Source organism: Aminobacterium sp. EBM-42, assembly GCF_001896635.1.
In the GTDB taxonomy this organism is placed as follows: Bacteria; Synergistota; Synergistia; order Synergistales; family Aminobacteriaceae; genus Aminobacterium; species Aminobacterium colombiense.
In genome coordinates this window covers 1-57,671 of the sequence record NZ_MPPC01000004.1, presented here as the reverse complement: position 1 = coordinate 57,671, position 57,671 = coordinate 1, and the positions used below count along the sequence as shown (strand labels likewise).

Here is a 57,671-nt window from a genome sequence, read left to right as displayed (position 1 = left end):
TGGACAAGGATGCAAATCTCAAGGGGTTTTTTGAGTTCTCCACTGAAATGCAACGAAGAGAAAGGTATTTTATTGACAACAGTCTCAAGGGGTTTATAGAAGGGGCTATTTCTGAGAAACGAAAAAAGGCAATTCCATGAAAAACAAGTTGAAATTGCTCTGTTTCGTTTTTCTCTTTGTTATTTTGATTGCCTGGTTGAATGTTTACCTGGCTCGTTTTTTTCCTCAGTGAGGAGGGAGATAGTGCATATTCTAACTGCGGATATTGGCGGAACTACAAGTCGTTTTGCACTTTTTTCCGTAAGGGATAAGAAGGTCTTTCTCGAAAAGATTATTCGAAAGGCAACGGCCAGATATGCGTCTTTCTTTGAAATTTTAGAAGAGATTCGTATGGAAGACGGCAGATTTTCCTTTGATGAAGTGCTGTTTAGTGTGCTTGCTCTTCCTGGCCCTGTAAGAAAACAAGATGACATCGCTTTGACCAATGTGACCTGGCCCATACCAATAGCCTCTCTTCGACGAGCTTATAGTCAAGCCCCTCTTTTGGTAGTAAATGATTTTATTGCCCAAGCCTATGGTTGCTTAACCCTCCATAAGGGGGACTATTTCACAGTCAATGAAGGACAGATGGATCCGGAAGGACATGTTGCAGTGATAGGGGCAGGAACAGGTCTAGGATGCGGCGTGCTTGTTCCATATGCTTTTCAGAAATATGCCCCCCTGCCATCTGAGGGGGGCCACACAACCTTTGCTTTTCTCAAAGAAGAGCAGTCTTTCGAGGTTTTTCTCAGGAAAAGGACTTCGGCCTCTTACATCACAAAAGAAATGGTGGTTTCCGGAAAAGGCCTGTCCCTTCTTTATGAGTTCTTAACGGGACACTCTTTAACCCCTCTGGAAGTAGCGGAAAAGATAAGTCCGTCATCTCTTACTGCCATGCTATTTGCTACATTTTATGCCAGAGCCTGCAGGGATTTTGCTTTAACCGTAACCCCTTCCAGAGGACTTTTTATCTCTGGCGGCGTGGCTATCTCCAATCCATGGATCGTTGATAACGATATTTTCAAGAAAGAATTCACTTTTTCCTCTTCCCATAGCGCCTTTCTCAACACTATCCCGGTGTTGTTGCTTAAAAATGTCGATAATGGGCTCTGGGGCGCAGTACATTATGGCATTCACTGTTTACCGGAGTTTGAGCAAACTATGGGAGTTGAAGATTCTTTTTCATATTTGTAAACAACCCCCTCAAAAGGTTCAGGTTCTTTAGCGCTTGACAAAGTTATAGATGTGTCACTATAAGAGATTGACGTTAGTTTCAACGGAAACACGAACTTGCTGAGGTCCAAAAGGGGCTGTATTTGAGAGACAGCCTTTTCTGTTATGAACTCAGGTACATCCACTCTGTTAACCCGAACCTTATAGTTATCAAGCCATATTTGCTGAAAATCCACTATTTTGAGCCGGCTTTCTATTTCGATAAGGATGTCAAGCTTGAATAACAAGCGGACAAGATAGTATCCTTTGGCGTAAATGCCTTCAGGATGGATGTCCAACTGTATGTTGTGCCAGTGATCATCGTTTCCAAACTCTTTTTGGATCAGGTTCCTGTTGATGTCATCCTCATCAATAATGCCTTTAGCGAGAATGTTCATAATGTAGTCTGCTTCCGGCCCTTTTTCTCCCCAGTCTCTCATGGGGGTGAGCTGTACACCCATGGCTCGAAGAGAGAGATTGTCAATTCGAACACCACCAATGATGGCCCCTTCCAAATTCATATATATATCGCGGATATATCCACTTTCATCTGGTTCTTCGTCAAAAATTATTGTCATTTTTTCGGGGTCCAGTTCTTTTATGAAATGGTGCTGGAGCCTTTGGCTAGGGGTCATGATTTCCGCTTGTCCCCCCCAAAGAGGATTTGAGAAGAATATAAGTATGATTGAAACAAGACATATAAGGGAACGTTTCATCATAAAGTACCCTCCTAGAGAGTTAATTTAAATAGACCGACAGTCATTTTATCATTAAAGGGTCAGTTTTTTGTAGACGTGGATAAACCAGTACAAGCCATAGGTTTCTTTGTCAAGAACGTAGTTCCTTTTTAAGATCTTTTCTTTAAGATGCTGGGGGGTAGTATAAAACACAGGAGAAATGAATAGTTTTTCAAGGCAACCTATCAATGCGGTAAGAATTGAGTTCTTGTCAAAATCGTGAATGAGCAAAAAACCGCCGGGAGCAAGTATTCTGTCTATTTCCTGAAGCAACATGTTTTGCTCTTCTATGTGATGATAGGTGTCTGAAAGAATAACCCCATGAAAAAAATCTTCTTTGTAGGGAGTTGCTCGTCCATCTCCAAGTGTAGTTATAACTGGAGTATTTTGTAAAAAGCGGGTCATATGAGGGCTTGTGTCAAGTACGTGTATTTCCCTTTTTTCTCCGAGGAGTTTGCGGGCTAAATAGCCGGTTCCTCCTCCCAGATCCAGTATTCTTTGTTCCGGCTCAAGGGGAACCATTTTAAGTATGGTATTTGTTTTGTAAAGACCAGCTTTAATCATAAAAAGATCGTAATAAGGTGCTAATTTTTTAAAAGGGTCTTGATCCTTTTTCATGATGAGCTCTTTTGTTTCACTTTTTCTTCCACAGTTTCAATTTGTTCCATGAGCATTTCCCATTCTTTCATGTACGTAACGAGCAGCCCCATAATTTCGTTATGCCGCATCATAATTTTCTGAACCTCAAGAGTGTTTTCTAAAAATGAGGGGTCGCAAAGAGAGGTTTCAATCTGCAGCTTTTCTTCTTCCAGCTCTTCAATTATTGTCTCCAGAGGTGTGAGATCTTTCATGATTTTCTGCTTTTCTCTGTATAGAAGGTTTCTTACTTCGGCCTCTTGCCGCCTTCTTTCTTTTTCATCATTTTTAGAGGGAGTAGCATTCTCTCTGCTGGATTCTTCGGTGAGGGATAGTTTTTCAGTTTCGAGCCTTTCTGCTCTTTTCTGGATGAAATAAGAATAGTTTCCTGGATACTCAAGAATTTTCCCTTCCCGTATCTCAATAACTCGTGATACAAGTTTGTCGAGGAAATACCGATCATGAGATACGATAATAATAGTACCATGATATTCTGTTAATGCTTGCTGAAATATATCTCGAGTTCGCATATCAAGGTGGTTCGTCGGCTCGTCAAGAATGAGCAGGTTTGTTTCTTCCAGAAGAAGCTTAAGGAGAGCTACCCGGGATTTTTCTCCACCGGACAGAACAGATATTAATTTATAAATATCATCACCGGAAAAAAGAAAAGCTCCAAGAAGACCTCTCTTTTCTGTATCTGTTCCGAGATAGCCAGTATTGGAAATTTCCTCCCAGATAGTTCGATTGTAGTTGAGGTTTTGAGCGCTTTCCTGGGAGAAAAAACCCATCTTTACATTATAGCCGTAAGAAATATTTCCCTCTGTAGGAACTTCTGACTGACTGATGAGTCTTGAAAGAGTAGATTTCCCGGCACCGTTCACGCCGACGAGAGCGATTTTTTCTCCTCTGTGGACAGAAAAAGAAATGTCCTTGAAAATGAGGTTGTCACCATATGTTTTTTTGACATCCTTGACAGAAATAACTTCTTGGCCGCTTCTAGGGCATTGGGGAAAATGGATAGCGACCGCCTTTTCTGAGCTATCAGTGTCTACAAGGCTCATCCTTTCGAGTTTTTTAATACGGCTCTGAACTTGTGTCGCTTTTGTTGCCTTATATCGGAAACGTTCGATGAAAGCGAGGTTTTTATCCATTTCGGTACGTTGTTTACGGGCTATACGTTCTCTTTCTTCGTTTCGCCGGGCCTTTTCTTCCAGAAACCACGAAAAATTCCCTTTATACAGAGAGATGGCGCCTTGTGAAAGCTCCGCAGTTGATGTGCAGATTTTGTCGAGAAAATGTCTGTCGTGAGAAATGGCGATGAGAGTGCCATTAAAATTTAAAAGCCAATCCTCAAGCCACTCCATGCTTTCAGTGTCGAGGTGGTTGGTGGGCTCATCGAGCAGAAGGATATCAGGTGAAGAAAGTAGCATGGCTGCTAGAGAAATACGCATTTTCCAGCCCCCTGAAAACGTACTTGTGTACCTCTGGCCATCGCCATCAGAGAAGCCAAGCCCCTTCATTACCTTTTGTGCCATGGCGGCAAATTCGTAACCCCCTAGCTGTTCATAACGATGTGAGAGGTGATCATGCCTTTTGAGCAAAGAATGATACTCTTCCTCGTTTTTAGCAGCTCTGGCTATATCCTCTTCTGTAGCTCTCAGCTCTTTTTCCACAAGGGCTATCCCGGCCTGTTTTTTAAGATAGTGAAGGAGGACTGTGTCTTCTATCTCTACGAGATCCTGGGGGAGATACCCAATACGGATGCCTTTGGGAAAGTAAACATTTCCTTCACGGGGTTCTACCAGTCCCATAATGATTTTAAAGAGAGTTGTTTTTCCAGTGCCGTTACTCCCAATGAGGCCTGTTTTACTTCCGTGTGTAATAGACCAATTCAGAGAGTTATAGAGCCCTTGTTCCCCGTAAAAATGAGTAATATTTACAAGTTGAATCATTTTCTTCACCTTTTTATCTATTCTGCGGCAGAAATTATATCATGTATGAGAAGCTAGAAGTATTCTTGTCTTTATGCTATGGTACTGTTTTTTAGAGATTAAAGAAGGGATGCTTGTTGTTAGGGAGGTGCTTTATGTGGGAAAAGATGAGGAGATGGAAAGAGGCTTACGCTACAGATGGATTGTATGGGGAGTAATGGTCTTATCCTATGTGGTTGTATTCTTTCATCGGCTTGCCGCTGGGGTAGTGCGTAACGATTTAGTCGAAGCTTTCGGTTTAAGCGGAGCGGCTTTTGGAACCCTGGCATCCCTTTACTTTTATGCCTACATGATGATGCAAATCCCCGTTGGCCTCCTGGTAGACTCTCTTGGTGCAAGAATAACTATTTCCGTCGGTACCCTCATCGCTGGAGTAGGAGCGCTATTTTTTGGGTATGCCCCTACTGCGTCCGTGCTTTTCTTGGGGCGTTTCCTAGTGGGTATTGGTGTTGCCACAGTATTTGTTTCTATTTTGAAAGTTCAATCACAATGGTTTCGTGAGCGAGAATTTGCAACGCTCTCTGGAATGACATCCCTTATTGGTAATGGAGGGGGGCTTTTGGCCCAGACACCTCTTGCTTTAGCTGTAGCTTTTCTTACGTGGCGGACGACGTTTGCTGCCATAGGAGTTTTTTCAGTTTTCCTTGCTGGTGTTTGCTATCTTTTTGTTCGCAATAGCCCTCAGGATATGGGGTTCCCCTCTATTAACGAATCAGAGAGGAAGCGCAACGAATCTTCAGACAAGAGCATTGGGGGGAAAATTAGCCTAAAAGAAGGATTTAAACAAGTGGTGCGTGTGCGCCATCTGTGGCCAGTGATTTTTTTCTTTTCCTTCAATCAAGGAGCCAGTCTGTCTTTTACAAGTGCCTGGGGAGTTGCTTATATGGAATCGGTATATGGTCTTCCTACTACTAGCGCTTCTTCTTATATTGCAGTCATATTAATAGGGCTGATGGTAGGCAGCCTTTTTTCAGGATGGTTTTCAGATAGGATGGGGAGGCGTAAATGGCCCATGCTTTTTCTTGCCTCCCTGAATGTCGCAACATGGGCAATCCTTGTCTTTTACAATGGAGGTCAACCGCCACTTGCAATACTCAAACCTCTTTTTTTTATAATGGGCTTTACTGCGACAGGTTACGTTGTATCATGGGCTCTTGCTAGAGAAGTAACTCCTTCTAACTTCACAGGTATTGCTATTTCCCTTATGAATACGGCGTGTTTTCTTTCCATCGGTCTTTTTACAACATTGTTAGGAAAAATCCTTGATCGTTATGGAAACCTTCTTCAGGGTCCTCTCTTATTTCAGCGGGTGTTATTCCCATGTTTTGCGGCAGTCCTTCTGAGTTTTGTATGTGCGTTATTTGTTCCTGAAACAAAAGGGGAAAATATCTATAGATGAGTTTTGCCAGGAAGAATAGGAGTAGAGCCCAGCTGAGTAGCGCAAAATCTTAAATATTGCTTGACAGTATTTACTCGATCAGGTATCGTCTAGGAGCCGTGTTTGTATAGACGGCTCCATATTCTTCATTAGGAGGATTCTTTTTTATGGCTCAGGGCACAGTGAAATGGTTCAACGATAGCAAGGGGTATGGTTTTATTACGACAGATGAGGGAAAAGACGTCTTTGTCCATTATAGTGCAATCATGGGTGACGGCTTTAAAACATTGGCTGAGAATCAGAGAGTTTCCTTCGATGTTACTCAAGGAGAAAAGGGGCCACAGGCTGCCAACGTTCAGAAGCTGTAGTTTTAGGGTATTAGAGAATAAGAAGATAATAAAGAAAAGCGGAGCTTTCAAGGCTCCGCTTTTTTATTATCTTTTCTTCCGCTGACGGAAAGGCTTTTTCCCACGTTTTTCTACCGCTTTATATGATTTTCTTCCTTCGGTTATTAGTCCTCGTTCAATAAGACGATGGCCAAAACGCTCAAAATCTTTTTCTATAGACGGGAGCAATTCCACCTGGGCATGGTCATTTTGTAAACGAATAGCACCCACTCCCGACTTGTCAATGTTCAACGTGGAGCAAATGACCCTCAAGATTTTGCCAACATCCCAACCCTGGTCTCTGCCACGTTCGATCCTAATGGTGGTCTGAAGAGATGATCCCGCGCTTCCGCTTTCTTTGCTTCTGCTTCTTCGGGGTGTGCGTCCCCGTTTCAAATCTTGTTCGAGATCGGCAGTTAATTCGTATCCGGCATTCTTTCTGGAGAAAAGCAATCCCAGAAGCCGAGCGATCATAGCTCTGCTCTCGTTGCACTCCAGCAGAGAATCTGCCCACTCTAGATTCTCTGGGGTTTCATAATGCTCAGCGGCAAAGACTCTTTCTTCATAGCTAATGCGCTGTTTCTTGCGGATATCTTTAGGATCAGGAACATTCTTCCATGTAATTGGAATGGTGGATGTTTTCACCATGCTCTTGAAGCCCGTTGCTTCTTTTGGAGAAAGGACAAGCAGGTTGCGCCCTTCATGCCCGGCTCGTCCAGTTCTGCCGCTCCTATGGACAAACGTTTCACGATTATCAGGCAATCCCATTTGTATAACATGAGAAACCCCTTCCACATCAAGACCTCTGGCTGCAACATTCGTTGCTACAAGGAGGGGAGTCCGTCCACTTCTAAATTGTGAGAGGGCCATATTCCTCTCCCTTTGGCTCATCTCTCCATGAAGGCACATGGCCTGGAAGTTCTCATCATGAAGCCGTCGAGTCAGCTCTACCGTTTCAGCCCTGGTGTGACAAAAAACAATAGCTCGTGAGGGCTTTTCCCACAAGAGTACATTAATAAGGCCTTCTTCCTTGTGCCGTGTGGGTACCAAATATACTTCATGAGTAATATCCTCATGAGCCTCCCCTTCTTCTGTAAGAGAAATAAAGACAGGGGTTTTAAGATATCGTTTTGCCAGATTCTTAATTTCCGCCGGCATAGTTGCTGAAAAAAGCCATACTCTCTGACAGTTTGGAAGGCTATCTAGAATTGCTTCCAGCTCCTCCTTGAATCCCAGATCAAGCATATGATCCCCTTCGTCGAGAACGACTATTTTTATGCCAGACGTATCAAGAGTACCCCTTCTGATATGGTCAAGGACACGACCAGGCGTTCCCGTTACAACGGCGGAACCATCTCGAAGAGAGCGTATCTGCTGAGACATATCCATTCCACCAACGAGGGAGGCGGCAGATACATTAATATAGTTTCCAAACCATTTGGCTTCTTTCCATATTTGCTGGGAGAGTTCTCTTGTAGGAGAAAGAATGAGAACCTTAGATTCCCTTTCTCCCGCCGTGATTTTTTGCAGTAGAGGGAGAAGAAATGCGAGAGTTTTCCCAGATCCCGTCTTAGCTCTGACAATAATATCCTTTTCAAAAATCTTTTCAGACAGAACCCGATCTTGCACAGGGGTTGGTGTTGAAAATCCCTTTTCCGCGAGGGCTTTTAGGAGTTCTGCCCGTAACTCGTATTGCTCAAAATTGTTTTGTTCCATGAATATAAAAGTGCCTCCTGTTTCTCATAGGGCATAAAAAAATGGCCTCCTTCAAAAGGGGGCCACATCTTCACTACCCTTTCTTGTATCTTACTATTATGCAGAAGTTTTTCGTTTTGTCAATCAAATTCGAAACCTTCAGTTTTAGATATCGGGGTATCATGTATTGCGTCTTGACAGATTTTAAATTATTAGAATATTATACTTTCTAGCATCCTTTATGTCCAGAGTTTTTGGCTTCTGTTCGGAAAACGCATCAGGCATTGGCGAATCTAAAGAAAGCGGCAGGATTATATTGTCCTCTCACGGCAGGATTGTCGAAACAGGACAATGAAAATGAGGGGCAGCCATGAAAACACGCAAAGAAGTGATGTTTCTTCTGCTTGTTATCATTTTATTAGGAATAGGGTGTATTTTTTTCTTCAGTCAGAAGAGAGAAGAGCAAAAAAGCCAGACCTCTATGAAAGAAGAGATAGCGGCAGCTGGAATTCCTGTTACTTCCTATGTAGTGGAACGAGCCTACTGGGGTTATTGGAAAACCTATTATGGCAAGATCAAGGCTGCTTCGGAGCAGTCTATAACAGCCTATGTTCGGGAGTTTGTGTCATCTGTCCATGTAGATGTGGGAGATATGGTCATTCCAGGGGATATTCTCTGCGAGCTTGAGAAGGTCACTCAGACATCGGTATTGACCTCTCAACAGACTGAGTTCGAGAATGCCCGGCGAGATCTCGAAAGGAAGAAGCATCTTTACCAGGCTGGCGGCATATCAAAACAAGAAGTAGAGCAGGCTGTTGCCCTTCTTAATGAGAGAAAAGCCCGTCTGCAAGAGGCGAGAACAGTATTCCAGCGAACAGCGATCCGCTCGTCGACAAAGGGAGTGGTTCTCTCAAAGAACATTCATGTAGGGGAAATTGCGGAGCCTGGAATGGAACTTTTCCGTCTAGCCAGTCTGGAGGACCTGGAACTGGAAGTCATGATCGCTTCTTCCGATGCCCTCCACATTGATGTTGGCGTTCCTTGCAGAGTTCTTTATAGTGAAACAGTAACCCGAGGAGTAATAAAGCGCATTGACCCAGAGGCCCAGGCTGAAACAGGAATGTATAAAGGAGTGATATCTCTCGAACGCACGCTGAATCTTTATCCCGGTACCTTTGTAGAGGTTCAGATTCGTATGGATTCGAGAAGAAATGCTATTGTAATTCCCGATGATTTGTTACGGAGGGAAAGAAACGAAGCGTACGTTTTTGTCATTATCGAAGATAAGGCTTTTCGAAGAAAAATTAATCCAGGGAAGAGTCAGGATGGCCTATTGGAGGTTCGTGGAGAGCTTGATGAAGGAGAAGTGTTAGTTAGAGAGGGAGTAGACCGAGTATATGACGGAGCGACGGTAGTGGTCATTCAGAAAGGGCAAAAGCCCTAGGTACATGGGGTGTTTGGCATGAAATTTTTGCGAGTATTTATTTGTCGGCCAGTATTTACAAGTGTTACCGTCCTTATGGCTATTGTCTTGGGAGTGTATAGTTATTTAAATCTCGGGATAGCCCTTGTTCCCGACGTAGACATACCGGTCATCTCTGTTACGACAACCTACTTAGGGGCAGGGCCCTCTGAAATTGAACTTTTAGTGAGCAAGCCAATAGAGGATGCTGTTTCTCAGGTTGAAGGAGTCAAACGTATCCGCAGCTATTCTTTAGAAGGGATTTCCTTTGTCGTAGTGGAATTTGAGTATGATATCAATATTTCAGAAGCCACTATGGATGTTTCCAATCGCGTAAAAGCAATAAGCGGAACTTTGCCAGAAGATTCTAAGGATCCCATTACGGAAAAATTTGATATTAACGCCTTCCCCTTCATGACTATCGCTATTTCATCAAATCTCCCCCCGGAATATGCTTTTGATATTGTGGAAGACAGAATTCAGCGTAGACTGACCCAATTACAAGGGTTGGCAAGGGCTGAGATTATTGGCGGGTTAAAAAGGGAGATCCATGTTTATCTTGATCCGGTGGAATTACATCAATATCAGATCTCTCCAGACAAGATTATTCAGGTTTTGCAAAGAAATAATTTCAATGATCCTTCGGGCCACATAGTTCAGGGACGTAAAGAGCTCTCCGTCCGCGTTCTAGGAGAAGTGGAAGACCCCTTAGAGCTGGAGAATATACGAATTCCGCTGCATGGATCCACTTCCATACGTCTTGGTGACATCGGCAAAGTGGCAGATACCACGGAAGAGAGAAGAGGGTACGCTAGATATGAGGGAAAAGAGGCTATCCTTCTCGATTGCATTGCCACTCCAGGAAGCAATATTGTTGAAGTGAGCGATAGAATCAAAGAAGAACTGGAAGATATTAAACTTCTTTTGCCAGAGGGGTTTGAAGTTACAATTACAGATGACATCTCAACTTTTGTCAGAGAATCAATACGAAATGTTTTTCGCGACATGGTCGTGGGTATTCTTCTTACGGGCCTCGTTCTTTTCCTGTTTTTGCAACGCATTTCTCTCACCTTTGTTGTTGCTGTGGCAATGCCCACTGCGATTATCTCAACATTTATTCCCATGTTTGTCTCAGGCATAACGATGAATATGATGAGCACTCTCGGCATTGCCATTTCTGTCGGAATTCTCGTTAACAACTCTATTCTAGTTCTTGAGAATATCTATCGGTACAGGGAAATGGGAGAAGGACCTTTTGAAGCATCTGAAAAGGGGACGGCAGATATTGCCCTTTCTGTTTTTTCTACCACGGCTACAAATTTAGGAGTGTTTATCCCTGTAGTTTTCATGAAAGGCATAGCGGGACAGTTTTTGCGTGATTTCGCTTTGACTATTGTCTTTGCTACAATTTTTTCACTTTGGGTGGCCATGACGTTAACTCCTATGGTTGCGGCGCGAATCAGATATGGTTCAAAACCTTCAGTTTTCAGTCAGAAAGCAACAGCCTGGTGGTCGTGGATGTACGATAAGTTTGATAAAGCCCATGATATTCTTGTAAGGAAAGCTATTGATAGCCGTTATCTGACCCTTGCTCTCTTCCTTTTTGCTTTTATAGCATCTCTCTTTCTTCTTCCTATGTTGGGAACAGAATTTATTCCTCGGGTTGATCGCGGACTCATGGAAATATCCATGGAACTATCTTCTGCTTCGTCTCTCTCTTACACAGAAGAAGTGACGGAAGCTGTGGAGAAACATGTTCGCTCTTTACCTGGAGTGGCGGCAATAGAAGTAGCGGTGGGAGGCAGTCGAGCAGATGTAGGAGTGAATCAAAGCCGCCTCAGAATCATCCTTTCTGACGATCCAAGGCGCCCCACTTCCTTTGCTTTAGCTGAGCAGCTGCGGGAATATTTCAAAATGATTCCAGATGTAAACGCGAGTATCACAGCCTCTGTAAGTGGCGGAGGGTCTCCTGGCAAACCGATCCAGATTCTTGTTTCAGGGGAAAACATCGAAGAACTCAATAAAATTGCCAGTCAAGTTGTTGCTACAATGCGAAGTGTCCGGGGAGTAGTTGATGTAGATACAAACTGGCGGTTGGGACGTCCTGAATTTCAAGTTATCCCGGAACCTTGGCGCCTGGGGATTTTAGGGGTTTCAGTAAAAGATGTTGCCGATACGGTGCGCAACTATATTACAGGGAAAAAAGCAGGTGTTTTTAGATTAGAAGGAAGGGAATATGATATTTTGACCCTCCTTGATCCCGGCCACATATCCCAAATGAGCGATGTGGAGGAATTTCCTGTTGCTACGTCCGCAGGTTTCGTTCCTCTTTCATCAATGTCAGAGTTTACTCACGGAGTGGGCCCAACAAGTATTCTCCGTTCTGATCGGACACGTGCTATTACCATAGAAGGGGATGTGAACGGTCGAAGTGTAGGTTCCGCTTTTGAAGAAATACAGGTAAAACTCAAAGAAGTAACCTTACCCAGAGGCTATCGTTTTTCCTATGCAGGCGAGGTAGAAGATATTAAAGAAAATTTTTATTACCTTTTTGTGGCTTTTGCCATGGCTATTGTACTCACTTTCCTGATGATTGCCGCTATCCTTGAATCCTACATCTATGCCTTTATTATTATGGTCACCTTGCCTCTTTCCGCAATTGGTGTTCTCCCGTTTCTGTACATCACAAACACTGCTATTTCTCTCTATGGTTTGCTTGGTGTAGTTATGCTTGTAGGCCTTGTGGTGAACAATGCCATTGTAATCATAGATTACGCTGAAAAAAAGAGAAAAGAAGGGGTTTCTCCCAGAGAAGCAATTCGTGAAGCCTGCTCTGTGCGATTGCGCCCTATCGTTATGGCTGATTTGACATCTATTATTGCCATGATTCCGTTGGCTTTAGGAGAGGGGGCAGGAGGCCCTTACCGCGCCCCTATGGCCATTGTAGTAATAGGGGGTCTACTCGCTGGAGGAACCCTCGCGCTCTTTGTGGTACCGCCCGTGTACGGGATCCTTCACAGAAGGACTTGGCATGATGACGGTTGATAAGATTTTGAATATCAATTAAAATACCTCCAATCATTAAATCTAATTACGGCCTATAAAAACAAGGTTCAACTTGAACCTTTAAGACCTTTGAATAAAGGCTTAAAGAGGAAAGGGGAGTTGATAATGGCTTGGCGTTTCCTGAGGGTAACTTTCTTTCTCGCTCTTACACTTTTCTGTATGGAAGTAAGAGGGGCATCTCCTTCCTGGGCTGAGGGGCAATATCTGACCCTTCCTTCTGAAATACACGCCCACCATGAAAATTTCCAAAGAGAAAAGGAGAGAACCGTTGTCGTTCAGAAAAGACGGCAGAAAGAGGCGGAACATCAAGTTCGCAAAGAAGCCATTGCTGAGTTTTTTCAGGAAAAGAACAAACATCTTGAGTCAGAACGGGCTGAAAGCTACGCGCACTATGTTTTAGAAGCAGCCCATACTTTCGGTGTTGACCCATTTCTCATAGCGGCAATAATTATCAAAGAATCAAGAGTGCGAGACAGCGCAAAATCCCGGGTAGCCTATGGCCTCATGCAGATCAATTGGAAAGTGCACAGGCATAACATCGGAAAGGCATTCTCCCATATTAGGACCCTCACAGAAATGATGAAACCTAAAAATAACATTTTAGTGGGAACATATATATTTTCATGTTATCTCAGTTCTTCCAATGGAGATTTGGGACGGGCGCTGCTGAAATACTATGGGGGGAAAAATGTGAAATATGTGAATAAAATATACTCCTATCGCCATGAGCTGGATAAGCGCTTTGCAAAAAAACTAAACTCCTTCTATTAGGAGGGACAGGAGTTCTATAAGTGACATCTTCTACCCATCCGCGACTTAAGGTGCTTCTTGCGGTTCTATTTTGGGGAGGGTCTTATACAGCTACTAAAATAGCTGTATCTCGGGTTTCTCCAGTAGCTGTTTTGTGGCTTCGTTTTGGAATTGGGGCAGCTGTACTTGGGCTAGTCCTTTTTCTGAAAAAGAGGCTCCAGCTCCTTCCCCTCCATCAAATGACAGAGCTGTGCTTTCTGGGTTTCTTTGGGGTTTTTCTGCATAATTACATCCAAGCATGGGGCCTTCGCACAGCAGCTGCTGGAATATCCGCGCTTATCATAGCCTGCACCCCCGTTATCATCGCATTGCTCAGTGCTTTTTTACTTAAAGAAAAACTCGTCCAAAGACAATCTTTGGGAATTATCATGGCTGCCTTTGGTGTGCTTTTTATTCTTTCAAAAGGGAATTTAGCCTTTCTGAAAGAGGGCAATTACAGTTTCGGGGAATTGCTCGTGGTTTGTTCTGCTTTCACCTGGGCTCTTTTCTCTGTTTTTTCCAGAAAGGCGCTTAAAACCATTCCCCCAGCCTTGGCCATGTTCTATGTCATTTTATCCGGCTGGTTTTTTTCGTCGATCCCCTTTCTGTTTCAGGGTGTCAGAGAAATTTCAAAGCTGGATATGGCGGGCTGGGGAAGCACACTTTTTCTTGGAGTCTTTTGTTCCGCTCTTGCCTATGTTTTTTGGTACGATGCTTTAAAATTACTTCCCGCCTCAGAAGTTGGGGTATTTCTCTATATCAGTCCTATTGTAGCTGTAGCTGTGGCTTGGATATTCCTTGGAGAACCCCTTCTTCTGTCTAGTATCATTGGCGGGGGACTGGTTTTGACAGGAGTAAGTATCGTTAATTATCGCAAAAAGAGCTGACTGTCACCCCTATCAGAAAGTTCGTGGATAATGATTGCTGTATAAAGAGAAAATATCTCTTTGAAATTCTGAGAATCAAGCCCGCAGATAGACTCAATTTTATTGATCCTGTAGTTGAGCGTGTTTTTATGGATGTTGAGAGCTTGAGCAGCAGCGCTTGGGCTAAAACGGTGCTCGCACCAGACCCGAAAGGTATGAATGAGCTCCTGACTGTCGGAAGCTTTCCTCAAAGGAGCTAAATGGGAATTTCTGTAACGTTCGGCAACATCGCGGCTCGCTGTAGTCAGGAGATCTTCAAGCATCATGTCTCCGATAGAATAGATCCCCGGTTTTTGATAAATATTTTTCCCTATAGTAACGGCTTTCCAGGCGTCGCGATGGGAAGCTGGGAGCCTTGACAGGTTTTGAGCAAGAGATCCAATGCCAATGACAATATGTAGCCCTTTCTCCTGGAGAAGGCCTTGTAGCACTTCACATTCTTTTCGAGTTCTTTCCACGACTTCCTTTTCATTGAGCAAAGAGTTAGCGGCCCTTAATATCTCATAGCGGTCAGAATCCATCATGGTTGAAATGTCTTGAGGTCGGTTAAAGGCTGTTCTTATGGCCATGAGCACGTCCATCTGGGTATAGGGGGCAGTTCCCACGTCTGTAACCTTGTCTGCCGGTCGGGAATAGAGTAATTCCGCTGCTACGGCAATTCTTGGAATTTGAAGCTCAAACCCAAGTCCGCGTGCTGAAACATACAATGATGATTCATCATCGCGCTCGGGGTTAAAAGAGGCGATTTGCTCCATAAGGGTTTGGATAGCCCGGCTTCGAATAAAGAAAACTTCAGAGAACAACTTTTCGCTTAATATCAGCTCTGTATGCTTTTTTACAAGCAGGCCAAATTGGGTAACTCTTGCTGGGGAACCTGTGAGGGCTATGGTTCCAATTCTTTTCCCAGTAAATTCGATAGGTAAAGTTACCCCAGGTTTCACGCCCGTTAAATGTGTAACTTCGTTCTCTCTCTGGATGGAAATCTTTCCTGTTTGGATTGCTTCAAGGGAAGGTTCATGAAGAGACCCCTTCCTGCTAGGATCGCTAGCCCCGATAATGATTCCTTTTTCATCAGTAATAATCAAGTCTATATTTATAAGCTCGGCGGTAGAAGAAGCGATTTTTTGTGCAATTTTTTCAAGCATCACTTAGTTCCTCCCTAATTTTAGTTCTACTCGTTATGTCTTTGTGTAAAAATACAATAAAGTATCTAATAAATTTGTTATTACTGTTTTATTGAACCATGTTATGTGTTTTATTTTGTGTATAATATACTTAAAGAACAAAAAAGACAAGCCAGATCCTGTCAAAGTGAATCAGGAGCGAACTATTGCAAAAACTCCAAGTGATGGGTTTGGTTGAGGTCATAAGAGAAATTGAGGAGTCATATGAGGAATGGCCTGGCCGTGCCATTAAAAATAAATTTCCCCTTTCCCACGGGAGGACAAAAATGTCCTCCCGTTTATTTTTTATTTAATTTGTTTACTTTGGTAAAGAAATGATCACTTTAGATAAGAATTCTCTTGTCTTTTCTATGCTTTATTCATAGAATAGGCATGGTGAAGTCTTCAAATAAAAGTATAGACTTATATCTAAAGTGGGGGGTAACGTCATGAACAAACAGAAACTTATCGTTTTAGTTATTGTTCTTTTAGTTGCTGTAGGTGGTTGGATGATGATGGGGAACAAACCTCAGGAACAGGCACCTGCTCCACAGCCCCAGGCTGAACAGCCTGCGGAGCCGGCACCAGCGGAGAAGCCAGCTGAGGCACCAGCAGAAGCTCCAGCGGAACAGCCGGCTGAAGAGAAACCTGCAGAAGCACCTGCACCTGCTGAAAAGCCAGCAGAAGCTCCAGCAGAAAAAGCTGCATTCCATATTGGCATTTGCACTGGTACAGTTTCACAGTCCGAAGATGACCTTCGGGGGGCAGAGCGGCTTATCGAAGAATACGGCAGTGTCAGCGATGGCGGTATGATCCAGCACATTACCTATCCGGACAATTTCATGGTTGAAATGGAAACCACTATTGCCCAGATTTCAGGGTTGGCAGACGATCCTCTGATGAAAGCTATCATCGTGAACCAGGCGATTCCAGGAACAACAGAGGCCTTCAGAAGAGTTCGTGAAAAACGCTCTGATATCCTTCTTTTCGCTGGCGAGGCTCACGAAGATCCAGGGGTTATCGAATCAGCGGCAGACCTTGTCATCAACTGTGACAATATAGCTCGTGGATATCTTATTGTAGATGCGGCGAAGAAAATGGGAGCAAAAGAATTTGTTCATATTTCCTTCCCTCGTCACATGAGCTATGAGCTTCTTTCTCGCCGTCGTAACATTATGGAAGAGGCATGCAACGATCTTGGCATAGGCTTCCATTTTGAAACGGCTCCAGACCCGACAAGCGACGTGGGAGTTGCAGGTGCACAGCAGTTTATTCTTGAGAAAGTTCCCGCCTGGCTTGAGAAGTATGGGAAAGATACGGCATTCTTCTGTACAAATGACGCTCATACAGAACCCTTGCTGAAGAGGATCGCAGAAGAGGGCGGATATTTTGTAGAAGCGGATCTTCCTTCACCTTTGATGGGATATCCTGGCGCTCTTGGCATTGAACTATCTGATGTGAAGGGTGACTGGCCCGCAATTCTCAAGAGAGTGGAAGAGGCAGTTGACGCTAAAGGCGGAGCAAAGAGAATGGGGACATGGGCATACTCTTATGGCTATACTACCACTGCTGCCCTTGGCGAATTTGCCAGGAGAGTACTGGAAGGTGCTGTAGAGGTTGAAAATATGGAAGCACTTTTCGAATGTTACGGAAAATATACTCCAGGGGCTAAGTGGAACGGAAGCCTTTACACCGATATTGCTACTGGCGTAGTGAAAAACAACCATATCCTTGTCTATCAGGATACTTACGTGTTTGGCCTTGGTTACCTTGGAATGACTGAAGTAGAGGTACCGGAGAAATATTTCTCCATTAAATAATGGGCCCCGTAGAAACAGCATAGCAACAAAGATACAAGCCTTTTCAGGGGAGGAAACTTTCCTCCCCTTTATATCTGCTCCTATTTCCGGGGAGATTTTCTAATAGAAGGCTTAGACGTGAAGAGGTGACAGCAATGGCTCTATCTGAACCCTTATTGAAGATGGAAAATATCGGTAAAGCGTATTTTGGCAACAGAGTGTTAAAAGATGTAAGTTTCACCCTCGAGAAGGGACAAATCCTTGGACTTGTTGGAGAAAATGGTGCGGGGAAATCCACTTTAATGAACATCCTTTTCGGGATGCCTGTAATACAGGAAACAGGTGGTTACGAAGGCAAGTTTTTTATTAACGGCCAGGAAGCTCAATTTAAAAGTCCCTTTGATGCTCTTGATGCGGGAATAGGAATGGTCCATCAGGAGTTTTCCCTTATTCCAGGATTTACTGCAGCAGAAAACATCGTTCTAAACAGAGAATCTACTCAGTACAACTTTCTTGTGGAATCCTTCGGAGACAGACTTCGCACTCTTAATACTGAAGAAATGAGACAACGGGGAGAAAATGCCATTGAAAAGCTCAATGTTGTGATAAGTCCTGATACCCTTGTTTCAGAAATGCCTGTAGGGCATAAGCAATTTACGGAGATTGCCAGGGAAATCGATAAGAAAAAAACACAGCTTCTTGTCCTTGATGAGCCAACGGCTGTATTGACGGAATCAGAGGCCGAGATACTACTTGCATCCATGCGCAAGTTGGCAGCCCTTGGCATTGCTATTGTTTTTATCTCCCACAGACTTCATGAAGTGATTGATGTCTGCGATAAGATAGTGGTTTTGCGGGATGGGCAGGTTGTTCATGAAACAACGCCGGCCAAAACGAATGTTATGGAAATAGCAACCCATATGGTTGGTAGAAGCATTGAGGCAGCCTTTGCCAGGGATGAGACAGAGAGGTCCCTTGCGGGTAATATCCTCAAGGTAGAGCATCTTTGGGTGGATATGCCCGGAGAAACGGTGCGTGACGTATCTTTCACGGTAAAAGAAGGGGAAATATTTGGAATCGGAGGATTGGCCGGCCAGGGAAAATTAGGAATAGCCAATGGTATTATGGGGATGTATCCATCAGGGGGAACTGTCACCTTTGATGAAACTCCAATAATATTGAATGATCCCCGATCCCCGTTATCTGTAGGCATAGCTTCTGTATCGGAAGACCGTCGAGGAGTGGGACTCCTTCTTGAAGAACCCATCTCATGGAATGTTATTTTTACGGCACTCCAGATGCAGCAAAAATATTTAAAGCCAGTTTTAGGTGGTTTATTTAAGATTCGAGATGAGGAAGCAATCAGGGAAGTCACTAAAAAATATATTGATACTCTAGAAATTAAATGTACTGGGGATTATCAGCGGGTTCAGGAGCTTTCTGGAGGAAATCAGCAGAAGGTGTGTTTAGCAAAGGCCTTTGCTCTCCATCCGAAATTGCTATTTGTTTCAGAGCCCACTCGAGGCATAGATGTAGGGGCTAAGAGAGTAGTTCTTGATACCTTGAGGGAATATAACCAAAAACGGGGAACAACAATTGTTATGATTTCTTCGGAGCTTGAAGAGCTGCGTTCCATATGTGACAGAATTGCTATTGTCAATGAAGGGAAAATTGCAGGAACCCGTCCTGCAACATGCCCCTCTACAGAGTTTGGTCTGCTGATGCTTGGTGAAATCAAAAACGGGGCAGAAAAGGTGAGTGTATGATGAATAGCTTACGAAATTTTGTAGAAAAAGCCGGTTGGCCCAGAGTTATTATAGGCCTTTTCCTCATCGGCCTTTTTGTCATGGCACCCTTTGTCAGGGTTCGCGTAGATACGTCCATCAGTGATACCCTTGTCCGTTTTGGCATGAATGGGGTCATGGTTTTGGCCATGGTTCCCATGATCCAGGCAGGATGCGGGCTTAATTTCGGTTTGCCTCTAGGGATCATTGCCGGTCTTTTAGGAGCAGTAACAAGTATCGAAATAGGCATAACAGGTCTTATGGGAGTGCTCACAGCCATGGCCATCGCTGCTCCCATAGCGGTTGTACTTGGCTGGCTCTATGGACAGCTGCTCAATAGAGTCAAGGGTGGCGAAATGATGATCGCTACCTACGTTGGTTTTTCCTCTGTTGCTTTTATGTGTATCATGTGGCTTGTCCTTCCATATAAAAGCCCGAACATGGTGTGGGGGTATGCGGGAACTGGGTTGAGAACCACTATTTCCGTGGATGGCTACTGGAACAGAGCCATTAGTGACATACTTTCTTTTAAGTTAGGTAACTTTTTCTATTGCCCCACAGGTATGATTCTCTTTTTCGCACTTCTGTGTTTTGTAATGTGGCTATTCATGAAGACGAGAGTTGGAACGGCTATGACCACTGTAGGGTCGAATCCTGAATATGCAAAAGCGGCTGGGGTGGATGTGAATAAAATGAGGACCCTTTCAGTCATCCTCTCTACTGTTCTTGGCGCAATTGGGATCATCATATATGAACAGAGTTTTGGCTTCATACAGCTGTATATGGGGCCTTTTTACATGGCTTTCCCCGCGGTAGCCGCTATTCTCATAGGGGGAGCATCGGTAAACAAAGCGTCTATCTTCAATGTTGTTGTTGGTACAATCTTGTTTCAAGGCATTCTGACCATGACTCCATCGGTCATTAATAGCCTCATTGAGACTGACATGTCAGAAGTCATACGGATCATAGTATCCAACGGTATGATTCTGTATGCTCTCACGAGGGCGGTGAAAGTGAAATCATGATGACAAAAAAAACGTCTTTTCAGGATAATTTGATCCATTTTCTTATTAGCAACGCCGTTCCAATCATATTCATAGCTCTAAGCGCAGTTGCTATTCCAATATCGCGGTTCTCACCCCAATATTTGGTACAGGAGATGCTTGTGCGCCTAGCCCGAGACTCTTTTCTTGTCCTTTCCCTTCTTATTCCAATTATGGCAGGCATGGGGCTGAATTTTGGTATGGTGTTAGGGGCGATGGCTGGAGAAATAGGGCTCATTCTTATTACAGACTGGAACGTGGTGGGCATTCCCGGAATGCTTTTGGCCATGATCATATCAACTCCGCTGGCTATCTTCCTTGGATGGATGTGCGGTGTGATTCTGAACAAGGCTAAGGGGCGCGAAATGGTAACATCTTTTATACTGGGATTTTTCATGAATGGCGTCTACCAGCTTATTGTCCTATATGGTTTTGGAAGTGTCTTTCCTATTAAGAGCCCTGATCTTGTTCTATCAAGAGGATTCGGCATTCGCAATGTAACCAATCTTGAAAACATACGAAAATGCCTCGATAATTTTATTCCACTCACCATAGGAGGCGTCTCTATTCCTGTTGCGACATTTTTAGTCATCGCTGTCTTTTGTATCTTTGTGGTATGGTTCCGCAAAACAAAGTTGGGGCAGGATATGCGGGCAGTGGGGCAGGATATGGAAGTTGCCGATTCTGCAGGTATCCCTGTGGAGCGGACCCGCATCATTTCTATAGTTATATCCACTGTTCTCGCTTGTTACGGACAGATACTCTTCTTACAGAACATAGGTACCATGAATACCTATAACAGTCATGAGCAGGCTGGGATGTTTGCTATCGCTGCCCTTCTTGTTGGAGGAGCGAGTGTTACGAAAGCTACCATTCCCAATGTTTTTCTAGGGGTTGTGCTTTTCCATCTCATGTTTGTAGTTTCGCCTATGGCTGGCAAGTATCTCATTGGCGAGGCGCAGTTAGGTGAGTACTTTAGAGTCTTTGTTTCCTATGGAATTATTGCAATAGCTCTTGTGCTTCATGCATGGCGCCGGCAGCGGGATAAAGAGCGGGCACGGCGGGCTTTGCGTGGAAATGCCTAACAGTGCGTAGACAGGAGGCATTATGATGAGGCGAATGACAGTAAACGTGGGATTGATCATATTTTTTGTAATTTTTTCTATATTTCTTTATAACGCTGGAAAAGGGTACAATTTGCTTATAGATAACAAAGCCATAACCATGGACGGGAAAGACCTGGCTCCGTATCCATGGGTAAGAGTTAATATAAGCACGGCAAGAAAGCCAGTCTTTCTGAAAGCCGGCGGACGGGATGTTCTTTTTGTTGTTGGGAAATCCCACACCATCCATGTAGAGATCATGGATGAAAAGAAAAATGTTGTTAAGGAAATAGAGAAAAAGTTTAAATTGACTCGCCAGTCAGGAGATTTTTTAAGTATCCCAGCCCTGGGAGAAGATATGCCCCAATGGATTCAAAAACGTTCTTAACGTACAAACACAAGGAACCTGGTTGTCAAACCAGGTTCCTTGTGTTTGTAATGGCTAATCTGTAAATTTTTTCCCCCACGCCCGGGTAAAAACAAATTCACGAACCCTTTTCCGTTCCCGGGGTTCCAGCTCTTCTTGTTTTAGTAGCTCAGGCAGCTCGTCAGGGGTTCCAGGATATCCTATCGCTATTGCGGTCATGGGATCGTATTCTTCCGGTATGTTATAGGTTTTTCGTATACATGATTTGGAAAATCCCGCCATGGGATGAACAGCTAACCCCATAGCCGTTGCTTGAAGGGCCATGTTCTGTATGGCCATCCCAAGATCGTGGAAGGCATAGTGGTTTATTTTTCCATTGAGTGCAAAGACCGTTCTTGCTATGCCAATTACAAGGACAGGAACATGTTGGGCCCAAACCTGATTCTGTTCTACGAGGCATGAAAGCATGACCTCAAATTCTTTAATGTTTTCCTTTGTAGCTATAATGAAAAACCAGGGTTGATCATTGTAACATGACGGAGCCCACCGGGCAGCTTCGAAAAGAGATAGAAGTTGATCTTTACTCGGAATCTGCTTTGTAAATGCTCTTGGGCTCCACCGACTGCAAAGAAGTTCGTGTATCGGATACTCAGTTTTCGCTCTTTTTTCCATCATTTTCGCCCCCTTTTTAATAATGCTCTATTTTCCCACACAAAACTGGCTGAAAATAGTTTCCAAAAGGGCGTCATCGACAGAAAGGCCCAGCAGTCGCTCCATACAGGTTCGCCCGTCATAAAGGCATGCGGCGACTACATCTTGTCCCATCCCTTCGTTAAGGGCAGATATTCCCTGGCCAAGAGCCTGGATAGCTTTGCGAATCTCCTCTACTTGACGGGAAGAAGCATTGAGGCCCGATGTCAATGTTCCCCCACCGGCAATATTAGTGACAATAGCATCTTTTAAAGCCTCTATTCCTTCTCTTTTTTCTGCCGAGATGACGAAGACAGGACTCTGAGGCAATAGCCCGTTTATCATTTCTTCTGAAATAACGAGTGGAAGATCGGCCTTGTTAATGGTTACGATATGGTTGGTTGCCGATATTTTTTGAACAAGGGCGAGATCTGCAGGGGTTAAAGGTTCACTTCCGTCAATAACCCAGATTCTTACGTCAGCCTCCATCATAGCTTTTTCAGCTCGAGCTATTCCCATAGCCTCTATTTCATCTCCAGGGGCGCCAATGCCCGCAGTATCAACCAATCGAATAGGGATGCCGCGGTATGTAAGAACTTCTTCGATCAAATCTCTCGTAGTTCCAGGTATGGCTGTAACAATAGCCCTGGATTCCTTGAGTAAGGCATTAAGAAGAGAAGATTTTCCCACGTTAGGTCGGCCTACCAGGGCAACGCGAATTCCTTCCCGAAGGAGAAAACCAGTATTACACCGATCCAGTAAGTCTTCCAGCCCTTGTTTCAAAGTGTAAAGAGCAGACTCGACTCCTTCGTTTTCTATAAAAGGGATATCTTCTTCGGGAAAATCAAGGCCAACTTCGATAGAAGACGAGATTGTGAGCATCTCATTATAAATATCCTTTGCAAAGCTGGAAAGTTCCCCTCTTAGGGTACGTGTCGCTGCGCGAAGGGCTTCTTCGCTTTTAGACCTGATTATGCCTAATACCGCTTCAGCTTGTGAGAGGTCAATTTTCCCGTTCAGAAAAGCGCGACGGGTAAATTCCCCTGGCTCGGCCAATCTTGCCCCCTTCCCGATAAGGGACTCCAGGCATTTTTGAGCGACCAGCGTTCCGCCATGAGTTGATATTTCAACCATCTCTTCCCCTGTGTAACTTTTAGGGGCCCTAAACCACGAGAAAAGAACCTGATCTATAGGTTCTTTCTTTTCATCAAGGAGATATCCATTCCGTAAAACGCGCGGGGGAGTTTCTGACAAAGGTCGAATGCCATGCACTACCTCATCAGCAAGTTCTCGTGAATTAAATCCCGAGAGCCTGACTATGGCAATGCCGGCTTCCCCCCAGGCTGTTGAAATAGCGGCAATAATATCTTCTGACATGGATGTCTCCTCCCTGCTTTGGGTAGAAATTTCTCCCATGCCAGTATCTTACAACAAAAAGAGCTGCTTCTGAGAAGCGGCTCTTAAATAAAACTAAAAAGTTTCTTTATGGTTTTGCCGAAGCAGAAAATTCCTTCGTCGACCATTTCATTCGAAGCGAAGGTGTAAACAGAGCAAAAGGGGGCGCTTTAATTAGCGCCCCCTGCTTAGCTTATACCGTTGCTATTTGAGCAAGCTCTTGCACTGCTTCAGCTAAACGTTTGACCCCTTCCTCCGTTACTTCCGGCGAGGGGAAGGTGTAGCAGAGGCGTGCATTATGAATGCCGCTTCCTGGCTTCGTGCAGAAGGGTTCCCCAATGACAAAAGCAACCTTTTTCTCAATCGCTTTTTTGAAAAGATCCTTCGTATTGATTTGAGGGAAATTCAGCCAATAGAAGAAGCCACCTTCCGGCTTAACCCATGAAACGCCGAGGGGTTCTAAATGGCGTTTAAAGCTTTCCTGCATGGCATCTCTTTTAACGCGATAATTGTCGATAATGACGGGAATATGCTTATCAAGATGACCGTTTCTGCAATATTCGGCTACAAGGGCCTGGGCAATGGTACTGGTGCATAAATCCGCTGTTTGTTTGAAAACGGTCATCTTTCTAATTATTTCTTTCGAACCCGTAACCCATCCAATACGGCTCCCTGGAGAGAGGATCTTCGAGAAAGAGCCGGCATAAATCACTCCGCCAGCATCGTCAAGGGAGAATATAGAAGGCAAATGCTCGCCATCAAATCGTACGTACCCGTACGGATCGTCTTCAAAGATGGGAATGGAGTACTTGTGTGAAATCTCAACAAGTTTCTTTCGTCTTTCCAGAGTCATAGTAGAACCGCCAGGATTCTGGAAGTTAACAATGGTATAAATGAATTTTACCTTTTTCCCCTCTTTGCGGGCCTTTTCAATGATCTCAGGTAGAAGATCCACTTGCATTCCTTCCCCGTCACAGGGAACTCCCAGGAATTCCGCCCCATGGTTATAGAATGTAGATAGCGCGGCAAGATACGTAGGATCTTCCGTTATAACGAAGTCTCCTCTGTCGATTATTGCCCATGAAAAAAGATCAAGAGCCTGCTGAGAGCCCGTGGTGATAAGCATTTCGTCTAAAGCGGCTACTTTCCCCATGCGAGGTGATGTCCATTCTGCGAGAAACTCTTTCAGTGGGGGGTAACCTTCAGTGGTGCCGTATTGAAGAAGATTTTTACCATCTTCTTTTAAAATATGGACACCTTCGTAAAATTCGTCCACGGGGAATATTTCTGGTGCCGGCATTCCACCAGCAAAGGAAATCATGCCTGGTTGCTTAATAACCGCAAGCATTTCTCTTACAGGTGAAGGCCTCACGTTCTTAGCGTTGTAGCTAAAATTTTCTTCCCAAACCTTACTCAACAATATCGCCTCCCCATTGGCTTGTTAATAAAGTCCATCAATTCTGAAAACAATGAAGTAAAAGGCTATAAATTGTAAACTACATTGTTATAAGTAAGAAAAAACAAGACAGTACAAAACAATTATATCACTGAACGAGGAAAAAGAATGTTCCTTAGCCAGAAATAAAATATACATATTGCGCCCCTATTTCTGACTATAGGCTCGGGCAGTAGCCCTGGCATGTTCCAGGCGGCGTTCTGTTGGGGGGTGTGAGTTGAAGCCGCTAGGGGATGTTTCGTATCCCGCTTCTTTCATTTTTTCAAGGGCCTGTACCAGTCCCCAGGCACTATAACCAGCCTCTACCGATAATTTAATACCATAATCATCAGCTTCAACTTCCTGTTCACGGCTAAATCCCGACTCGGCAAGAGTTATGCCAAGACCAGCCAAAAGTTCGTTGCTTTGATTTCCTTTAAGGCTTTTGTAAAGAAGACTCCAGAGCAAGTTCCTTCCTACGGTGCTCCCATAATGATTAAGCTTGATATGTCCTGTTTCATGGGCAAGAATCCCGGCGATCTGGTCTTCAGTGTCGAGAATTTTCAGCAAGCCCGTTGTAACATGTACAGAGTAACTGTCTCCAGAAAAACGAACCCAGGCATTAGGTTCTTTTTTGTCTTCTATAGTAATAGGATCGGTCTTGAGCCCAGCAGCCTTAGATATGCGCTCCCAGGCGAGGTTTGCCTTTTGTGGTGATAGGGCTGCATGGGCAGATCCGACAATAAGCAATAGTGCGATAAAGAGTGAAAGAATTTTTATGGCAAGGTGTTTTCTCATAGGGTCACCCTCTTTCTTTGTCAATGCTAACATAGAGAGGAGGGAGCTTCCAATAGGTAAAAGTATAGAACTTTTGTAATAGCGAAATTCTAATAGAATTCATCTGTAAGGATTTGATAAGCTCGACATTGCATAAAAATTTTTATGGCCAAATACGTAATATTACTTCGATAGAGGTTCTTTCATCATTTATAATGAAAAACCACCATCTTGATTGGAAGGAGGATTGACGTGTTGATAAGAAAACTTCATGTTCTGGCAATAGTATTGCTTTTTCTATCAGTAAGTGCAGGAATGGCAGTTGGTTCCCCAGATACATCTCAGCCCCCTTCTGTGGAAGAGGCTTTCTGGAAGAGAGAATGGAAGACCATAGACGAATTTCTCAAACTTGATCATGCGGCCCTTTCTCCAAGAGAACTGACCTTAGGGGCGAATGCTCTATGGCTGCAGAAGCGATGGGGGGAGGCCCTTGCTCTTCTTCAGAAAATAGATGAAGCGGATTTCCCCTCCGCATTAGTTCCCTATCGGGATATGATGATTGTTCTCGCCCTTGAGAGGACTGGTGAAAAACAGAAAGCATATGAGAGAGCTCAGGGGCTTCTTAACAAGGTTCCGGAAGAACTGGGTTTCTATGTAGCCTATGCACTTTCCCGCCTTTCTGATGATAATGAAACTCGAAGGTGTTGGCTTGAAACAATGCTAACAAAAGCTACAAACCAGGCACAGACGATTCAGACCCTTAACGAGCTGTTACGGACGGCAGGTGATAATTTGGCCTATGCCCTGCAGCTATTAAAATTTGAACCTATGAATAGCCAGGCTTTGTCCTGCCTTGGAAAGAGTCCGAGACCTTATGGCGGGCCTGTCGCAAACGCCCTTGGGTATGCAGCCTATTTGCGGGGAGAATATGCCAAAGCCATCCCCCTTTTTTTAGAGGTTCCTCTAGACTCAGCCGATGGCCTCAAGTCCCGTTACTATAGGGCAGTTTCCCTTTACCGCCTTGAGCGGTATGAAGAGGCATTGAAATTGTGGGAATGGCTGGCTCTGAATGGTAAAAGCTATGGAGAATCTTCTGTTCGGCGTCTGGGAATTCTGGCTGGCCAGGGGGAAAGGGAGAAAACTCTTGAATCATTGCAGCGCATAGCTGATAGAGGAAATTCTACAGTGCGGCCAAAGGCTCTTTACTCTCTTTACACCCTTGTACCTGAAGAACAGAAGGAGTTTCTTAAAAAAGAACTCATTGATAAGTATGCAATGACGGAAGGGACCCAGGCCATTCTTTGGGACGATGCTTGGCAAGCCTGGAAAAAAGGCAACACACGGGAAGCCCTTCGCATATGGGAGCACTTCCTTTCACTGAGCAACGGCACCATGAGAGAACGGCTTTTATATTGGACTGCCAGAGGGTATGAGAAGCTTGAGCAAAAAGGCAAGGCAGAGGAACTTTTTCATACGCTTATTTCGGATTACCCTCTCTCAATATACAGTTTCCTCGCTTCACCAGGGGGGCCATCCTTTACTGGAGAAACCCCGTCAGAGCTCGAGAGAGAAAAGTGCGAGCTTGAAGAATGGGGGTTCGTTTTTTACGCGAGATTGAGACTTCTGAAAGAAGGAAGTAGTTCCGCCTATTATCGGGCTGCTATTCTCTCAGAATGGCTTGAAGATGAGCCTGGAGCCTACAGTGCGGCATCGACATTGGCTTCTGCCCTTTTAAAGAAAAATCCCTTGCCTAAAAAAGGCATCTGTTTTTTATATCCTCGCCCTTATCGCGGCCACGTTCTCCAGTCAGCAGAACGATTTGGTGTGGAGCCGAATTTGATCTGGTCAGTGATGAAACAGGAAAGCGCTTTTGATGCAGATGTAAACAGCTGGGTTGGGGCCATTGGCCTTATGCAGCTTATGCCAGCTACAGGCAAAGAAGAGGCGAAACTCCTGGGGATGGAAAAAGTGGATCTTTGGCAGCCTGAAACTAATATTTTGCTTGGTGCTTCCCATCTGGGGCGATTGCAAAAACGTTTCCGACGACTTGAATGGGCTATTGCAGCCTATAACGCTGGAGGCGGGGCTGTAGGACGATGGATAAAAGAGGGGGAAGAGCGCCCCTTTGATGAATGGATGGAAGATATTCCCTATAATGAGACGAGAAACTATGTACGTAAAGTGATGGGAAATCTTTTTGTTTACAGAATGCTCTACTAAAAAGTAAGGAGAGGGGCTTTGGTGGTGTACTTCACTAAAGTCCCTTTCCTTTATTTATTGCAGACTGCGGTTGCTTTTCAGAAGGGATAGAGCGATTTCAAAATGATGCTTTTCTATACATGGCGCCCCTTTTTCTCCAATTTTTAGGAAGTCGCGAATTGCAAGGGCGGAAGCCTTGCGGCAGATAAAATGTATATCCCCTCCGGAGTGTCCCTCAGTGGACCGGACAAGCTCTTCGAGATGTACGTCCTCCGCTAGAGGTTTTTTCTGTAGATGTATCTGGAAGATCTCTAGTCTGGCTTTTGCGTCAGGCATGGGAAGCTCAAGCACCACATCGAACCGGCCGCTGCTCAGAAGGGCTGGGTCAATAAGGTCTATCCTATTTGTGGTAGCGAGAACTGTAACGCCCTTAAGCTCTTCAATGCCGCTCATCTCCGCAAGGAATTGACTGATGACCCGCTCTGTAAAGCTGGCGCCAGCCCCGCTATCCCGCCCACGAATGGGGACGAGAGATTCTATTTCATCAAAATAGAGAATAGAAGGAGACGCCTGCTTCGCCTTTTTAAACACTTCCCTTATGGCCCGTTCGCTTTCCCCCACATATTTTGACATTAGAGCAGGCCCCTTTACCGGTATAAAATTCACACCGCTTTCGTGAGCCAGGGCCCTTACCAGCAGGGTTTTTCCTGTACCGGAAGGCCCGTGCAGCAATATGCCCTGGGGAGGAGTGATATTAAATTTTTCGTATACGCTGTTATATTTAAGAGGCCACTGCACTGCTTCGATAAGCTCCTCTTTAATAGCTTCAAGACCGCCGATATCACTCCAGGTTACGTCTGGAACCTCCACAAACACTTCGCGGATAGCGGATGGTTCCACTTCTTTCAGTGCGTCGAGAAAATTCTCCATAGTGACATTCATAGAGAGAAGCTTTTCGTAGGGAATGACGGCCTGTTCATAGTCGATACATGGCAAAAGCTCTCTGAGAGAAGACATGGCGGCTTCCTTAGCCAGTGCTTCCAAGTCGGCTCCTACAAAACCGTGGGTAATGTCTGACAGGCGCATGAGATCAACATCTTCTGCCAGGGGCATCCCTCTTGTATGAATTTGCAAAATCTCAAAGCGGCCATTGCGGTCAGGGATGGGGATGGAAATTTCCCGGTCAAAGCGGCCAGGGCGCCGCAACGCAGGGTCAAGGGTGTTGGGAATATTTGTTGCCCCTATAACAATAACCTGTCCACGGGATTCCAATCCATCCATAAGAGCCAGGAGCTGGGCAACAACTCGCCGCTCTACCTGTTTTTCACCACCCATTTCTTCACGCTTGGGGGCGATAGCGTCTATTTCATCAATGAAAATAATCGCAGGAGCGTGGGCTTGGGCTTCATCAAAGACATTCCGCAGACGCTCCTCACTTTCACCGTAAAACTTGCCGATAATTTCGGGCCCGGAAATGTGGGTGAAATAAACGTCAGTTTCATTTGCTACCGCTCTTGCGATAACAGTCTTCCCTGTGCCAGGGGGGCCGTAGAGCAGCACCCCTTTTGGGGGCTGCACGCCTAGCCTGTCAAAGACCTGGGGGAAGCGTAGAGGCAATTCTATCATTTCACGCACACGCTGAATCTGAGGGCCGAGCCCGCCAATATCTTCGTAGGAGATCCGTGAGGTTTTTTGCTCCTGGGATAGTTGTTTTTCAACGTTTATATAGGTGGCATTGCTTATTAGGACAATTCCTTTAGGGGTCGTGTCCGTTACAAGAAAATCACATGTCCTTGTCCCATAAAGATTTGCCCGTATACGATCCCCTTCTATCACTGGCAGTCCCTCGAGGAGGTTGCTGAGATAGACCGAATCCCGTTCTTTTTCCAGAAGGGGAGTGGATGTCAGGGGCCTGAGGGTGATGCTCCCTGCAAAATGATGATCCACCTTGTGGATAGAAATCTTTTCATCAAGTCCTACTTGAGCATTCTCTCTGGTTATCCCATCGATTTGAATAGCTTTTTGTCCCATATCTCCAGAGTCGCAAGCCAGCAGCCGGGCAGGTGTTTTCCGCTTCCCTTCCAGTTCTATGATTTGTCCCTCTGAAAGCCCATATCTTTTGATATCTTCAGGATCGATACGGGCAATGCATCGCCCCACGTCTTTTGACAGGGCCTCTTTAACTCGTAACGGCATTGTGAAGCGCTCCCTTCAGTTCAGAATAAACCAGAATATATGCTACCACAAAGGCCCTTTCCGGGGTATCCTCCGGAAAGGGCCTTTGTAAGAGACTTAAAGATTTCTTTGCGTTTCTATTATTGGGCCGATACGGGTTCTACCCGCCCCGGGTAGGCCTCAAGAGCCGCCTTGAGTATATCCATGGCCTTTACGAGGTCTTCGTTTTTAAGAACATAGGCAAGGCGGGCTTCGTTTTTGCCCAGTCCAGGAGTGGCATAAAATCCTTCTGCTGGAGCTGCCATCATGGTTTCTCCGTTGATGTCAAAGTTCTGAAGCATCCAGATAACAAATTTTTCTGCATCATCGACGGGCATTTTTACAACAACGTAGAAGGCGCCTTTTGGCTGTTCGCAGACAACCCCAGGCATAGACTGAAGGGCTTTATAAAGGGTATCCCTTCTCGACTGATATTCCTTATTCACTTCTTCAAGATATGAAACCGGGGTGTTGTAAAGGGCCGTAGCCCCTACCTGCTCGAGAGTGGGAACACAGAGCCTTCCTTGACATAGTTTCAGGATTTGTTTCATAAGCTCTTCATTCTTAGATGCGACACACCCAATACGAGCACCACATGCACTATAGCGTTTTGACACAGAATCGATGATAATAACCCTATCTTCCACATCAGAAAGGTTTCCGAAGCTTGTGTACTTAAGTCCATCATAGACGAACTCTCTGTACACTTCATCGGCGATGATATAAAGATCGTGTTTTTTTGCGAGATCTGCCAACATCCTCATTTCATCAGCAGTGTAGATGGTTCCTGTGGGGTTTCCAGGGTTAGAAATGAGAATGCAGCGAGTTTTGGGAGTGATAACGGCTTCGATCTTTTCCTTGGGAGGAAGATGAAAGCCCTCTTCTGCCTTTGTTGTAATCGGAACGATATTGACATTGACGCATTTTGAAAAAGCATTGTAATTTGCATAGAAAGGTTCGGGAATCAAAATCTCTTCTCCTGGGTCACAAGTGGCCATTACAGCAAACATAATAGCTTCGCTTCCGCCGTTTGTCACAAGGATATGCTCCCGCTCGAAATGAATATCGTAGCCTTCATAGTATCTCCTCATGGCATCGCGAAGTTCGTTGCTGCCCTGGGATGTAGAGTATGCGATAACTTCCTGAGCGAAATCTTTAATAGCCTGGAGGAATGAGGGAGGAGTTTTGATGTCCGGCTGACCAATATTCAAATGATACACTTTCTTCCCTTTTGCTTTTGCTTCATCGGCGTATGGAATCAGTCTTCTAATGGGAGAAGACTGCATAGCCATAATTCTGTTAGAAAACCTCATGAAACAACGTCCCCCTTAAAATAGAAATTATGAAGCAGAACCTCATTTAAATGATAGCATAAGAGTATAAAAACGTTAACACATTCCCAAAGGGTAAGATGTAGTGAAGAATTTCCTATAAAAATATATAATTTGAGTTCCGGAGGTGTTCAAATGCATTCTCGAATGAGTTTATTGCATTCTCTTGCAACAGACAACGAAAAAAAGATGGTACTGCTTGTTATGGATGGTTTGGGAGGAGTCCAAGGGGCTGATGGGTCGACAGAACTTGAAAAAGCTCAGACCCCTCTTATGGATCGCCTTGCCGCGGAGTCGGAGTTAGGCCTTCTCTCTATGGTGGATGTAGGTATTACCCCGGGGAGCGGCCCAGGCCATCTTTCTCTTTTTGGTTACGACCCTCTCTCCTGGTCTATAGGAAGGGGAATCCTCGAAGCTCTTGGAGTGGGAGCCCATGTCGGGGCGGGGGATATATGTGCCCGAGGAAACTTCTGTACAGTTGGTAGTGAAGGTATTATTGTAGATCGACGGGCTGGGCGTATTCCTACAGAAGAGAGCGCTAAGGTGGTAAAAAAACTTCAAGACGCCATTCGGTCCATAGATGATGTTCAGGTTACCTTCTACCCGGGCCTTGAACATCGTTTTGTCGTGGTATTTTCAGGAGAAGGGCTCTGTGAGGAAGTCAACGACGCCGACCCTCAAAAAGAAGGGCTTCCCATGCGGTGGGCCGTAGCACAAAATGAAAAAGCACGCCGAACAGAGGAGATTATTAATGCCTTTATTAAGGAGGTATGGGATGTTCTAAATGATGAGCACCCCGCCAATGGATGTCTTTTGAGGGGATTTTCTTCAGCTCCACATATTCCATCCCTTGGCGAACTCTACAAGATAAAACCGGTTGCACTAGCAACGTATCCCATGTACAGAGGGCTTGCCAGTCTCGTAGGAATGGATGTCAGAGATGCGGGAGAGACCCTTGAGCAGCTTTTTCATGCGGTAGGAACCTATTGGGACGACTATAATTTTTTTTACGTCCATGTGAAATATACAGACAGCCGCGGAGAAGATGGAAACTTTTCTGAAAAGGTAAGAGTGATAGAAGATGTCGACCGCCTGTTGCCCAAGATTCTCGATCTGCGGCCTGACGTGCTAGCTATTACTGGAGACCACAGCACTCCTGCCATTCTTGCGGGCCATTCCTGGCATGATGTCCCTCTTTTGCTCTGGAGCCCTTACGCCCGTCGAAGTGGTGCGGCAGAATTTGGAGAAAAATCGTGTGCTCAAGGAAATATAGGCCATATGCAGGGAGAAAAACTTATGGGACTCATGCTGGCTCACAGTCTAAAATTGAATAAATACGGTGCCTGATTTAGAAAGATTGGAAGTGATTTCGTGGCTGAAGCAGAAACCCTTAAGAAAATGACTGAAACTGTTAAGAAACAGAATGTTTTAGGAACGGGAGCTGTTAAAAAATTGCCTCGAGACAGTAAATTTTATTGTCTTGGCGTAGTGAGCAAGCTGGCTTCTAAAAAAGATAAGAATAACAAGACCTATTGGGAACTCTCTTTGATGGATAAAGAGGGGACCATCGAGGGAAAGATATGGGGCAATGCCGAATGGTGGGATTGCCGCCCAGAGGGGCAGAATGAAACAGGATCCCATGAAGCCGCAGAGTCTAAAAAAAAGATAGATCCCCTCACATGGGAATGCATGTCTGACCTTCAAGGGCAAACAGTAGGATTGCTGGGACAAGTCGCAGAATTTAGAGGGCAGCCTCAATACAACTTTAATGCCATTTATTATGTGGATCAGAACAAGTATCCGCCTTACACTTTTGTGCAGAGATCTCCATTTCCCCTTGAAGAAATGAAGAATGAGTTTTTTGGCCTTGTTGAAAGCTGCCAGCCGCCAATAAAAGACTTCTTGGCCTTTGTCTTCAGTGGGGATTTCTGGAGGCAGTTCGAAAATTGGCCTGCTGCTGTTTCCCATCACCACGCCTATGTTTCCGGGTTACTGGAACATACCCTGGGAGTGGCCAGGCTGGCCTGCGGCATGGTAGATGCCAGTACCAGTTCTGGATATGGCGCGAATCGAGATCTTGTGGTAGCGGGAGCTCTTCTGCATGACATAGGAAAAATTGACTCTTACCGTCTCTCTCCAGCTCCTGAAATGACAGTGGAAGGAACAGTAATCGACCACATTGTTCTGGGGTATAATCGTTTTTCTCGTCTGGCAGAGGATTTTGGACTGGACGAAAAGTACGCTGCAGCTTTAGGGCATATTATTGTCAGTCACCACGGCTGTAAGGAATTTGGCTCACCTGTGGTTCCTGCGACTCCTGAAGCCATGATCGTTTCAGCGGCTGATGAACTCGACTTTAAGCTCTATTGCTGGCGCGACGCGGTGGATCAGATCGATGAGGGAAAAGAAATTTCAGAATGGAATTACTCTGCTCAGCGCCGTTTCTGGAAATGGGAGCTGGAATAGATGTCCTATACATTTAAAGTTTCAGAGCATCACGCGGGGCGAAGACTGGATAAAGTGATCCGCACCTTATGGCCCAATCTTCCCCTGGGTGCCATGATGAGGGGGATACGCAAGGGGCTTGTCCGTGTGGATGGGAGAAAAACATCTTGTTCCGTCCGCCTGGAAGATGGGCAGTCTGTTTATGTTCCGTGGGAAGAGCCTGAGCTCATTGAGAAATCGGTGAAAACAAAAAGAACAGGAGCCCTTTCAATAGTGTATAAAGACCATTACATTATGGTCCTTAACAAAGAGGCGGGGCTTATTATCCAGCCAGACCAGTCAGGAGAAGAGAGTCTTATTGAGCGGGTATGGCTAGAGGTTGAACCGGAAGGTGATTTCAGAGCCTGTGCAGTCCATCGCCTTGACCGCAATACTACGGGGCTTGTAGTGGTAGCATTACACGGCCAGTCCCTTAGGGAATTGCAGCGGGCTTTTCGTGATAACGATGTGGACAAAACCTATCTTGTGGCTGTCCGGGGACAGACGCCTCTGGAGGGGGATATTACAGCCCCCTTGCAGAAAGACAGAGACCACAACATTGTTACTGCGAGCCCTGACGGCCTGCCAGCTCATACCCATTACGAGAAAATAGCGGGAGATGACGAATGCTCTCTTCTCAAGGTCAGTCTTTTGACTGGGCGTTCCCATCAGATACGGGTACATTTGGCCATCTCGGGGTATCCAGTCATAGGAGACGTGAAGTATGGGGATTTTGCTTTAAATAAGCAATGGTATCATCGCATTCGATTGGATCATCCCCTGTTGCACGCGTGGAAGATTTCTTTTAGGAGATTAAACCCCCCTCTCTCATATATAGAGAGAAGGGAATTTTCTGCGCCGCCAGATAGACTTTTTTTAAAATTCCTTCGTACAAAGGGTTGGCAAACATACCTTGAGGGGGTATAATGTTCTCTAGCAAGGTAAATGGAGGTGCATTATATGAGGAATCTAAAGATATCAGTGTCAGACAAGGCATTTGAGCGTCTATCAAAAATGGGAGAAGGCCATCTTGTTGAGAGAACTATAGGTGGGGGTTGAGCCGCAGTTAGGGCCGTTCTCGTGGAGAGCGGCAAGGCACCAGTAACAGAGGGGTATTCTGCCTATGAGACTGAGGGAGTGACTTTGTGGATTCCTGATTTTATGGCCTTTAAGAACGATGAGGTTATTATTGACCTGAAAGGTTTTTTATGGGCGGCAAATCTTGTTGTAGTATCCGCCCTCCTCGGGCAAGGTTCAGGCTGCGGCAGTTGCAGCTGTCATTAAACGCTAAGAACATAAGCAAGAACAAGAGACGGTTTTCAATGACCGCCTCTTGTTTTTTTGATGAAATATGAATAATAATACAGTATATTTTATTCTTTTTATAGACTAGTGAGAATTATTTTAGGTATTAAGAATTATTTGTAGGAAAACGATGTTTTTTATTGGTTGGTCTGGAGAATTCGTGATATGATTATCAACTGAATGCTCCTTAAAATGAAAGGAGCACAATTAGCGGCGTGAGCCGTCAGCATACCAGGAGGTGTTTGTTAGATGTCCGTGGTTAAGCGTACGTCCTCTAATGTACTCCTTGACACCGCTCTGAAAAATTTTTATGCAGCAGCCGAAGAAATGGGTCTTGAAGATGGGCTTATCGATATTCTGAGCCATTCCGAAAGAAAGTTGGCTGTTTCTATTCCTGTTGAAATGGACGATGGGACAGTCAAGGTTTTTGAAGGTTACCGCGTGCAGCATTCTACAGCTATTGGGCCGGCTAAAGGTGGAGTTCGTTTCCATCCTGAAGTGTGCCTTGATGAATGTGAAGCGTTGTCAATGATGATGACATGGAAATGCTCCCTCGCCGGTATTCCTTATGGCGGAGGCAAGGGTGGAGTGTCTTGCGATCCTCTTGAAATGTCCAAACGGGAGAAAGAGCGTGTGGCAAGAACTTATGCCGCCCGTATAGAGCCTTTTGTCGATGCCTGGACAGATGTTCCAGCTCCTGACCTGGGAACAGGCGCGCCTGAGATGGTCTGGTTTATGGATACGATCAGTAAAATGAGAGGACGCCTGGAGCCAGCTATTTTTACGGGAAAGCCCATAGGACTTTGGGGATCAAAAGGGCGAACAGCAGCGACAGGGTACGGTGTTGCTACTTGTGCACTTGAGCTTTTTAAAGCCCTGAAAAAAGATGTTAAGGGCGCTACCTTTGCTATTCAGGGTTTTGGAAATGTTGGCACCTACTCTGCAAAGACTCTGCAGGATGCTGGTGGAAAAGTCGTAGGCATCAGCGATATTACCGGAACCTATTATTGTAAAGACGGTATTGATGTTGATAAGGCTATGAACTATGTTCAGAACATTCACCCGAAGAGACTTCTTGAGGGCTATGAACAGCCCGGTCTTGAAAAGATGGGACTTTCCGACATTCTCTTCCTTGATGTAGATCTCTTTATTCCTGCGGCTCTTGAAGGCGTTATCAATGCTAATAACGCTGATAAAGTGAGGGCCAAGTACATTGTAGAGGCAGCCAATGGGCCTCTTACACCAGAAGGCGATGCTATTCTCGATGAAAAAGGCGTATTGATCGTACCCGACTTCCTTGCCAATTCCGGTGGAGTTATCGGTTCCTACTTCGAGTGGGCCCAGAATCTCAGCGGTTTCTTCTGGTCTATTGAAGAGTACAACGAGCGTCTGATCCGTATCATGAAAGACAACTTTGCAAAAGTTTGGGATTACTCCCAGGAGAAAAATGTCAAAATGCGTCGAGCAGCCTTTATGGCAGCGATTCAGCGTGTTTCAGACGCGGTCCGTATGAGAGGGGTTTTCCTTTAAGTTCTAGATTCTTAAGCACATAAAAGCAGGGGCATTTTCCGTTGTCCCTGCTTTTGCTTTTTTAGCTGCTTGTTATTATAATTTTTTCTTTATCCCATCAAATCAAAAAACGTAGATCAGTAAGATCTATTACCGCCGAGGATTTACGGTTTTATCCTATAGATTGTCCTCGGCCATGGACTTGCTTCCCGAATGTGCTCGAGGCCGCAAATCCATGCTATGACCCGCTCTATTCCCATACCGAATCCACTATGAACGAAAGTTCCAAACTTGCGCAGATCGAGATACCAGTCATAGGACTTTTCGTTAAGCCCTTCTTCTTTAATTCTGGCAATAAGGCGTTTCATATCGTCTTCTCTCTGAGAACCTCCTATAATTTCGCCATATCCTTCCGGAGCTAAGAGATCATCGCATAGAACGAGGTCCGGATTTTCGGGATGTTCTTTCATATAAAAAGCCTTGACCTTTTTAGGGTAGCATTCTACAAATATGGGCTTGTCAAATTGCTGGGTTAGAATAGTTTCATCTTCGTTACCGAAGTCATCGCCATATGGAGTGGAACTTCCCAGTTCGTGGAGCATTTCTATAGCTTTATCGTAGGTGATCCGATAGAAAGGAGGTTTGACCTTCTCTAGTTTTGAGAGGTCTCGCCCTAAAGATTCAAGTTCATTTTTGCAGTGGAGAAGAACGTGTTCCACAATATAGGCGACAAGATTTTCCTGCAGCTTTATATTCAAATCGTGGTCATAAAAGGCCACTTCCGGCTCAAGCATCCAGAATTCAGTGAGATGGCGTCTGGTTTTAGATTTTTCAGCCCTAAAGGTGGGGCCAAAACAGTACACTTTCCCGAAAGCAGCAGCGGCGGCTTCAGCATAAAGCTGCCCTGTCTGGGCAAGATAGGCCTTGTCATTCTCAAAGTAATCAAGCTCAAAAAGTCCTGAGGCTCCTTCGCCAATGGAACCTGTGAGAATGGGGCTGTCAATCAGCATGAAGCCCTCATTATGAAGATATTCTCTTGCGGCCCAGATCACTCTCTCTCTTATCCGCATAATAGCCTGCTGGCGGCTGCTTCTGAGCCAGAGATGACGGTTATCAAGAAGAAAGTCGATACCGTGATCTTTTTTCCCGATGGGATATTCTTCATCAGGGTTTTGAATAACTTTCAGGCCTGTAACAGTGAGTTCTACTCCTGATGGCGCCCGCTCATCCAGACGAACAGTACCTTCCACCTCTACAGATGCTTCGAGCCAGAGTCGCTTGGCGTTTTCAAAAGCCTCTTCAGAAACCTCCCTTTTAACCATAACGCCTTGTACCGTTCCAGTTCCATCCCTCAACTGGAGGAAATGAATTTTGCCTGAACTGCGCTTATTGTACATCCAGCCCTTAATGGTGACACTTTCCCCTTCGTGTTGAGCCAGGTTATGAATGTAGATCCATGGTGCGGACATCTAGACCAACCTCCGTCCTATCATGTATATTACGTTTGACTTATATGATACACTAAGTCGGTATCTGCAAAAAGGAAGGTTTTTATAGTATATCTCAAAGCCTTTAGATTTAGGTACAGTGTGTATGTTATCAATGGTTTGCTGAAATAAAATCCTTTCCCTGTGGCAATAGTAAAGATACCTTTAACCTTAATTACCACAGTATCGTCTCATACTCTGAAAATTACAAGAGTTCAAAGTGCGGTTCAGAGTAAGCAGGACTTTTGAGGGTTGGGGGGAAAATAATGGAGAAAAATCTCGGTGATGTTGTAAAAGATTTCAGTAGAGAAGCGCCAGACAGAGATTACATTTGGTGGAATGGCGAATGGTGGAGCAGAAAGCGTTTTCAGGATACTGTAGAATCTATAGAAAAAGTTCTGATTGAAGCTGGTTTTAAAGCAGGGCAGAGAGTCGTCACATTACTCCCTAATTGCCCCCTTCTTTTAGCGTTGTCAGCAGCTTGTTGGCGGCAACAAGGGGCGGTTGTTCCTCTTAACATGTTAGCGGGGCCCCAATCCCTTGCCAGAAGCATCGCACATGCAGAACCTTTTGTAATCGTTGTTTCTGAGGGTGTTACCCCCCTTGGCATGGAAACTTTAAAAAAAGTAGCAGTCCCGGTGATTGCTGGAAATCTTCTTGGAACACTTCCCTCCTTTTCAGGCATATGCCAAACTCCATGTGATGAAGATGTAGCCGTCCTCTTTTATACGTCAGGAACTACCGGATTGCCGAAAGCTGTTCCCCTAACCCATGGGAACATATATAGCAATATAGAAGCAGCAGCTCAGCATTTTTCAGCATTCAAGCCGGAAGAATGCGTTATGCTGAACGCGTTGCCCAACTTTCACACGTTAGGATATTCTACCAGCGGCCTTTTGCCTCTGCTTAAAGGGGCCAGGCAAGTTGTCATCCCTTCTTTTATGCCCCCAGAAAGGGCTTTACAGGCCATTTCTGCTGCCGGAGTGAATTTTATAATAGGTGTCCCTGCAATGATAGCGTTGCTTGTAGCGGCAGCTGCCAAAGGAAGAATAGAGGTACCAAGGCATATTTCTACGATTGTGAGTGGTGGAGATCGTTTTCCTGTTTCCCTTGATGAAAGGGTTCGTTCTATTTTTGGTGTAAATGTGATGGAAGGCTATGGATTGACAGAATGTTCCCCTGTAGTTGCTGTCAACCCAGATTCGCTCCGCCGTAAAATAGGAACAGTCGGCACTTTTTTGCCGGGATTTGAGTATGAACTGCGAGATGAGAATAACAATCCTGTTCCTGGCAAAAAAGAAGGCATTCTTTGGCTGAAGGGACCTTCAGTAGTTAGGGAGTATTTTCGAGATCCTGAGAACACGGCTCTCAAATTTCAGAACGGCTGGTTTGACACGGGCGATCTCGTACGCATTGATGATGAAGGGTACGTTACTATTGTTGACAGAGTAAGCGACATTATTATCGTAGGGGGATTCAACGTCTACCCTCAGGAAGTTGAGGAAATCCTTACCAATTATCCAGGAGTTAAGGAGGCCGCAGTGGTTGGCGTATCCCATTCTGTGAGCGGACAAATAGTGAAGGCCTATATTATACGTAGTAACCCTGATATTACCATAAAAGAGCTTATGTCATATTGCAAAGGGCAGTTAGCTCATTATAAAGTTCCTCGTATCTATAAATTTGTTGATGATTTCCCCCGCAACAGTTTGGGGAAAGTGCTGAGGAGACAGTTGAGAGAAGGATAAACACATGGAATTGTTAAACATCCTTTCGAATCTTTTTAAGAACGTTCATGTGGTCGTTATTGGAGATGCTATGCTTGACCACTATATTTGGGGAGGGGTTTCCCGTCTTTCCCCCGAAGCGCCAGTACCGATAGTAGTGGTGGGTAAAGACGAGTACCGAGCAGGAGGAGCTGCCAATGTAGCGGTTAATATTGTTGCATTGGGAGGGAAAGTTACCCTGCTGTCCCCTATAGGTGCGGATTATGCCGGCAACATCCTGCTCGATGCTATTAAAGAAAAAGGAGTTAACGTTAAGACTTCTTTGATAAGACCCCATGTTCCAACAACGGTAAAAACGAGGGTTTTAGCTCTGAATCAGCAGGTCGTAAGAATTGACAGAGAAAAGAAGATTTCCCTGACCTTAAACGAGGAAGGTGATATTCTAGGATTTCTTGATGCTATCTCGCCTTTGCCTTCAATTGTTGTTTTTTCAGATTACGCAAAAGGGACCGTTACCTCGACTTTAGCAAGGAATATTATTCGTTGGGGCGATGAGCATCGCGTTCCGGTTATAGCTGATCCCAAGCCTCCTCACTGCCGCCGTTTCCGTGGAGCAACCCTTATTACTCCAAATGTAGCCGAGGCTGGAAAACTTATAGGGAGAGGGCTTGTTGATCAGGAGGCTATAGAGGCGGGGGCTCGTGAACTGAGGGAAAAACTTTCCCTTAAAGGCGTTCTGGTAACCCAGGGCAGTGATGGTATGACCTATGCCAGTGCACAACAGACCTTTCATTTGCCTGCTCTTTCTATGGAAGTCTATGATGTTTCGGGAGCAGGAGACACCGTAGTCGCGGCAATTTCCCTGGCGCTAGGCGGAGATTTTCCTATAGAGGAAGCATGTCGTTTTGCAAATATGGCAGCGGGTATGGCCGTACAAAAACGTGGTACCTCTATAGTTTCTTTAAGCGAGATCCTTACAGGGTGTTATGCAAGAGACATGTCAGAAATGGCTCTTCGCCTTAAATCTACCTTTTTTGACCAAATAGAAAAGAAAGAGCCTCTGCGGTAGTGCTAAATGTGAATTCCTGGCCTAGAAGTGTTGGACCAATGGCTATAAAAACACCCTTCCCAAAGGACTCAAGGCTTTTTCGATCGCTTTCTGCGTCGCCGAAATATAAGGGATAGGAGGCGTTAAAAAGGCTACAAAGAAATTCAATTCCTTTCGGAGATGGTTTTGTTATTCCTGATTCAGGAGTGACAATACGTTCGTTGGGAAAATCTTCCCACCCAAGCAAGGAAAGAGCGAGGTTCATTTCATCTTTTGACCGTCCCGTATAAATACCAGAAGGGAGGGGGAGTTTTTTCCAGTGACAGGAGATCTGGGGTTTTTCCCGTTTCCAATATCCTTTTGAAGATTTTATGAAAAGAGGCGATCTTCCTGTAATTGACATAACGTCTTCAGATCCAAAATAAAACTCCTCACAGATTCTTCGTACCATACTGCGAGAGATCCTTTCACCAAACTCTTTAATAACCCATTCTGTCACATTATTTCCGTCACACCTAATAAGAAGCCTTTCCCATTGATTAACAGGAGGTACGGCATCTTTAAAATTTTTTGTTTCTTGTGAGAGGATAGCGCAGAGAAATGCCCACGCTATGTCATAATCGTCGTTGAAGGCCTCATGTTGCTTTGCTGCATAAAAATGATCCAAAGTAAAACCTGTGCCATCCATAGTGTAATTGAGAATATTTTGCCATATCCATTGAATGCTGTCTTTTACTACCATGGGAAAAGATAAAGACGTGTCGATAAGAACACCGTCAACGTCAAATATTAGAAGGTCGGCTTTTTCTTCAAGGGTAAAGGGCATAGCAGAAACTCCTTTTAGAAACATTCTATTTGCTTCATCATCATACATGATGAAAGGAGTTTGAAAAAGAGAGAGAAGGAGGAGGCGTTTAAAATGACAGGTGACGCAATGGTACTGTTGCTTTTTGATCGTCATCATCCCTGTTGGGATGACGAGGCAGTCGCTTTGATGGGAGAGGACCCAGGGAGCCTTAAGAGGCTTTGTGACGAAGGTCTTCTGAAAAGAAATGAGACGATATATTCTCTGACCCCACGGGGGATGGAGGTTTTTAAGGAGTATTGTTCCCAATCCTTTTGTGAAAGCGTTCCAGGAGAGTCTCCCGATAATAGCTACGGGCAGGCCTACCTTTTATGGCGCACAAAATTTAAAAATCTTCTCGATCAAAGCTTTACAGCTCGATGGGGAGTGAAGGAGTTTCATGTAGATACTTATCTTGAATATGCGCCGGCCCTCCCGAAAGAAGAACTATACCATATAGATCATCCCCCCCATGTAACATGGACCTATGATAGCCATCCTGCCGTTGAAAGAATGAAAGAAGATTTTCCTATCTTGGGCCTGAAGGCAAGGGATTCGACTCCTCCTTCTTTGGAAGCCATAGAGAGCTGGCATAGTAAGAATGAAGTTGTAAAAGGATCTTTATATGTGGATCTTTTACTATTGAATCGTTGTGATTTTGCTTATTATATGCATCATCCTAAACATCCTAACGATGTCTTGGGGCTTGTGAACGCGGACAGATTCTATTGTTTTCGCACACTTCCCCCTTTCGATCAAAGCTGTAAAAAATATATAGACATCATTGGGAAAATACATCTCTTTCTGCTTAATCAGCGTAGGCTCTATATTCCGGGCTATGTAGATGTTGATTCAGCAGATCAGGATTCCCTCAATTGGGTAGTCTGGGTTGTGGATACAGAAAAAGAAGCAATATCAATGCATGGTCTTCTTGCCCCCATGGGAGAAAGTCTCATAGGTCCTGCGCATCCTATGGATGTTTGGGTTATCAGCCTTGAAGCTTTAAGGAGCGTAGAGAAAAAATATGAGTTAATCTATGACCTCTTCCCAAATGTAGCCCATCCTATAGTACGAAGCATATAATACATATAATAATAGAAATGGGCCCCGAGTCGGGGCCCATTTCTATTATGGAGCTGTTATAAATTAAGTATAATAGTTCTTAGAGCAATAAGCCTTGTGAAGGGAAAGATTGACATGATAGAGATTCCTCTTGATTACGATTCAGACATCCCCCTTTATCGTCAGATAACGTTTCATCTTAAAAAAATGATAGAAAAGGAGGCCTTGCCTCCGGGCTTGAAACTTCCGGGTTCCCGGCAGCTGGCAAAAGACCTTGGAGTAGGACGGGTGACTGTAATTGAAGCCTATAGACTTCTAGCCGACTATGGCTATGTGGTGGAACGGGGAAGAAGTGGCACCTATGTGGCACAAAGAAAAACATGTAATGAAAACAGAGAACAAAAAATCGAAACAAATTGGGATTTAGATTGCGTTCGTCCCTCATCAGATCTTATCCCCGCAACAGAACTGTCAAGAATTGCCAGAGATGTTTTAGCCTTTTGGGGACCCCAGGCTCTTTGCGAAGCTCCTCTTGCCGGTCTGGACACACTTAGGCAGGTTTTAGTGGAGCATGGCGCATCAAGGGGTATACCTGCTTTTTGGAAAGATGTATTTGTCACGGCAGGGGGACGCCATGGTCTGGCCCTTTCATTAGGAGCATTACGGCGCTGTGGTGTTGAAAAAATGTGGGTAGAAGAGCTGACCTATCCTGACGCTATTGCCATTGCCCAGTCTGAGGGGCTAAGCATAGGAATACTTCCCCCCCTTGAAGAAATCGCTGAAACATGGTATGAATCCCTGTCTGGAGCTGATGTGTTATATCTCGTCCCCAGTTTCCAGAATCCAACGGGGCAAACTATATCCGTTGCTGTGCGGCAGATGATTTTGCAAGGGAGCATTCGATACGGGTTCTGGATTCTGGAAGATGATGCATACGGAGAATTACGGTATGGAGACACGAGTATCTCTGCTCTGAAAGCAATGGATGGGGCGGACAAAGTAGTGTATCTCGGGTCATTCAGTCAAGTGCTATTCCCCGGCTTACGCATAGGCTACTCTCTTGTCCCAGAGCAACTTGAGGATTCTTTTATTTGTATCCAGGCGAGAAAATGGGGGCCAGTCTCATCTCTTGATCAACTTGTAGTGCAAAAATTTATCGAGGGCAAGGGGCTTGAATCCGCACTGGAACTGGCTCGGGGAGCCATTGAATCTCGCATGAAGGCCCTCACAGGAGCTTTGATGGAGAAATTGCCTAAAGCGCAGTTTTTAATGCCTGAAGGTGGCATATATCTTTGGCTTCGTTTGCCTGGGCTCGATGGCTGGGATGCTGCACAAAAGGCTCGAAAACAAGGGGTTCTTGTAACTCCAGGGAACATCTTTTCTTTAGATAGTAAACGGGTTGAAGCGGTTCGCTTGTCTGTTTGCGGTGTTCCCAGTGAGCATATAACGAGTATTGTCGGATGTCTTGATAAGGCATGGAACGCTTCTTTGTTTCCTTTACGCCATTTTTGAGCGTGGCCCTTATTGGGTAAGAGAGTCCAGATATTTTTTCCATAGCCACAGAGCCAGGAGAGCAGAAGCTGTTCCCCCTAGCAATCCGAAACAAATGTAAAAAGTGTTTCCTTTACCCCAAAGAAAGCCGCCAAGTCCGGCAAGAGCGTAGCCATAAAGAACAAGGGTAGTGATTGAAAGCAATAAAACACCAAATCTCATAAAAAACCTCCAGATATATGCTGTATGCAGCATTAGGGATGCTGTATAATGAGCTCAATTCAGTTATTTTTTTATTTTTATAGGGTATTTTACCACGTTATACCTTGTAGAGCAGTATAACGTATGTTAAAGTTATTTATGCAAAAGACAGACTGTTATACAATTAAAATTGTCTACTTTAATCAAGGAGGAATTTTTGAATGCGAGAAGCTAGGTTATATACGACCTCTGCTGATTATGCCTATCAGGAATTGCGCCACAAAATTATTACAAAACAGCTCAAGCCAGGACAGAGACTTCCGGAGGTGAATATTGCTGTTCAGATGGGGGTCAGCCGTACCCCTGTGCGGGAAGCCTTGCGAAGATTGGCTAGTGAGGGGCTGGTAATTATTATTCCCAATAGTGGGGCGAGATTAGCGGCACCGACAGCCAGAGAGATCGAGGATACTTTTTTGGTACGAGATCAGCTTGAAACCTTGGCTATCAGGCTTGCTGCCGAAAGAATCGGAGATAGACACCTTCGTCGTCTAGAAGAAGCTATGATTGAGGAAGGCCGTGCCATTGAAGAAAAAGACCTCGAAAAATATCTTGAAGTAAACGAAGCATTCCATAAGGCTATTGCAGATGCAAGTGGAAATAGAGTTTTGGCAGAATATGTAGAAAACATACTTGCCCGAACTAATGCCTATATTGTTTTCTATGACCCCTTCTATCAGCTTGAAACAATGCCAAGTATTGATGCCCACAGGGAAATCCTTGTGGCTCTGCGACATCATGATGCAGAAAAGTGTGTCAAGCTTCTGCGGGGACATCTCCAGGAAGCTATTATGGGTTTGCGCAAAGCGAGAGAAGAAGCATAGATTTATAATATAGGTTTATAATAATGATGATATGCGAGGTCAGAAAGCCAGGGCTGGATAACATCCAGCCCTTTTTTTTACCAAAAATAGAGTTGCATTGGGAAGATATATAGCGGAGACAGGCTTTTTTTGTCATAATGCCCATTCAGGAGAATGTATCTATGAGGAGGAAAACAACTATGGAAAGAAAAATACCGACACTTGATCTTAAAAGGAACTATACCCGTATCAAAGAAGAAATACAGGTGGCACTAAATGAAGTTCTTGAGAGCCAGTATTTTATTCTTGGCCCCTCAGTCAAGAATTTTGAGGATGAAGTTTCAAGTTATCTTGAAGGAGCTCAAGCCATTAGTTGTGCTTCTGGTAGCGATGCATTGTATCTTGCTCTGATGGCTCTCGGCATAAAGGAAGGAGACGAAGTTATCACGACTCCCTACTCCTTTTTTGCCACAGTCAGTTGTATCACCCGTCTTGGCGCCAAACCTGTATTTGTAGACATAGACCCCTGCACATACAACTTTGATTTGGACCAGGTTCGAGAAAAACTTACCCCTAAGACCAGGGCGATCATCGCAGTTCACCTTTTTGGACAGATGGTTCCCCTGGAGGGGATTGTTGAGGATCTTGAAGAGCGGGGAATTGTCATTGTTGAAGATGCTGCGCAGGCCTTCGGTTCCTGGAGAAAGGTCTCGAATGATATAAAGCGGGCTGGTGCCTGGGGGACAATGGGGTGCTATTCTTTCTTCCCCACGAAAAATCTCGGGGGGTATGGCGACGGCGGCATGGTCGTTTCTTCAAATGAAGCTCTTGCGTCCAGGGTGAAAACTTTGAGGGTGCATGGAGCCGGAACCACATATATACATGAAGAAGTCGGACTCAACAGCCGTCTTGATGCTTTGCAAGCGGCAGTTTTGCGTGTGAAACTTCGTCATCTTGATGAATGGAATGAAGAAAGAAGACTGGTCGCAGACAGATATAAAACACTTTTTGCGGAATATGACCTGCTGGACAAAATTCAGCCTCCCTATGAACTGGACGGGAATTACCATATTTACCATCAGTATGTTCCAAGAGTTATGCAGAAAAGGGAAGAGCTTTCTGAATATTTGGCAACGAAGGGTATTACAACCCGTGTCTATTATCCCCTTTGTTTGCACCTGCAACAATGCTTCGCTTTTTTGAACCACAAAGAAGGAGATTTCCCTGTAGCTGAGGGATTAAGCCGTGAAAGTCTCGCCCTTCCCATTTTCCCGGAATTAACAGAGGATGAGCAAGTTTATATAGCTTCAGCAATAAGAGATTTTTTCCGTCAAAAATAATTTGACCAATATTGCTCTTTCGCTCCTAACCGTGTAAAATACGGATGTAAATTGATGTTTTTTCAAGTAACATAATTCAAAAAGCCGGAACGATGGAGGTGATGGCATGTTTCCCTTGTTTTTTGACCCAACATTCGTACTGCTTATTCCAGCAGTCATTCTGGCCTTTTGGGCGCAAATGAAGGTGAAAACCGCCTATTCTGAATATAGCCGAGTTCTCTCAAGGAAGGGTATCTCCGGCGCTCAGGCGGCGCGGGCCCTTCTTGACCAGTTTGGAATGTATAACGTTCCTATTCAGAGAGTGGCAGGAAACTTAACAGATCATTATGACCCAAGGGACAGAACATTGCATTTATCCGAAGGGGTATTTAACAGTACGAGCATTGCAGCCATAGGCGTGGCAGCCCATGAAGTGGGCCATGCAGTGCAGCATCAGAAAAACTATGCTCCCCTTAAGTTTCGCAATGCAGTTGTTCCCGTGGTGGGAGTAGGTTCTTCTCTGGCTTTCCCTCTGTTCTTTTTGGGATTGCTTTTTCGAGGTCCCCTTTTGATGGATATTGGCATCCTCCTTTTTGTAGGGGTGATCATTTTTCATCTTGTTACTCTTCCAGTGGAATTTGATGCGAGTACCAGGGCGGTGAAACTTCTTGGCGATACGGGCATTCTTGGTTCTGATGAGATAACAGGGGCTAAAGCGGTTCTTAACGCTGCTGCTTTAACTTATGTAGCCGCGGCAGTTATGGCTTTTGCGCAGTTGGCTCGTCTTTTGTTCCTCCGTGGAATGTTTGGACACCGCGATTAGCAGGCTGTCATCCTGAAGCAAGGTGCGATATGATGGTGGGGTGGCGATCATGCTGCCTCACCTTTTATTTTTATGCTAAAAAAGGATGGTATTCATGCCCTTTCTTTTTTTATTACTGATGTTTTTCATAGCACCGTGGCTCGGTATGGTGGCACTGCTGTTTTTTCTTGTCTTTTTTATTGTCCTCCTGCCTTTGGGGTTTGCTGCCAGCTCTTTTATGTGGCTTATCGTCGGGCCGACACAGCTTTTTCGTGTCTTGTTCAATAAGAAAGTCCGCAAAAATCACGCTTTGGAACACGGGACTATCCATATTCTTGAAGAGTCTCTTGGACAATGCAATATTGAAGGGATGTCATATGATAATGGTTTTTCATTGCGTGGCCTCGTAGAACCCGCCGCTGCTCTTTATGCTGCAAGAGTGGCTCTTGAGCGCATGAACAGAGGAGAGTCATCCCTTGCCATTCATCCAAGATGCGGTACTACTGTCGTTGTCATTAACACCCTTTCGTCCCTGCTTTTTATACTCTTGCTTTTGGCGACAGGTTCTTTGAGCCTGTTGAACGTTATAATCGCCCTTATTGCAGCTCATGTCCTTGGTCCAGTTATGAGTTCAGTGGTGCAGCGCTATGTTACCACTGATTCCGACGTTCAAGGTCTTGAAATAACTGGCATAGAAGTGCGTGCTGCAAATAGGGGGTTTGGAGGCGTATATGTTTATGGGCCCTCCCAGCTATTTATTCGAACACGTCAAAAATCCAATGTTATTGAACCGGAGGTCCTTTTTTCATGAGGGGAATAGAAGCGGCGCTTTACGTATTAACGGAAGTTTCCAAAGGACGGTTTGCCAGCGAGTCTCTTCGTAAAGTATCAGATCGAATGACAGAGGGAGATAGAATTCTGGCTTCATCTCTCGTGTATGCGGCTCTACGCCGTCAGACGCTTTGGAAAAAGGTTTGCGAAAATTTTCTTAGGTTTCCTTTTGATTCCTTGTCATGGTGCACGCGCCACGCGCTGGTAATAGGGGCGGCCGGAATTATAGAGTTGCGACATTTTGCCCCCATGGTTCTTGTCAGCGCATTAGTTGATGAAATAAAAAAACGTGGGTTAGAAAAAGAGGCCCGCATTGTAAATGCAGTACTTCATAGAGTTGAAGAACGGGGCAAGTTTATTGTTGATGAAATGAAGAAAAGTTCTTCCTTCCAGGATAAAGCCCTTTTGGGAGGCATTCCTCTTTTTGTAGCTTATCAATGGAAAGATACCTGGGGACAGGCTGAGACGCTGAAACTCATCAATCTCTTTCGTATTCGCCCTTACGCATCTTTAAGGGTGTTGCCGAAAGACCATATTCCTTCTCTTGTTAAAGGCCTAAAACAGGATCATATATATGGATGGCCATCACCACTGCTTGAATGCTCCGTTAGAACAGCTTCTTTTGCTTTTCCCCCCAATCTTCCAGGATTTAACGAGGGAAAAGTTACGGTGCAAAGCGAATCATCCATGCTTGCCGGGGAAATGGTGACCCGTTTATGGAAAGATGGCCTAATTCTTGACATGTGTGCGGGGCGAGGTATTAAGACGGGACAGATTGCAACCCTTTTGCCTCATGCTAAGATTGAAGCGTGGGAACTTTCCAAAGGAAGATGTGCCGCTGCGAGAAGAGAATTAAAGCGTCTTTCTATCTCTCAGCGGGTTATAATTCGTCAGGGGGACTCTTTGAGTATGTCTCCACAGAGCACTCCGAATCTTGTTTTTCTTGATGCTCCCTGTTCCGGAAGCGGTACCTGGAGCCGACATCCTGAATCTAGATGGGCCCTTACAAAAGAGAAAATGGAGGAACTTGTACAGCTTCAGAAAGGACTTCTGAGAAAAGCGGTAGATCTAGTTGCACCAGGTGGACTCATCCTTTACTCTACATGTAGTTTATTACGTCAGGAAAATGAACAGGTTATTGCAGAAGTGTTAGCTGATAATCATAATCTTATTGAAATGTCTCTTCCTCTTTCAGGACGGCATGTGCGTAAGGGGCGGCCATGGGGTACATATATTTGGCCACTGTTGCCATGGCTTGATGGTTTTTATATGATGGCAATCCTGAAAAGAAATCAGGAGGTTTAAAAAAATGGGTAGAATGTATAAATGGGTGATGTTCCTGATCCTGCTTGTGATAGTCGTTTCCGGCGGGATGGCTGTTTTAACTATTTGGTCAGGCGGCAAAGGGCTGGCAGTTCCTCCTTTGAAAGAAATGTCAGTCGTAGAGGCAGTAGATGAAGCTCAGCGGTTAGGGCTTAAATTAAAGATAGAACAGATCGAATCCACCCTTCCGGGAGGAACCGTTTTATCCCAATGGCCTGAACCAGGTGCAAAAATAAAAAAAGACGCAACGGTAATTTTGAAGGTTAGTAAAGGTGGAAATCGAATAGCCTTGCCGGACGTGAGAGGACTTGAATATTCTCAGGCTCTTAAAAAACTGGAAGAGAGTGGTTTTCAGGCGGGAGATACTTTACGAGTTTCTGATGATACCAGAGCTGCAGGGGTTGTTATTGCCCAGAGCCCATCAGCCCCAGTAATGTTAGAGAGTACGAGAAAGATAGATCTCCTTGTGAGTCAGGGGCAAGTTTCCCAGAACGGCTTGATTCAGGTGCCGGAAGTATTGCAGCGAGAAGAACAAATTGCTCGCAAGCTCGTAGAAGAATCAGGCCTTGTTGTTGCAAATGTAGAGTATGTCTATACTCAGAACTCCCCAGAAGGGATGGTCATCTCTATTCGTCCAAAAGTGGGGACCTCCCTTAAACGGGGGCAGGGAGTTGTTCTGCAGGTGGCGTCTTTGAAGAAGCCGCCATCCCAGGAGAAAGCAGAAGTTTCTCAGGCTGGAACAGTTCTGGCTTCAGCTGTTTCTGGCACGGCAGAGAAAGTTTCTGGACAGACGGAGGCAACTTCAAAAAGTCAGTTGCCCTCAGGTGGTACATTGATTCCTGTAAAACCGCCATCCTCGAAACCAAGTACCGCGACGGCTCCTGTGACTAAGCCTTCCACACAGCTGGCAGCGACTCCAAAATCAGCGCCAGTACCGGCAGGAAGTAAAGTGGCAAAGATACGCTACCAGGTTCCTCCTTTGACAAAGCAGATGCCCTTGAAAATAGAGATTGTTGATGGAAGTGGTACGCGAGTTCTTTTAAATCGTGAAGTAAAGGGTGGGGAATACGTTTCCCTTGAAGCTCCTTATATAGAGGAAGGGGTCGTTACTATCTTTCTCGGAGGTGAATTCGTGTGGCAAGATCGTTACCGCTAGAGAAAGAGCCGGGTGCTTTTCTTGTGGCCCCTTCTCTTCTTTCTGCGGATATTCTAAATATGGAAAAAAGCATCACATTGTTACAGGGAACTCACGACTGGCTGCATCTTGATATTATGGACGGCCACTTTGTTCCTAATTTATCCTATGGACCAGGTCTCGCGAAAGCTTTAAGGAGCAGTTATCCGTCAACTGTCATAGATGCTCATTTAATGGTAGTGCCACCAGAAGACTTTATCGATGCTTTTGCAGCGGCAAAACCGGATTACTTAACGGTTCACGTCGAGGCGACTCCACATCTTCATAGGGTTTTGTCCAGGATCAGGGATCTTGGCTGCCGGCCAGGGGTAGCCCTTAATCCTGCTACTCCAGTAGAGTGGATATATCCTGTACTTCCCATGGTTGACCTCGTGCTTGTCATGTCTGTTAACCCTGGATTTGGCGGTCAGTCGTTTATCAGCGAAACTTTACAAAAAACGGTGGATCTTTATAGGCATCGTGTCGCCCATAACCTCTCCTTCCTCATACAAATGGATGGTGGTATTGGCCGCGAGACGATTAGAGAGGTTGTAAGCTCAGGATGCGACGTAGTAGTTATGGGGAGTTCTATTTTTGGAACTCCTGACCCTGCTGAAACAATCCGTGAACTGAGAGCATGTGTTAAGGGGGCAGTGGTCGGTGAAAAGGGAACGACGCCAAGTAACTCTTGAAGAGCTCGGTCGGGCAATAAAGGCTAGAAGAGAAGAGAAGGGGTTGTCTCTTCAGAATGTTGCTGATATCACTAAGATACGAATTCATTTCATCGAGTATATAGAAAACGGACATTTTGAAAAATTTCACGGCATTGTCTATGCGAGGGGCTTTGTGCGCTCCGTACTTAAAGTTATAGAATCTGAAGACCTTTGGGAATACTATAAGCCCCTTTTGTATGACGCTCCCGGGCGAGATGAAAAGGAGAGCAAATTAACAGGTGCCTGCACCCCCCCAACCCGGGGATTCAAACCTGCCTCTCGTTTCTGGGTCATACTGATTCTGCTCTTTACTGTTGTGGGGACAGGGTGGTATGCATGGTTTTCCTGGAAAGAAGGGGGACTCAACATTGAGCAGGTTGCTCAGGGCGGTGGAGGAAACAATGGAGCCATTGAAACTTCAGTAGTGTCCGAAGATATAAAATCTGGAGACGTTAAGTCAGAAGATTTGATCGTTGTTTTTGAAGGAGTTGTTTCTCCTGATGCAGAAAAAAAGATCCTTGACGATGGTGAAATGGCAGAAGAAACAGCAGAAGCCCCAGAACCTGTCCCCCAATTTCCTACTTTAGAAATAGAGGGTACTGGAGCCTGCTGGCTTAAGGTTCGTACCAAGGAAGCAACCATTCATCAGGGGATCCTGGAAAAAGGACAAAAGTACACTCTTGAAGTGAAAGAAGAAGTTACAGTGACCTATGGACGGGCCAGCGACGTGCAAGTGACCTGGAATGGCGAAGAATTAGGTCGCCCTGGAAGTGGAGGGCGAGTTGTTCATATTTTTTATTCTTCAGACGGAAAGACAGGCAGGGTGAACTAGTGAATATTTATATCATTAGTCTTGGATGCGCAAAGAATTCAGTAGATAGCGAAAACCTTATAGGAATGCTTCGGGCCGCTGGTTTTAGAGTTGTTGACTCTATAGATGAAGCCCAGGTGGCCATTGTCAATACGTGTGGATTTATTCAACCGGCGGTGGAAGAGAATGTTGACATAATCCTCGACTTGGAGCGATTAAAAGAGGAGGGCAGACTCCAGAAAATTGGGGTGGTCGGATGTCTTGTCAACCGTTATGGTGAAGAGCTCAAAAAAGAACTTCCCAGTGTTGACATATGGTCTCAGGCAGAAGAATGGGAATCTGTCGTACGGCAGCTTGGAGCCAAACCTTCTAACTGGCAGCGGGGGATGTTGCCGGGGACCCGGCCCTGGAGCCGTTATTTAAAAGTGGGGGAGGGATGCGACAGCTTTTGTTCTTACTGCACAATCCCTTCAATTCGTGGATGGGCTCGAAGCTATCCCATAGAAGTTCTGACCAGTGAAGCGTCTCGTTTAGTAGAAGAAGGAGCCAGGGAAATCTGTCTTGTTGGCCAGGATCTTACAGTGTATGGGCGAGATGTTTATGGTAAGCCTTCACTGATCGCCCTTCTCGACTCTCTTACAGCATCATTGCCTCAGGAAGTGTGGCTTCGCCTCCTTTATCTTCACCCTGCGCGGGTGGATGAAAGGTTTATTGATTATATTTCTTCCAGCAAGAGTGTACTGCCGTATCTTGATATCCCCATTCAACATGTGGAAGGAGACCTGCTCCGGCGTATGAACCGGAAAGAAAACGAGGAATCCCTCCGTACTCTTTTTGGATACATCCGCAAAAAGAACCCGCTTTTTGCTTTGCGAACCACCTTTATTGTGGGTTTCCCTGGAGAAACAGAAGAACAGTTTGAAAAGGTACTTGATTTTGCTGAAGATATGGAAATCGATAGAGTTGGAGCTTTTGCCTATTGCGCAGAAGAGGGAACCATTGCTGCTACTTTACCTGGGCAGCTTTCGTCGAAGATAAAAGAAGAGCGATACAATCGCTTAATGGAACTGCAATCGGAAATTTCTTTACGCAGACAAAGTCTTTTTGTGGGAAGGGAATTGACAGTTCTTGTGGAAACCATAGATAACGAAGACAATATTGCTTGGGGACGTTCCTATAGAGATGCTCCAGAAGTGGATGGCCTTGTAGGAATTATGGAAGGAGCCCACTTAAAAGAGGGGGCTTTTGTTAAAGTTAAAATCACAGAAGCCGAAGAGTATGACCTTCTTGGCGTGGAGGTTGTTTCATGAAGCGAAATCTTTCTATAGCGGGAAAAATTTCAACTCTGGCGGGACTCGGTTTTTTTACATCCATGCCCGGCACCCTTGGTTCAGGAGTGGCCTTTGCCCTTTATTTACTTTGGGCAGTGCCCTGGTGGGGAATAATAGCTGTTATGCTGCTGGGGATATGGGCAGCGGATCTTTACGGAAAAGAAACTTGTCAAAAAGATCCTAAAGAAGTGGTTATTGACGAAGTAGTGGGGACGTGGATCTCAATGTACGGTCTTCCTGCAGGATTTTGGGTCCCCGCACTTTTTCTCTTTCGAATTATAGATATTATCAAACCTATTCCTGTTTCTACAGTCGAGAAACTCCCAGGAGGATTGGGGATTGTAGCTGATGACGTTGTAGGCGGAATCATGACGAACCTATTGCTTTGGGGAATATACTGGCTTTATTGCGGAGGAGGACTTCAAATTCTTCTTGGGAGATGATGTGTAGTGAAGCGTGCTGTTCTTCTCGCCATAGGTGACGAATTACTGAGCGGCAGTCGGCGGGATATTAATTGTTCATGGTTGGCCTCCAAGTTTGCAGATGCAGGGTGGGAGGTTCGCAAAATAGAGTTTTTACCGGATGAAAACGCTCCTATCGTTCAGGCCCTGGATCATTGGGCGGGTCAGACAGAAATAGTCGTTCTATCTGGGGGATTGGGGCCAACCCATGATGATAAGACCCGTCAGGCCCTTGCGGATTTTCTCAGTGTCCCTCTCATAATAGACCATAAGGCGTACAACAAAATTGCGGAGCGTTATAACCCAGCGGAACAGGAAGGGATAGAACGCTCAAGAAGCACCCAAGGGGCCATTCCGGAAGGAACGACCGCAGTGCATAATTCGAAAGGGTCTGCCCTCGGTATTTCTTTCCACCATAAACAGACTGTTTTTTTCTCCTTCCCTGGGGTTCCTGATGAATTTCAAAAAATGGCGGAAGAGTGCGTTATTCCTATTCTTCAAAATGAGTTTGCGGCGCGACGGTCCTTTTTTGTTACAGGTTGGGCAGAAAGTCTTTTAAAGGATCATCTGGCGTCTGTCTTTAAAAGGAGGGATCTCCATATTTCCATTCTTCCTTCAGTGAACCTCATAGAACTGGCTTTAAGCGGCGAAGAATCCATTGTCAATGAAGTGGCATCGGATATTCTTTCCTTGCTCCCTCATGATTGTCTCCCCTCTGGATGTCGCTCTCTCCCCGAAGCCATTTATTATGAGGCAACGAAGAAAAACCTTTCTGTCTCAGCGGCAGAATCTTGCACTGGGGGAATGATAGGTGCTGCCTTGACTGGCATTTCAGGAGTATCTAAAGTCTTTTATGGAAGTGCTGTATGTTACAGCAATGATGCTAAAAAAGATCTTCTTGCAGTACCATCCTTTATAATAGAAAAATATGGGGCAGTAAGCTCAGAGTGTGCCATTGTTATGGCGGAAAGGGCACAAAAGATGTTTAAGACAGATATAGCGATTTCTGTTACGGGCATAGCGGGGCCCGATGGGGCAACCGCTGAAAAACCTGTAGGGATGGTGTGGTTTGGTCTGGCTTCATCAGAACACTCCTGCACTTTCAGAAAGTTTTTTTCAGGGGACCGGGATAGAGTAAGAAAAAGGGCCACTGCGGCAGCTCTTGAATATCTATGGAGGTCTTTGAAGGGAGAAGAAATTGTATGTCCCTATTCATAAGGACCTTTGTCTGTGTAGAATTGCCAGAGCAGCATCGCCGAACTCTCGCTGTGACACTCAAGTCCCTAAAAAAGAACTTTTCAGAAATAAAATGGGTGTCTCCTCAGACGCTACATCTTACCCTTAAATTTTGCGGGGAGCAGTCAGAAGACACCATAGGCTGCTTTTCTTCTTATATAAAAGAAGAATTGCAGCTCCGGCGACTCGATCCCTTTCTCATCACCCTGGGGAGCGCGGGCGCATTTCCGTCTCTTAAAAGACCAAGGACTCTCTGGATTGGTGTAACAGAAGGAGGAGACCCCCTCCTATCTCTTGTGGAATTAGTGGAAAAAGCAGGACTTCGCGCTGGTGTTGAAAAAGAGAAGCGGATTTTTCATCCCCACCTTACTTTAGCCAGGATTCGTCCAGGAACCTTTGTTTCGCCCCAACTTGAAGAAGAGCTAGGTAGACAGAATTTCAATTCATTATCTTGGAAAGTGAGCTCTATTGTTCTCATGAAAAGCGAATTACGCCCCGAAGGGGCGCAGCACACTCCTCTGGAAACATATTCTCTATAATGATATGGTATAGACTACGTTTGGTGAGGTCTTATGGAATGAAATCATGGGAGGTTTTGATTCTATGGCAAAAAAGAAAAATCCACAGACCCGAGAAGACATACTTGAACTAGCAATAGATGATATTCGCAGTAAGTTTGGAGAAGGATCCATAATGCGGCTAGGAGATCCTTTCAAAGTGCAGGTGGAGGTTATATCCACTGGAATATTGCCCCTTGACGTAGCTTTAGGGATAGGCGGATTGCCGAAGGGGCGAATCGTCGAGATCTTTGGCCCCGAGGGATCGGGTAAAACCACAGTGGCGCTCCATGGCATCGCAGAGGCTCAGAAAGCAGGGGGCATAGCGGCTTTCATTGATGCGGAACATGCCCTTGACCCTAGGCTTGCGGCTTCATTGGGGGTAGATGTTCAGTCTTTATATGTAGCTCAGCCAGATAGTGGCGAGCAGGCTCTTTATGTTCTTGACACGCTTGTCCGGAGCGGTGCGGTAGATCTGGTGGTGGTGGACTCAGTGGCAGCCCTGACGCCTCAGGCTGAGATAGATGGCAAGATAGGCGACAGTCAGCTTGGATTGCAAGCCCGTCTGATGTCCTATGCTCTTCGTCGTCTTACCTCTGCTATTTCTCGCAGCAATTGTGTCGTTGTTTTTATAAACCAGCTTCGCGCAAAAATCAGCACTGGATATAGCAGCGGCCCCCAGGAAACAACAACCGGGGGAAGAGCCCTGAAATTTTATAGTTCTGTACGTGTTGAGGTGAAAAGGGGAAAGAGTATAAACAAAGGTGAAGACGCCATAGGCCATGAGTTATGGATGAAAGTTGTCAAAAACAAGCAGGCGCCTCCCTTCAGAACGGCTCATGCAAGTCTAATTTACGGTAAAGGTGTTCCTAAGGGAATGTCCTTGCTTGATATGGCCATTGATCTGGAAGTAATGAAAAAAAAGGGATCGTGGCTTGCATATAAGGGGGAGACCATCGGCCAGGGCAAGGATAACGTCGCCCAATATCTAGAAGATCATCCTGAGCTTATGGAGGAACTTACGACAGAGATCATGTCGAAGGTTGCGGAGGGCTTAGGTTTTGTTCTGGGCGAGGATGAAGATGACGACGGTGGAAATATAGAAAAAGAAGAGGATCTGCCTATCGAAGAAGGCATACTAGAACTGGACGAAGAATAAAATTATTTATACACAAACATTACATCTTCCTTAAAACTCTTTGCTTTTAATTCAAAAAATCCTTTTATATAAAGGATACTCTGGTAAATCTTTATAAAATTTAAGTAAATGTAAGGATATGAATTCACAGGGAATACTTTTTAGAAAAAAGCGTTCCCTGTGTTAGTGTTGACAGTAGGGAGAAACTCAAGTATTATCGTCAGGCACTCTGGAAAAGAGGGCAACAGAGCACCTTGTAAAGTGAATAGGCGAGACGAAAACGAGAAGCCAGTCAATTTAAGAAATTTATGGAGAGTTTGATCCTGGCTCAGGACGAACG

At 45.0% G+C, this 57,671-nt stretch carries 50 protein-coding genes (1 of these 50 running past the window's edge); 36 read left to right on the top strand and 14 right to left on the bottom strand.

Features of this window, described 5'->3' with window-relative positions:
* Both BUC50_RS00605 and BUC50_RS00600 read left to right on the top strand, forming a co-directional pair.
* Positions 1-140, top strand: partial view of an MBL fold metallo-hydrolase gene (locus tag BUC50_RS00605; RefSeq protein ID WP_013047752.1) — the 3' end only. 826 nt of this gene lie to the left of the window's left edge; only the last 140 of its 966 coding nucleotides appear in the window; its start codon lies off the left edge, out of view; it ends in the stop codon at positions 138-140.
* A 103-nt stretch (positions 141-243) separates the two neighbouring features.
* Entirely contained in the window at positions 244-1,233 is a 990-nt protein-coding gene (locus tag BUC50_RS00600; protein ID WP_013047753.1) for a glucokinase, read from the top strand.
* Here the strand turns inward: BUC50_RS00600 and BUC50_RS00595 are convergent.
* From BUC50_RS00595 to BUC50_RS00585, 3 genes are read right to left on the bottom strand one after another with little or no spacing between them, the layout of a single operon-like run.
* The gene (locus BUC50_RS00595) at positions 1,173-1,970 is read right to left on the bottom strand and encodes an LmeA family phospholipid-binding protein (RefSeq protein ID WP_013047754.1); all 798 of its coding nucleotides are present in this window, start codon (positions 1,968-1,970) and stop codon (positions 1,173-1,175) included. The two genes, BUC50_RS00600 and BUC50_RS00595, sit on opposite strands and share 61 nt — an antisense overlap.
* Positions 1,971-2,021: 51 nt before the next feature.
* On the bottom strand, positions 2,022-2,606 hold the full coding sequence (locus tag BUC50_RS00590; protein ID WP_013047755.1) for a class I SAM-dependent methyltransferase: 585 nt from the start codon (positions 2,604-2,606) through the stop codon (positions 2,022-2,024).
* Complete coding sequence (locus BUC50_RS00585) at positions 2,603-4,576, bottom strand: ABC transporter ATP-binding protein (RefSeq protein ID WP_273311965.1); 1,974 nt, start codon at positions 4,574-4,576, stop codon at positions 2,603-2,605. Before BUC50_RS00585 ends, BUC50_RS00590 begins: the two co-directional genes overlap by 4 nt.
* A 73-nt stretch (positions 4,577-4,649) precedes the next feature.
* Here BUC50_RS00585 and BUC50_RS00580 point away from each other — a divergent pair, with 73 nt between their 5' ends.
* Positions 4,650-6,014 carry an MFS transporter gene (locus BUC50_RS00580; RefSeq protein WP_148211308.1) on the top strand — a complete coding sequence of 455 codons (1,365 nt, stop codon included), beginning with the start codon at positions 4,650-4,652 and terminating at the stop codon, positions 6,012-6,014.
* Between the two features lie 146 nt (positions 6,015-6,160).
* Complete coding sequence (locus tag BUC50_RS00575) at positions 6,161-6,361, top strand: cold-shock protein (RefSeq protein ID WP_013047758.1); 201 nt, start codon at positions 6,161-6,163, stop codon at positions 6,359-6,361.
* 66 nt (positions 6,362-6,427) lie between these two features.
* On the opposite strand, the gene BUC50_RS00570 is transcribed toward BUC50_RS00575, so the two are convergent.
* Positions 6,428-8,095 (bottom strand): DEAD/DEAH box helicase, encoded by a 1,668-nt coding sequence (locus BUC50_RS00570; protein ID WP_013047759.1) that lies wholly within the window; start codon positions 8,093-8,095, stop codon positions 6,428-6,430.
* Between the two features lie 349 nt (positions 8,096-8,444).
* Between BUC50_RS00570 and BUC50_RS00565 the strand changes: the two genes are divergently transcribed.
* The 4 genes from BUC50_RS00565 (at position 8,445) to BUC50_RS00550 (ending at position 14,278) form a co-directional block, all read left to right on the top strand.
* Complete coding sequence (locus tag BUC50_RS00565; protein ID WP_286677036.1) at positions 8,445-9,518, top strand: efflux RND transporter periplasmic adaptor subunit; 1,074 nt, start codon at positions 8,445-8,447, stop codon at positions 9,516-9,518.
* 18 nt (positions 9,519-9,536) lie between these two features.
* Entirely contained in the window at positions 9,537-12,581 is a 3,045-nt protein-coding gene (locus BUC50_RS00560; protein WP_041459306.1) for an efflux RND transporter permease subunit, read from the top strand.
* Positions 12,582-12,707: 126 nt separating this feature from the next.
* Positions 12,708-13,373 carry a transglycosylase SLT domain-containing protein gene (locus tag BUC50_RS00555; protein WP_013047762.1) on the top strand — a complete coding sequence of 222 codons (666 nt, stop codon included), beginning with the start codon at positions 12,708-12,710 and terminating at the stop codon, positions 13,371-13,373.
* A gap of 20 nt (positions 13,374-13,393) precedes the next feature.
* Positions 13,394-14,278: a DMT family transporter gene (locus tag BUC50_RS00550; protein WP_013047763.1), complete on the top strand. Its 885-nt coding sequence runs from the start codon at positions 13,394-13,396 to the stop codon at positions 14,276-14,278.
* Here the strand turns inward: BUC50_RS00550 and BUC50_RS00545 are convergent.
* On the bottom strand, positions 14,260-15,462 hold the full coding sequence (locus BUC50_RS00545) for a CdaR family transcriptional regulator (protein WP_013047764.1): 1,203 nt from the start codon (positions 15,460-15,462) through the stop codon (positions 14,260-14,262). The two genes, BUC50_RS00550 and BUC50_RS00545, sit on opposite strands and share 19 nt — an antisense overlap.
* 467 nt (positions 15,463-15,929) lie before the next feature.
* Here BUC50_RS00545 and BUC50_RS00540 point away from each other — a divergent pair, with 467 nt between their 5' ends.
* The 5 genes from BUC50_RS00540 (at position 15,930) to BUC50_RS00520 (ending at position 21,597) form a co-directional block, all read left to right on the top strand.
* Positions 15,930-17,300, top strand: a complete 1,371-nt coding sequence (locus BUC50_RS00540) for a DUF3798 domain-containing protein (RefSeq protein ID WP_013047766.1) — start codon at positions 15,930-15,932, stop codon at positions 17,298-17,300.
* Between the two features lie 134 nt (positions 17,301-17,434).
* Positions 17,435-19,045 (top strand): sugar ABC transporter ATP-binding protein, encoded by a 1,611-nt coding sequence (locus BUC50_RS00535; protein ID WP_013047767.1) that lies wholly within the window; start codon positions 17,435-17,437, stop codon positions 19,043-19,045.
* On the top strand, positions 19,045-20,088 hold the full coding sequence (locus tag BUC50_RS00530; protein WP_041459464.1) for an ABC transporter permease subunit: 1,044 nt from the start codon (positions 19,045-19,047) through the stop codon (positions 20,086-20,088). Before BUC50_RS00535 ends, BUC50_RS00530 begins: the two co-directional genes overlap by 1 nt.
* The gene (locus tag BUC50_RS00525) at positions 20,088-21,191 is read left to right on the top strand and encodes an ABC transporter permease (RefSeq protein WP_041459465.1); all 1,104 of its coding nucleotides are present in this window, start codon (positions 20,088-20,090) and stop codon (positions 21,189-21,191) included. Before BUC50_RS00530 ends, BUC50_RS00525 begins: the two co-directional genes overlap by 1 nt.
* A gap of 25 nt (positions 21,192-21,216) precedes the next feature.
* Positions 21,217-21,597 (top strand): DUF6672 family protein, encoded by a 381-nt coding sequence (locus BUC50_RS00520; RefSeq protein ID WP_013047770.1) that lies wholly within the window; start codon positions 21,217-21,219, stop codon positions 21,595-21,597.
* A 54-nt stretch (positions 21,598-21,651) separates the two neighbouring features.
* Here the strand turns inward: BUC50_RS00520 and BUC50_RS00515 are convergent, their stop codons facing one another.
* The 4 genes from BUC50_RS00515 to BUC50_RS00500 form a co-directional block, all read right to left on the bottom strand.
* A complete protein-coding gene (locus BUC50_RS00515; RefSeq protein WP_013047771.1) occupies positions 21,652-22,251 on the bottom strand; it encodes a nitroreductase family protein in 600 nt (199 codons plus the stop codon).
* A gap of 24 nt (positions 22,252-22,275) precedes the next feature.
* Positions 22,276-23,643, bottom strand: a complete 1,368-nt coding sequence (mnmE, locus tag BUC50_RS00510; protein ID WP_013047772.1) for a tRNA uridine-5-carboxymethylaminomethyl(34) synthesis GTPase MnmE — start codon at positions 23,641-23,643, stop codon at positions 22,276-22,278.
* A 211-nt stretch (positions 23,644-23,854) separates the two neighbouring features.
* Positions 23,855-25,078, bottom strand: a complete 1,224-nt coding sequence (locus BUC50_RS00505; protein ID WP_013047773.1) for an aminotransferase-like domain-containing protein — start codon at positions 25,076-25,078, stop codon at positions 23,855-23,857.
* Positions 25,079-25,264: 186 nt separating this feature from the next.
* Positions 25,265-25,894 carry a M48 family metallopeptidase gene (locus BUC50_RS00500; protein ID WP_013047774.1) on the bottom strand — a complete coding sequence of 210 codons (630 nt, stop codon included), beginning with the start codon at positions 25,892-25,894 and terminating at the stop codon, positions 25,265-25,267.
* 231 nt (positions 25,895-26,125) lie between these two features.
* Between BUC50_RS00500 and BUC50_RS00495 the strand changes: the two genes are divergently transcribed.
* Positions 26,126-28,093, top strand: coding sequence for a transglycosylase SLT domain-containing protein (locus tag BUC50_RS00495; protein ID WP_273015099.1), 1,968 nt, complete (start codon positions 26,126-26,128; stop codon positions 28,091-28,093).
* 54 nt (positions 28,094-28,147) lie between these two features.
* Here BUC50_RS00495 and BUC50_RS00490 read toward each other — a convergent pair whose 3' ends face one another.
* Positions 28,148-30,268 carry a CDC48 family AAA ATPase gene (locus BUC50_RS00490; protein ID WP_013047776.1) on the bottom strand — a complete coding sequence of 707 codons (2,121 nt, stop codon included), beginning with the start codon at positions 30,266-30,268 and terminating at the stop codon, positions 28,148-28,150.
* Between the two features lie 119 nt (positions 30,269-30,387).
* A complete protein-coding gene (locus BUC50_RS00485; protein WP_213700939.1) occupies positions 30,388-31,599 on the bottom strand; it encodes a pyridoxal phosphate-dependent aminotransferase in 1,212 nt (403 codons plus the stop codon).
* Between the two features lie 153 nt (positions 31,600-31,752).
* Between BUC50_RS00485 and BUC50_RS00480 the strand changes: the two genes are divergently transcribed.
* The 5 genes from BUC50_RS00480 to BUC50_RS00460 all read left to right on the top strand — a co-directional run bounded on the left by BUC50_RS00480 (position 31,753) and on the right by BUC50_RS00460 (position 36,936).
* Positions 31,753-32,964: a 2,3-bisphosphoglycerate-independent phosphoglycerate mutase gene (locus BUC50_RS00480; RefSeq protein WP_286677035.1), complete on the top strand. Its 1,212-nt coding sequence runs from the start codon at positions 31,753-31,755 to the stop codon at positions 32,962-32,964.
* A gap of 24 nt (positions 32,965-32,988) precedes the next feature.
* Complete coding sequence (locus tag BUC50_RS00475; protein WP_013047779.1) at positions 32,989-34,083, top strand: 3'-5' exoribonuclease YhaM family protein; 1,095 nt, start codon at positions 32,989-32,991, stop codon at positions 34,081-34,083.
* Positions 34,084-35,028, top strand: a complete 945-nt coding sequence (locus BUC50_RS00470; RefSeq protein ID WP_013047780.1) for an RluA family pseudouridine synthase — start codon at positions 34,084-34,086, stop codon at positions 35,026-35,028.
* A gap of 153 nt (positions 35,029-35,181) precedes the next feature.
* Positions 35,182-35,385 (top strand): hypothetical protein, encoded by a 204-nt coding sequence (locus BUC50_RS00465; protein ID WP_013047782.1) that lies wholly within the window; start codon positions 35,182-35,184, stop codon positions 35,383-35,385.
* 270 nt (positions 35,386-35,655) lie between these two features.
* Entirely contained in the window at positions 35,656-36,936 is a 1,281-nt protein-coding gene (locus BUC50_RS00460) for a Glu/Leu/Phe/Val family dehydrogenase (RefSeq protein ID WP_013047783.1), read from the top strand.
* A 143-nt stretch (positions 36,937-37,079) separates the two neighbouring features.
* Here BUC50_RS00460 and asnS read toward each other — a convergent pair whose 3' ends face one another.
* The gene (gene asnS, locus BUC50_RS00455; RefSeq protein WP_013047784.1) at positions 37,080-38,384 is read right to left on the bottom strand and encodes an asparagine--tRNA ligase; all 1,305 of its coding nucleotides are present in this window, start codon (positions 38,382-38,384) and stop codon (positions 37,080-37,082) included.
* A gap of 284 nt (positions 38,385-38,668) precedes the next feature.
* Here asnS and BUC50_RS00450 point away from each other — a divergent pair, with 284 nt between their 5' ends.
* Positions 38,669-40,150, top strand: coding sequence for an AMP-binding protein (locus BUC50_RS00450; RefSeq protein WP_273015096.1), 1,482 nt, complete (start codon positions 38,669-38,671; stop codon positions 40,148-40,150).
* A 4-nt stretch (positions 40,151-40,154) separates the two neighbouring features.
* Positions 40,155-41,198: a bifunctional heptose 7-phosphate kinase/heptose 1-phosphate adenyltransferase gene (locus tag BUC50_RS00445; RefSeq protein WP_013047786.1), complete on the top strand. Its 1,044-nt coding sequence runs from the start codon at positions 40,155-40,157 to the stop codon at positions 41,196-41,198.
* On the opposite strand, the gene BUC50_RS00440 is transcribed toward BUC50_RS00445, so the two are convergent.
* Positions 41,155-42,027 carry an HAD family hydrolase gene (locus BUC50_RS00440; RefSeq protein WP_148211309.1) on the bottom strand — a complete coding sequence of 291 codons (873 nt, stop codon included), beginning with the start codon at positions 42,025-42,027 and terminating at the stop codon, positions 41,155-41,157. The genes BUC50_RS00445 and BUC50_RS00440 overlap by 44 nt on opposite strands.
* A 69-nt stretch (positions 42,028-42,096) precedes the next feature.
* Between BUC50_RS00440 and BUC50_RS00435 the strand changes: the two genes are divergently transcribed.
* Together BUC50_RS00435 and BUC50_RS00430 are read left to right on the top strand one after the other, a co-directional pair.
* Positions 42,097-43,104 carry a hypothetical protein gene (locus BUC50_RS00435; protein ID WP_013047788.1) on the top strand — a complete coding sequence of 336 codons (1,008 nt, stop codon included), beginning with the start codon at positions 42,097-42,099 and terminating at the stop codon, positions 43,102-43,104.
* Positions 43,105-43,200: 96 nt separating this feature from the next.
* The gene (locus tag BUC50_RS00430) at positions 43,201-44,595 is read left to right on the top strand and encodes an aminotransferase-like domain-containing protein (protein ID WP_013047789.1); all 1,395 of its coding nucleotides are present in this window, start codon (positions 43,201-43,203) and stop codon (positions 44,593-44,595) included.
* A gap of 9 nt (positions 44,596-44,604) precedes the next feature.
* Here the strand turns inward: BUC50_RS00430 and BUC50_RS00425 are convergent, their stop codons facing one another.
* A complete protein-coding gene (locus BUC50_RS00425; protein ID WP_013047790.1) occupies positions 44,605-44,796 on the bottom strand; it encodes a hypothetical protein in 192 nt (63 codons plus the stop codon).
* Positions 44,797-44,996: 200 nt separating this feature from the next.
* Between BUC50_RS00425 and BUC50_RS00420 the strand changes: the two genes are divergently transcribed.
* From BUC50_RS00420 to recA, 13 genes are all read left to right on the top strand, one after another.
* On the top strand, positions 44,997-45,656 hold the full coding sequence (locus BUC50_RS00420; protein ID WP_013047791.1) for a GntR family transcriptional regulator: 660 nt from the start codon (positions 44,997-44,999) through the stop codon (positions 45,654-45,656).
* A 179-nt stretch (positions 45,657-45,835) separates the two neighbouring features.
* Positions 45,836-46,975, top strand: coding sequence for a DegT/DnrJ/EryC1/StrS family aminotransferase (locus BUC50_RS00415; RefSeq protein ID WP_013047792.1), 1,140 nt, complete (start codon positions 45,836-45,838; stop codon positions 46,973-46,975).
* A gap of 106 nt (positions 46,976-47,081) precedes the next feature.
* On the top strand, positions 47,082-47,777 hold the full coding sequence (locus BUC50_RS00410; protein ID WP_013047793.1) for a zinc metallopeptidase: 696 nt from the start codon (positions 47,082-47,084) through the stop codon (positions 47,775-47,777).
* Between the two features lie 118 nt (positions 47,778-47,895).
* Positions 47,896-48,567: a DUF6391 domain-containing protein gene (locus BUC50_RS00405; protein WP_244392419.1), complete on the top strand. Its 672-nt coding sequence runs from the start codon at positions 47,896-47,898 to the stop codon at positions 48,565-48,567.
* The gene (locus BUC50_RS00400) at positions 48,564-49,892 is read left to right on the top strand and encodes an RsmB/NOP family class I SAM-dependent RNA methyltransferase (protein ID WP_013047795.1); all 1,329 of its coding nucleotides are present in this window, start codon (positions 48,564-48,566) and stop codon (positions 49,890-49,892) included. The genes BUC50_RS00405 and BUC50_RS00400 overlap by 4 nt, the downstream gene beginning before the upstream one ends.
* A gap of 4 nt (positions 49,893-49,896) precedes the next feature.
* The gene (locus BUC50_RS00395; protein ID WP_013047796.1) at positions 49,897-51,066 is read left to right on the top strand and encodes a PASTA domain-containing protein; all 1,170 of its coding nucleotides are present in this window, start codon (positions 49,897-49,899) and stop codon (positions 51,064-51,066) included.
* A complete protein-coding gene (gene rpe, locus BUC50_RS00390; RefSeq protein ID WP_013047797.1) occupies positions 51,045-51,776 on the top strand; it encodes a ribulose-phosphate 3-epimerase in 732 nt (243 codons plus the stop codon). Before BUC50_RS00395 ends, rpe begins: the two co-directional genes overlap by 22 nt.
* On the top strand, positions 51,745-52,629 hold the full coding sequence (locus BUC50_RS00385; protein WP_013047798.1) for a helix-turn-helix domain-containing protein: 885 nt from the start codon (positions 51,745-51,747) through the stop codon (positions 52,627-52,629). The genes rpe and BUC50_RS00385 overlap by 32 nt, the downstream gene beginning before the upstream one ends.
* A complete protein-coding gene (rimO, locus tag BUC50_RS00380) occupies positions 52,629-53,918 on the top strand; it encodes a 30S ribosomal protein S12 methylthiotransferase RimO (protein ID WP_013047799.1) in 1,290 nt (429 codons plus the stop codon). The genes BUC50_RS00385 and rimO overlap by 1 nt, the downstream gene beginning before the upstream one ends.
* Complete coding sequence (locus BUC50_RS00375; protein WP_013047800.1) at positions 53,915-54,382, top strand: phosphatidylglycerophosphatase A family protein; 468 nt, start codon at positions 53,915-53,917, stop codon at positions 54,380-54,382. Before rimO ends, BUC50_RS00375 begins: the two co-directional genes overlap by 4 nt.
* A 6-nt stretch (positions 54,383-54,388) precedes the next feature.
* Positions 54,389-55,618, top strand: a complete 1,230-nt coding sequence (locus BUC50_RS00370) for a nicotinamide-nucleotide amidohydrolase family protein (protein ID WP_013047801.1) — start codon at positions 54,389-54,391, stop codon at positions 55,616-55,618.
* Positions 55,603-56,175, top strand: coding sequence for an RNA 2',3'-cyclic phosphodiesterase (gene thpR, locus BUC50_RS00365; protein WP_013047802.1), 573 nt, complete (start codon positions 55,603-55,605; stop codon positions 56,173-56,175). The genes BUC50_RS00370 and thpR overlap by 16 nt, the downstream gene beginning before the upstream one ends.
* Positions 56,176-56,239: 64 nt before the next feature.
* Positions 56,240-57,352 carry a recombinase RecA gene (gene recA / locus BUC50_RS00360; protein WP_013047803.1) on the top strand — a complete coding sequence of 371 codons (1,113 nt, stop codon included), beginning with the start codon at positions 56,240-56,242 and terminating at the stop codon, positions 57,350-57,352.
* Positions 57,353-57,671: the final 319 nt, after the last annotated feature.

Coding starts and splice junctions, on each gene's coding strand:
- BUC50_RS00595 (WP_013047754.1), bottom strand. CDS start 1,970: ATGATGAAACGTTCCCTTATATGTCTTGTTTCAATCATACTTATATTC.
- BUC50_RS00540 (WP_013047766.1), top strand. CDS start 15,930: ATGAACAAACAGAAACTTATCGTTTTAGTTATTGTTCTTTTAGTTGCT.
- BUC50_RS00460 (WP_013047783.1), top strand. CDS start 35,656: ATGTCCGTGGTTAAGCGTACGTCCTCTAATGTACTCCTTGACACCGCT.
- BUC50_RS00585 (WP_273311965.1), bottom strand. CDS start 4,576: ATGATTCAACTTGTAAATATTACTCATTTTTACGGGGAACAAGGGCTC.
- BUC50_RS00415 (WP_013047792.1), top strand. CDS start 45,836: ATGGAAAGAAAAATACCGACACTTGATCTTAAAAGGAACTATACCCGT.
- BUC50_RS00405 (WP_244392419.1), top strand. CDS start 47,896: ATGTTTTTCATAGCACCGTGGCTCGGTATGGTGGCACTGCTGTTTTTT.
- BUC50_RS00560 (WP_041459306.1), top strand. CDS start 9,537: ATGAAATTTTTGCGAGTATTTATTTGTCGGCCAGTATTTACAAGTGTT.
- BUC50_RS00580 (WP_148211308.1), top strand. CDS start 4,650: ATGCTATGGTACTGTTTTTTAGAGATTAAAGAAGGGATGCTTGTTGTT.
- BUC50_RS00555 (WP_013047762.1), top strand. CDS start 12,708: ATGGCTTGGCGTTTCCTGAGGGTAACTTTCTTTCTCGCTCTTACACTT.
- BUC50_RS00570 (WP_013047759.1), bottom strand. CDS start 8,095: ATGGAACAAAACAATTTTGAGCAATACGAGTTACGGGCAGAACTCCTA.
- BUC50_RS00530 (WP_041459464.1), top strand. CDS start 19,045: ATGAATAGCTTACGAAATTTTGTAGAAAAAGCCGGTTGGCCCAGAGTT.
- BUC50_RS00535 (WP_013047767.1), top strand. CDS start 17,435: ATGGCTCTATCTGAACCCTTATTGAAGATGGAAAATATCGGTAAAGCG.
- BUC50_RS00395 (WP_013047796.1), top strand. CDS start 49,897: ATGGGTAGAATGTATAAATGGGTGATGTTCCTGATCCTGCTTGTGATA.
- BUC50_RS00545 (WP_013047764.1), bottom strand. CDS start 15,462: ATGCTTGAAAAAATTGCACAAAAAATCGCTTCTTCTACCGCCGAGCTT.
- BUC50_RS00575 (WP_013047758.1), top strand. CDS start 6,161: ATGGCTCAGGGCACAGTGAAATGGTTCAACGATAGCAAGGGGTATGGT.
- BUC50_RS00450 (WP_273015096.1), top strand. CDS start 38,669: ATGGAGAAAAATCTCGGTGATGTTGTAAAAGATTTCAGTAGAGAAGCG.
- BUC50_RS00480 (WP_286677035.1), top strand. CDS start 31,753: ATGCATTCTCGAATGAGTTTATTGCATTCTCTTGCAACAGACAACGAA.
- BUC50_RS00420 (WP_013047791.1), top strand. CDS start 44,997: ATGCGAGAAGCTAGGTTATATACGACCTCTGCTGATTATGCCTATCAG.
- BUC50_RS00375 (WP_013047800.1), top strand. CDS start 53,915: ATGAAGCGAAATCTTTCTATAGCGGGAAAAATTTCAACTCTGGCGGGA.
- BUC50_RS00490 (WP_013047776.1), bottom strand. CDS start 30,268: ATGCCGTTACGAGTTAAAGAGGCCCTGTCAAAAGACGTGGGGCGATGC.
- BUC50_RS00425 (WP_013047790.1), bottom strand. CDS start 44,796: ATGAGATTTGGTGTTTTATTGCTTTCAATCACTACCCTTGTTCTTTAT.
- BUC50_RS00525 (WP_041459465.1), top strand. CDS start 20,088: ATGACAAAAAAAACGTCTTTTCAGGATAATTTGATCCATTTTCTTATT.
- BUC50_RS00435 (WP_013047788.1), top strand. CDS start 42,097: ATGACAGGTGACGCAATGGTACTGTTGCTTTTTGATCGTCATCATCCC.
- BUC50_RS00445 (WP_013047786.1), top strand. CDS start 40,155: ATGGAATTGTTAAACATCCTTTCGAATCTTTTTAAGAACGTTCATGTG.
- BUC50_RS00590 (WP_013047755.1), bottom strand. CDS start 2,606: ATGAAAAAGGATCAAGACCCTTTTAAAAAATTAGCACCTTATTACGAT.
- BUC50_RS00400 (WP_013047795.1), top strand. CDS start 48,564: ATGAGGGGAATAGAAGCGGCGCTTTACGTATTAACGGAAGTTTCCAAA.
- BUC50_RS00515 (WP_013047771.1), bottom strand. CDS start 22,251: ATGATGGAAAAAAGAGCGAAAACTGAGTATCCGATACACGAACTTCTT.
- BUC50_RS00565 (WP_286677036.1), top strand. CDS start 8,445: ATGAAAACACGCAAAGAAGTGATGTTTCTTCTGCTTGTTATCATTTTA.
- BUC50_RS00485 (WP_213700939.1), bottom strand. CDS start 31,599: ATGAGGTTTTCTAACAGAATTATGGCTATGCAGTCTTCTCCCATTAGA.
- thpR (WP_013047802.1), top strand. CDS start 55,603: ATGTCCCTATTCATAAGGACCTTTGTCTGTGTAGAATTGCCAGAGCAG.
- mnmE (WP_013047772.1), bottom strand. CDS start 23,643: ATGTCAGAAGATATTATTGCCGCTATTTCAACAGCCTGGGGGGAAGCC.
- BUC50_RS00440 (WP_148211309.1), bottom strand. CDS start 42,027: ATGTTTCTAAAAGGAGTTTCTGCTATGCCCTTTACCCTTGAAGAAAAA.
- asnS (WP_013047784.1), bottom strand. CDS start 38,384: ATGTCCGCACCATGGATCTACATTCATAACCTGGCTCAACACGAAGGG.
- BUC50_RS00470 (WP_013047780.1), top strand. CDS start 34,084: ATGTCCTATACATTTAAAGTTTCAGAGCATCACGCGGGGCGAAGACTG.
- recA (WP_013047803.1), top strand. CDS start 56,240: ATGGCAAAAAAGAAAAATCCACAGACCCGAGAAGACATACTTGAACTA.
- BUC50_RS00520 (WP_013047770.1), top strand. CDS start 21,217: ATGAGGCGAATGACAGTAAACGTGGGATTGATCATATTTTTTGTAATT.
- BUC50_RS00410 (WP_013047793.1), top strand. CDS start 47,082: ATGTTTCCCTTGTTTTTTGACCCAACATTCGTACTGCTTATTCCAGCA.
- BUC50_RS00500 (WP_013047774.1), bottom strand. CDS start 25,894: ATGAGAAAACACCTTGCCATAAAAATTCTTTCACTCTTTATCGCACTA.